This is a genomic window from Salipiger mangrovisoli (assembly GCF_015223355.1).
In the GTDB taxonomy this organism is placed as follows: Bacteria; Pseudomonadota; Alphaproteobacteria; order Rhodobacterales; family Rhodobacteraceae; genus Salipiger; species Salipiger mangrovisoli.
The window spans coordinates 56,061-113,731 of sequence record NZ_JADFFK010000006.1 but is presented as its reverse complement, the minus strand read 5'-3'; the positions used below and the strand labels follow the sequence as shown (position 1 = coordinate 113,731).

The window sequence follows — 57,671 nt, the reverse complement described above, 5'->3', positions numbered from 1 at the left end:
GCCGCACGAGCAGGGCTTCTTCCGTGACCGCGTCGCGATCGGGGCGGGCCAGTGCTACAAGATCGCCGAGGGCGTGCCGATGGCCGAGGCCGCGCTGGCCGAGCCGCTCGCCGTCTGCTGCCGCGCCGTGACCCGCGCGGTGCAGGTCGCGGGTCCGCTGACCGGCAAGCGCGTCCTCGTCACCGGGGCCGGCCCGATCGGCGCGCTCTGCGTGGCGCTGGCCAAGCATCACGGCGCTTCGGAGATCGTCGTCACCGACCTGCAGGACGCAACGCTGGAAGTCGCGAAGCAGGTCGGCGCCACCCGTACGATCAATGTCGCCACCAACGGCGCAGAGCTTGCTGAATACGAGGCCGAGAAGGGTCAGTTCGACCTTTGCTTCGAATGCTCCGCCGCCGGTCCCGCGATCCGCTCGGCCATCGCCTGCACCCGCCCGCTCGGCACCATCGTGCAGGTCGGCGTGATGGGCGACACGCCGGTGCCCTTCAACATGCTGGTCTCGAAGGAGATCAACCTCTGCGGCACGCACCGTTTCGACGCCGAGTTCGGCCAGTCGGTCGAGCTGATCAATTCGCGTTCGATGAACCTCGCGCCGATCGTCACCCATTCGATGCCGGTGGATGACGCCCAGAAGGCCGTCGAGCTGGCAATGGATCGGGGCAAGGCAGTGAAGGTGCAGCTGACCTTCGGCTGACCTACCTCCCCTGCCCCCTGCAAGGACCGCGTCGCCCACCGGCGCGGTCCTTTTTATGTATGAGACCTGCGCCTCAGCCCTCGACCATCCCCACCGTCCCGAGGATCGTCGCCAGCCCGGCATAGAGCCCGCGCAACGAAAGCTCCGGCTCAACGTCGATCCATTCCTCGAGGCTGTGCGCCCGCCCGCCGGTGCCGCCGGAGCCGAGGCAGATCGCCGGCACGCCAAGGCTCATGGGAATGTTGGCATCGGTCGAACTGCTTGCTGTCGAGGGCGTGAAGCCGAAGGCCGGAAGCGCCGCGAAGGCCGCCTGCACGATGGGGCTCTCGGTCGCGGTCCGCCCCGCCGGGCGGTTGCCGATGCGTGTGATCTCGGCTCGGACCGCGCCATTGGCCGTATCGCCGCGGGCGTTCTCGGCAGCCACGGCGTCCTCGACCAGCCCGTGCAACGCGGCATCCAGCTTCGCCAATTCGCCCGCATCCTCCGAGCGCAGATCAACCTCAAGCCAGACCTCCTCGGGGATGGCGTTGATCGAGCTGCCGCCGCCGATGACCGAAGCGCAGAAGGTCGTGCGCGGCTCCGCCGGCACCTCGATCCGCGCCATGCCTGCCATGAGAGACCCCAGCGCATAGGCCGGGTTGACCGTGCCGAAGGCATTCAGCGAATGCCCGCCCGGCCCGCGGAAGCTCACCCGGTAGCGCAGCGATCCGACCGCGCCCGTGGTGATTTCGCCGACCTCCAGCCCGTCGATGGTGAAGAAGCCCGCGATCTTCTCGCGGTAGCCGCCCTCTTCGAAGAGGTGGCGGATGCCGCGCAGGTCGCCCTTGCCCTCCTCGCCCACGTCGCCGACGAAAAGGATGTCCTGCTCGGTCTCGATCCCCGCCGCATCCAGCGCCCGGATGAAGGCGAGCAGCGCCGCCAGCCCGCGCGTGTCATCGCCGACGCCCGGCGCGAAGAGCTTGGAGCCCTCACGGCGCACGGTCACATCGGTCCCCTCGGGGAAGACCGTGTCCAGATGCGCCGCGACGACGATGACCTGCCCGTTGCCGCGCCCGCGGCGCAGGCCAAGCACGTTTCCGATGCCGTCGCGCTCGACCTCTTCCAGCCCCAGCGCGCGGAATTTCTCGGCATAGGCAGCGGCGCGAACCTCTTCCTTGAAGGGCGGCGCCGGGATCTCGGTCAGCTCGATGATCTCGCCCACGAAGCGGTCATGGCCCTGCGCCAGGTCCTCCTGCGCGCGCTTGAAACGGTCCGAAGCGATAATCCGGGCGACGTCTTGGGTCATGGAAGGGTCCTGTAACTGGGTCTGGAGGGCGAACTGCTCGCACCCCAGTTACAGGAGGACCGGCACGCCCGCCACTCAGCCCGGCGCACCGATGCGGGCGATGTTGCCGACAAGCCCCTGCGCCGTCGAGAGCGCCCGCGCCGTCGCCTGCGCCATCTGTGGCAGAAGCATCCATTCCAGCGCCCAGGCCGCGCCCGAGCGTTCCTGCTCGTGGATCAGCGCCTGGTGCATGCCCGAAAGCTGCACAGCGTTGAACCGTGCCAGCGTGACCAGCAGCTCGGCGCCCACCGGGTTCTGCTTGTGCGGCATGGCGGACGACCCGCCGCCGCCCGAGAGCTTGATCTCGTCGAGACCCTGCTGCGCCATGAGGCAGATGTCCTGCCCGATCTTGCCGAGCGTCCCGGTGATCAGCGACAGCAGACCGGCGTATTCCGCCACTGCATCGCGCTTGGCGTGCCAGGCGCTGCCGGTGCTGGCAAGGCCAAGCGACTCTGCCACTTGGTCGGTGATCTCCTGCGCGTCGGCGCCAAGCGCCTTGCGGTCTCCCGAGGCACCGCCAACCTGCACCCGCTCGACGTGGCGCGCGATCTCCGCCAGGCGTTCCAGGTGCGCCGCCAGCGGCTGGTGCCAGGGCCGCAGCCGGTCCGAAACGGTGATCTCGGTCGCCGCCTGCATCCGCGTGCGGCCCATCAGCGGTGCCTCGCCCTGCCGCGCGTCCAGATCGATCAGCGCGGATTCGAGCTCGGTGATCCGAAATGCCAGCAGACCCGTCGTCTCTTTCAGTGTCAGCACCAAGGCGCTGTCCACCACGTCCTGCGAGGTTGCGCCCTTGTGCACGGCTGCCACCGCTTCCGGACCAACGATGGCCTGAAGCTGCTTGACCAGCCGAGGCACCGGCACGCCGTCCTGCGCCATGCCCGCGCGGATGTCCCCGAGATCGATCCTGGCCGCGGCAATTGCAGCTGCCGCCGCCTCGGCGATCTCGGCATCCACCCGGCCGCAGGCCCCGAGCGCCCGGCTCCAGGCCGCTTCGAAGGCGAGCATATGCGCCATCTGCCGCTCGGCCGACCAGATCTCCGCCATCTCCGGATCGCCGAACAGCCCGCCCAGCCAGGGGTGATCGAAAACGCTCGCGCTCATGTTGCTCCGTCCCTCTTGCATGCCGAAAGGGCGACCTTACGGTCGCCCCCGTTTCCCTTTTCTTACGAGACCCGCCTCAGATGTCGAGGAAGACCGTCTCGCCCTCGCCCTGCAGGCGGATGTCGAAGCGGTACTTGCCCTCGCCGGTCTTCCTGGCGATCAGCGTATCGACGCGCGGGCGCTGCTCGATGCGCGCCAGCAGCGGATCCGAGGCGTTGTCCTCGTCCTCGAAGTAGATGCGCGTCTGCAGCCCGATGTTGATGCCCCGTGCGACGACCCAGAGCGAGATATGCGGCGCGCTGACCACGCCGCCCCGGCCCTTCACCTTGCCCGGCTTGACCGTGCGCAGGGTGAACTCGCCGGTTTCCGCATCGGCGGCAAAGCGGCAATGGCCGGAGACCTTGGGATCCGCGCCCTCCTGCCCGGGGAACACGCCCTTGGCGTCGGGCTGCCAGCTCTCGATCAGCGCGTCACGCATCGCCCAGCCGGTGCCGTCGTAGACCGAACCGGTGATCTCGATGATCTCGCCCTCGCAGCCGTCCTCGATCGGGCTCACGCCGATCTCCTGGTCATAGTAACCTGCGTTGCCCGCGTAGGTGGGCATCAGCCCGATGTGGACATAGGGCCCGGCGGTCTGCGAGGCGGTTTCCACGAGGGTGTCGAGTTTCTGCACCATGATCACATGCCCTCCAGCTTGTTCTCGAACATCGACTGGCGACGGCCGCGCAGCACGATGTCGAACTTGTAGGCGAGGTAGTCGAGCGGGCGCGAGTGCGCCAGGTCGAGCGGGGCGACCAGCGCATCGAGCTGGGCGCGGTTCTTGATCGTCGCGGCGATCGGGCAGTGGTTGATCAGCGGATCGCCCTCGAAATACATCTGGGTGATCAGGCGCTGGCCAAAGCTGTGACCGTAGACCGAGATGTGGATGTGCATCGGACGCCAGTCGTTGCCGCGGTTCGGCCACGGGTAGGCACCGGGGCGCACGGTCAGGAACTGGTAGTAGCCGTTCTCATCCGTCAGCGTGCGGCCGCAGCCGCCGAAGTTCGGGTCGAGCGGGGCGAGGTAGGTGTCCTTCTTGTGACGGTAACGCCCCCCCGCGTTGGCCTGCCAGATCTCGAGCAGCGTGTTCGGCACCGGACGCGCGTTCTCGTCGAGCACGCGGCCGTGCATCAGGATGCGCTCGCCCACGGCCGGGGCCGCGCCCTTGGTCCAGTTCAGGATCAGGTTGTTGTCGAGCGCGCCGAGCTTGCCGTGACCAAAGGTCGGGCCGGTCTCTTCCGAGGGCGAGCTTTCCATCGACAGCAGCGGCAGGTTCGGCGAGCGGCTGACGCTGGTCTTGTAGCCGGGATCGTAGGCGACCGGATGCGCATCGCGGTTGCGCGGGATCAGCGGGCCCTTCTCTGTGGTCACGAAATTGCTCATTCGGCTGCCGCCTCCATTTCGGCATAGGTCGCCTTGGCGAGTTTCAGCGCGTGGTTGGCGCGCGGCACACCGGCATAGATCGCCACGTGCTGGAAGGCCTCCAGCACGTCCTGCTTGCTGGCCCCGGTGCGCGCGGTGGCGCGGATGTGCATCGGGATCTCCTCGAAGTTGCCGGTCGCCGCCAGCAACGCCAGCGTCAGCATCGAGCGCTCGCGCTGGCTGATCGCGTCCGAGGCCCAGACCGTGCCCCAGGCGCTGCGGGTGATCAGCGTCTGAAAGGGCTCGTCAAAGGCGGTCTTGGCGGCCTCGGCGCGGTCGACATGGGCATCGCCCAGCACCGATCGGCGCGTCTTCATGCCCTGTTCGTAAAGCTCGTCCATTCAGGCGGTCCTTTCCAGAAAATCGGTGATGAGCCGGGCGGTCGCCACGGGCTGCTCGACGCAGGGGATGTGCCCCGCGCCCTCGATCAGCGCGAAGTCTGCGCCGCAGAGCCCGGCGGTGCCGCGCACCAGCTCGGGCGGGGTCGAGCCATCCTCGGCCCCGGCCATGGCCAGCACCGGCAGCGTCAGCGCGCGGGTGCTCTCGGTCAGATCCGCCCCGGCGATCGCGGCGCAGCAGCCGACGTAGCCCTCGACCGGCGTGCGCACGAGCATGTTCTTCCACGCGGCGAACTGCGGATCGCTCTCGCGGAAGCCCGGCGTGAACCAGCGCTCGAGGATCGCGTCCGCCAGCGCGCCGACGCCACCCGCGCGGATGCCGTCGATCCGGGTCTGCCACATCTCGGGCGTGCCGATCTTCGCGGCAGTGTCCATCAGCACCAGCGCACGTACGAGATGCGGCCGCTTCGCCGCCAGCCCCTGCCCGATCAGCCCGCCGATCGACAGGCCGACGAAGGTGATGTCCCTCATCGCGAGCGCCTCGCAGATCGCCTCGGCATCGGCCACCAGCGTTTCCATCGCATAGGGCGCCTCGGGCGCATCCGACAACCCGTGCCCGCGCTTGTCGAAACGCACCACGCGCAGCCCCTCGGGCAGCAGCGGAATGAGCGCGTCCCAGACCCGCAGGTCGGTGCCCAGCGAATTGGCCAGCATCAGCGCGCGGCCCTCCTTCGGGCCGTCATCGCGGATGTGCAGGCTGACGCCGTCTACGGTAACTGTCTGCATGATGTCTCCTCGGTCTCGGGGTTCTTCTGCCATGGCAAACCTCGATTGGAAAATATAAGTAGAGGCATGACCCATAACTCCGAGGTTATGAATGCTCCACCCGCACCTGCGCATGAGGCACTTGCGCTGCTTCCTCGAGACCGCCCGCCTCGGCAGCCTCAGCTCCGCCGCCGAGGCACTGCATGTCAGCCAGCCCGCCGCCTCCAAGACCATCAAGGAGCTCGAGGACATCCTCGGAGCGCAGCTATTCGACCGCAGCGGACGGCGGCTGGCGCTGACACAGGCGGGCAAGATCTTTCAGCAATACGCCGGCACCGCGCTGGCCGACCTCGAGCGCGGGCAGCGGCTTCTGCGCGACCTGCCGCAGCGCCAGAGAAAGCTCGCCGTGGGCGTGCTGCCGACCGCCGCCACCGGGCTTTTCCCGGACGCCGCCGCGCGCTTCCGGGCCCTTCACCCCGATTGCACGCTGCGGGTCTCGACCGGACCGAACTGGCTTTTGCTCTCGCAATTGCGCGAAGGCGCGCTCGACCTGGTGGTCGGCCGAATGCCCGCCACCGGCACCGGCGAGGGGCTCAGTTTCCGCCAGCTCTACTGGGAGCGCGTGGTGCCGGTGATCCGCCCCGGCCACCCGCTGGACGGCCGCGACTGGGACCCTGCCGAGCTGCTGCGCTACCCGCTGATGCTGCCACCCGCAGGGGCGGTGATCTCGGGATCTGTGCGGGCCTTTCTGCAATCGCTGGGGCTTGGCGAGCCGATTCCCGCGTATGAGAATGTTTCCCACGCGTTCGGGCGCAGGGTCGTGGTGCAGTCCGACACGATCTGGTTCATCAGCGCAGGCGTGGTGCGCGCCGAACTCGACAGCGGCGAGCTGGCGGTTCTGCCGGTGAGCAACGAGTTGCTCGGCGGGCCGGTCGGGATCTCGCTGCGCGACGGGACCTTGCCCGACGCGCTGCTTCTTGGATTGGTCGACGAGCTGGTCGCGGTGGCCGCGCAGCACCCGGCACAGGGCGGCTGAACCGGTCGCGCCGCTAGATGGCCGGGGTCAGCGCCCTCATCTCGGGCACCGGGCTCACCAGCGCACGCCCCTCGTTGAAGGCGGTGATGTTCTCGCGGATCAGATCGGCGGCCATCTCCTGCACCTCGGGGGCATTGCCGGCCATGTGTGGTGTCAGCACCACGTTCTCGAGCGCGCAAAGCTCGGCGGGCACGTCCGGCTCCGTCTCGAAGACATCGAGTCCCGCGCCCTTGATCGTGCCCGATTGCAGCGCCGCGATCAGGGCCGCCGTATCGACCACCGATCCGCGCCCGACGTTGAAGAAATACCCCTTCGGCCCCAGCGCCTCGAGCACCTCGGCATTCACCGCGTGCTGCGTCGAAGGCCCGCCCGGCACGCAGGCGACCAGATAGTCCGATGCTTCGGCCAGCTCGCGCAGCGAAGCCACATAGGCGTAGGGCAGATCGGTCTTCGGCGTGCGGCTGTGGTAGCTCACCTCGATGTCGAAGGCCGCGGCCCGACGTGCCAGCGCCGCACCGATGCCGCCCATGCCGAAGATGCCCATCTTCTTGCGCGAGACCAGCGGCCGCGGCGTTTCGGTATAGTTCCAGGCCCCCGAGCGCGTCAGCCGGTCCTGATGCGGGATGGCCCGCACCGCCGAGAGCAGCAGCGCCATGGCATGGTCCGCCACGGCCCCGGCGTTCACCCCGGCACCATGCGACACCCGGATCCCCCGCGCGAGGGCCGCCTGCACGTCAATCCCTTCGTAGCCGGTGCCGACGCAACAGATCAGCGCGAGGTTCGGCAGCTCGTCCATCTCGGCCCCTGTCGCCCCCCGGAAACCGGCGGTGACCAACACGCGGGTCGCCGCGCGTTCCTCATCGGTCAGATGCGTGTATCCCGCGGTGCAGTCGTGGAGCGTGTAATGCGCGCCGAGCATGCTGTGATAGGCCTGGGTCTTGATATTGATGGCGACATGCTGGGACATGGTGCTCTGCTCCGTTCTTCTCACGCCCCTTGGCCGGGGCAATTTCCTCGCGTGAGGCACGGGTGCACTTACGGCCCTGCCCCACGGCGCGGATCCCCCTCATCTGCCCCGAGGGCGGCGCGGGACACAAGCGGGAAACGCCCTGCGCCCGCCACCGCACGACCGGCTCCCTCCAAGCGCCCGGAGTTTGATCTTGGAATTTTTGCGCTAGTTTTTTGGGCAGCGCCACCAGCCCGAGGGAGAGATGATCGCAGCCGCCGCCCCACGACAGTTCCAGGTCGCCGCGCTTCGGATGCGCCACGGCAGGCGGTCATGACGCAGGCGTTGGTCGCGGGCCTACTGGGCTATCAGTCCGCCACGGGTGCCTTCGGCGCGATCGTGCAGGAGCCGCAGGCCTCGAGCAGGCCCGACGAGACCTGCCTGATAACCGCGCAGATTTGCCTGATCCTGCTGAGTCCGGGCCTCGCCGGCCGCGACCCGCTGCTGCAGCTGTCCCTCGAGCGGGGGCTGTCGTTCATCGAGAGCTGCGCCGCCCCCGAGGGCAACGGCTGGTTCCGGATGCATGCAACAATGCCGCCGAACGCCGCTCTTCCGGACCTGAAGACGACGGCGCTCGCCTGGCTGGCTCTGGTTCTGGCCGGGCGGCGCGAGCCGCAGGTGGCCCGCGATGCCCTGCTGACCGTGATCCGCGACACCGAAGTGAGTGCGCCGCGCCCGGAAGACTCCGCCTGGATTGCGCCCGGACTTTGCCGGACCTGGCCGACCCGCGGGCAGCATGTCAATCCGGTCGATCTTGTCGCGAATATCCATCTTGCCGCCTGCCGCGCATCCCTGGGCCTGCCGCTGCCCACCGCGGCGCGCGAGGCGATGACGCACGCCAGCGCCGCGCTCGATCCAGCCGGCGGGAATTTTTCCCAGATCTCTCCAATGTGCGCCTCGCCCGCCGAGGTCGAGCTTGCGCTGGAGCAGGCGGTGCGCGCAGGGCAAGAGGCGCTCGTCCCGGCCCTGAGGACGGTCAGGCAGCTTGGTTTCGGCAGGCGCGACCGGCTGGCCCGGCGTCCCGCCGACCGCCCGTTGCATTGCCTCCCAGATGGCGGGACGGTCTGGAGCGCCCCGTCGCTGCAACTCGCGCGCTGGCTCTACGACCTGTCGCACGACTCGCGGCCGGACCCGCGACCGCGGCTGCCCTGCCCCTGAAGGTTCAATAGTCTTCCTGGCGGATATCGCGGATGGTCAGCACCGGCGAGGCGTCGATCTCATGGGCATCGAGCATGGCGGCGACCCGTTCGAGCGAGGCCACGAGCTGCGCCTGCTCCCAGTCCATCAGCGCCTCGAAGCTCTTGACGTACTTCTGCTGGAGCGCGTCGGGCGAGCTGCTGACCGCCGCGCGCCCCTTGTCGGTGATCGCCACGTCGGTCTGCCGCCGGTCCACATCGGAGCGATGCCGCGCCACCATGTCGCGCGCCACCAGCTTGTCGACCAGCGCGGTGACCGTGGCCTGGCTGACCCCCATCTGGGTGGCCAGCGCCTTGGGGGTGGCGGTGCCATGATCCTTCTTGGCGACGATCTGCAACACCCGAAGCTGCGCCGGGGTCAGCCCGGCGGCCTGCGCGAGCTTGCGCTCGAAAAGCTCGGTCGCGCGCAGGATACGGCGCAGCGCGATCAGGCTCTGGTCGGTGCGATCTGGAGTTGGGTCAGCCATGCGGAACTTTTGGCAGGATTCCGCCAAAGCTTCAATTGTCTAAGCACTTGACTGTGTCATTCGTAAGACTAAGCAGATTTGCTTCATAAAATCGTATCATTCACGTCTGAAAATGACCTCATACGCCGCTATAAGCGCAAAAACTGCTTCGGTGGTTGAAACTTTTGGTCACCTGTATTAGTTAGATTGACGAACGAAACGGAGGAAACCAGATCGATGCCGAAAGACATGACACAGCCTGACGCGCGCACCCCGGTGCTGCGTAAGCCCGAAGCAACGGACGGGGCTGCGATCTGGGAGCTCGTGCGCGCCTGCAAGCCGCTGGACGAGAACTCCATGTACTGCAACCTCGTCCAGGCCGAGCATTTCCGCGACACCTGTGTTCTCGCCGAACTTGATGGCGAGCCGGTGGGCTGGATCTCGGGCCACATGATCCCCAACCAAGACGCTTTCTTCGTCTGGCAGGTGGCGGTCAGCCCCAAGGCGCGCGGCCTCGGTCTCGGCCGCAAGATGCTGACGCATCTGGTCGAGCGCGAGGAATGCGCTGAGGCAACGGAACTCAAGACGACGATCACCCGCGACAACGATGCGTCCTGGGGCCTGTTCCGCAGCTTTGCCCGCTCGATCGGCGGCGAGCTCTCGGACGAGCCGCACTACACGCGCGACGAACACTTCGACGGCATGCACGCGACCGAGCACATGGTCACGATCGAGCTGCCCGAAGAAGAAGAGGCGCTGCGCGCCGCGGCCTGATCGCTCCCCCTTACATCGCTAATCTTATCTTTTTCTAAGTTCTAGAAAGGACTTCGTTATGCCGAAAGACACGTCTAACGGCCCGACTATTTACGCTCGCCGCGAGAGCGAGGCACGCTCCTACTGCCGCTCCTTCCCGGTGAGCTTCACCTCTGCCCGCGGCTCGGAACTGACCGACGACCAGGGCAAGACCTACATCGACTTCCTGGCCGGCTGTTCCTCGCTGAACTACGGCCACAACGACCCGCACATGAAGGCGGCGCTGGTCGAGCACATCATGAGCGATGGCATCGCCCATGGTCTCGACATGCACACCGACGCCAAGGAAGCCTTCCTCGACGCCTTCGAGCGCCTGATCCTCGAGCCGCGTGGCATGGACCACAAGGTGATGATGGTCGGCCCGACCGGCACCAACGCCGTCGAGGCCGCGATGAAGCTGGCCCGCAAGGTCACCGGCCGCACCAACATCATCGCTTTCACCAACGGCTTCCACGGCATGACCGTGGGCGCGCTGGCGGCGACCGGCAACAAAGGCAAGCGCAATGGCGGCGGCATGCCGCTTCAGGGCGTGACCCACATGCCCTACGAGGGCGCCTTTGGCCCCGATGTCGACACGCTCGCGCAGATCGAGATGATGCTCGAGAACCCCTCGTCGGGTCTCGACGCCCCCGCCGCCTTCCTCGTGGAGCCGGTGCAGGGTGAGGGTGGCCTCAACGCCGCCTCCGCCGAATGGCTGCGCGGCATCGCCCGCCTTGCCAAGAAGCACGGCGCGCTGCTCATCGCCGACGACATCCAGGCTGGCATCGGCCGTACCGGCACCTTCTTCTCCTTCGAGGAGATGGGCGTCGAGCCGGACATGATCCCGCTGGCCAAGTCGCTCTCGGGCTTCGGCCTGCCCTTCGCCGCGCTTCTGCTGAAGCCGGAGCTGGACGTCTGGAAACCGGCCGAGCACAACGGCACCTTCCGGGGCAACACCCACGCCTTCATCACGGCGCGCGTGGCGCTCGAGAAGTTCTGGGCCGATGGCCGCTTCCAGAAGTCGCTCGCCGAGAAGGCGCAGCTGGTCGAGGACGAGCTGAACACCATCGCCGACATGATCCCCGGTGCCTACCTCAAGGGCCGCGGCCTGATGCGCGGCGTCGATGTCGGCTCGGGCGAGCTGGCCGGCGCGATCTGCGCCGAGGCCTTCGAGCGCGGGCTGATCATCGAAACCTCGGGCGCCGACGACGAGGTCGTCAAGGTTCTCGCGCCGCTGACCACCCCGGAAGAGACCTTCCGCAAGGGGTTCGGCATTCTGCGCGACGCCACCGCCACGAGCCTGAACAACCACAAGATTGCCGCGGAGTAACACCATGATTGTACGCGATTTCAACGAACTGAAGAAAACCGACAAGCATATTGCCGACGCGCAGTGGACCTCGACGCGCCTGCTGCTGGCAGATGACGGCATGGGCTTTTCGTTCCACATCACCGTGCTCGAGGCGGGCTCGGAACACACGTTCCACTACAAGCACCACTTCGAGAGCGTCTACTGCATGGCCGGCAAGGGCTCGATCACCGATGTCGCCACCGGCGAGACCCACGAGATCAAGCCCGGCGTCATGTACGCGCTGAACCTCAACGACAAGCACATCCTGCGTGCGACCGAAGAGCTGCACATGGCCTGCTGCTTCAACCCGCCGGTCACCGGCACCGAAGTGCACCGCGAAGACGGCTCCTACGCACCCGCCGAGGAGGCGGCGTAAGCCATGACCCATACCGTTGAGAAAATCGGCGGGACGAGCATGTCCCGCCTGAACGAACTGCGCGACACGCTGCTCATCGGCGGCCGCGAGGGGGATGATCTCTACGGTCGTGTCTTCGTGGTCTCCGCCTTCGGCGGCATCACCGACCTGCTGCTCGAGCACAAGAAATCGGGCAAGCCGGGGGTCTACGGCCAGTTCGCCAACTCCGACACCGGCCACGGCTGGCACGACGCGCTGACCGAGGTGTCGAAGGCGATGATCGAGGCGCATGAAGGCGTGCTCGATCATCCCGGCGACGTCGAACAGGCGACCGACTTCGTGCGCAACCGCGTCGAGGGCGCGCGCAACTGCCTGATCGACCTGCAGCGGCTGTGCTCCTACGGGCACTTCCAGCTGTCGGAGCACATGCTGCAGATCCGCGAGCTGCTCTCGGGGCTGGGCGAGGCGCATTCGGCCTATGTCACCGTGCTGATGCTCCAGCGCGCCGGTGTGAACGCACGCAATGTCGACCTTTCGGGCTGGCGCGACGACGGGCACTACACGCTCGAAGAGCGGATCATGAAGGCCATGGAGGGGGTCGACCCGGCCTCCGAGATGCCCATCGTCACCGGCTATGCGCAATGCACCGAGGGGCTGATGCGCGAGTTCGACCGGGGCTACTCCGAGGTGACCTTCTCGAAGCTGGCGGCGTTGACGTCGGCCCGCGAGGCGATCATCCACAAGGAGTTCCACCTAAGCTCGGCCGACCCCAAGCTGGTGGGCGCGGAAAACGTCCGCAAGCTGGGCCGCACCAACTACGACGTGGCCGACCAGCTGTCGAACATGGGGATGGAGGCGATCCACCCCAAGGCCGCCAAGACGCTGCGCCAGGCACAGGTGCCGCTGCGCGTCACCAACGCCTTCGAGCCGGGCGATCCGGGCACGCTGATCGACGACCAGCCCGCCGAGACCCCGGCGGTCGAGATCGTCACCGGGCTCGACATCGTGGCGCTCGAAGTCTTCGAGCAGGACATGGTCGGGGTAAAGGGCTATGACGCCGCGATCCTCGACGTGCTGACCCGCCACGGCGTGCGCATCGTCTCGAAAGTGTCGAACGCCAACACGATCACCCACTATCTCGACAGCTCGCTCAAGACGATGCGCCGGGTCGAGGATGATCTGGCCAAGCTCTACCCGCAGGCGCAGATCAGCGCGCGCATGCTGTCGATGGCCTCGGTCATCGGGCGCGACCTCAGCACCCTTTGCGTGCTGACCCGTGGTCTCCAGGCCATCGCCGAGGCGGGCTACGAGTCGATCGGCGCGACGCAGGGTCCGCGCAACGTAGATGTGCAGTTCATCCTCGAGCGCGACGACCTCGATCCGGTGATCGCCGCCCTGCACGGCGCATTCGTTTCCCCGCAGGCCAGCCAGAAGCTGAAGACGGCCGCCTAAGCCTGCACGGTCCAACAGGGACTTCGACCAACTGGGGGCGGCTCGCGGGCCGCCCTTTTTCTTTGCCCCACCGCCGAGCCGCAACTCTCTTCGAAGAGAGTTGCAAAAGCCTTCGAAGGCTTTTGCCCCCGCCCTTTCGCGACCGTCACACGGTCGTCAGATACCGCGGTCATCAGGGGGGCATTGTTCTCGGCGGGCTTGCGCTATATTGGCACGGCTTCCCCGTGTTCGCTGTCCGGAGGTGACCACCGATGCAGACGCCCTATTACCTGATCGACAAATCGCGGCTCCTGCCCAATCTCGAGAAGATCGCCCATCTGCGCGAGACCTCGGGGGCCAAAGCCCTGCTGGCGCTCAAGTGTTTTGCCACATGGTCGGTCTTCGACATGATGAGCGAGTACATGGACGGCACCACCTCCTCCTCGCTCTTCGAGGTGAAGCTGGGCCGGGAAAAATTCCCGGGCGAAACCCACGCCTATTCCGTGGCCTGGGCCGATCACGAGATCGACGAGGTGCTGGCGAGCTCGGACAAGATCATCTTCAACACCGCGGCGCAGCTCTCGCGTTTCGAGGAGGTCAGCCGCGGCCACACCCGCGGGCTGCGGGTGAACCCTGGCGTGTCGACCTCGAGCTTCGATCTCGCCGACCCCGCCCGCCCCTTCTCGCGCCTCGGCGAGCATGACCCCAAGGACATCGAGCCCGTGCTTGAGCAGGTCAGCGGCTTCATGTTCCACAACAACTGCGAGAACGCCGACTTCGAGCGCTTCGACGCCATGCTCGGCTCCATCGAGCAGCGCTTCGGCCACCTGATCCGGCAGATGCAGTGGATCAGCCTCGGCGGCGGCATCCATTTCACCGGCGAGGGGTACCCGCTCGACCGCCTCGCCGAGCGCCTGAAACGCTTTGCTGGCGAAAACGAGGTGCAGGTCTATCTAGAACCCGGAGAGGCGACGATCACGAAATCGACCACGCTGGAGGTGACGGTGCTCGACACGCTCTTCAACGGCAAGAACCTCGCGATCGTCGACAGCTCGATCGAAGCGCATATGCTCGACCTGCTGATCTACCGCGAGAGCGCCAAGATGAACGAGAGCGGCGATCAGCCCTGGATGATCTGCGGCAAGTCCTGCCTGGCGGGCGACATCTTCGGCGAGTTCATGTTCCCCAAAGCCCTGAACCCTGGCGACCGGCTCAGCATTCAGGATGCCGCCGGTTACACGATGGTCAAGAAGAACTGGTTCAACGGGGTGCAGATGCCCTCGATCGCCATCCGCGAACTCGACGGCTCCGAGCGGCTGGTGCGCGACTTCACCTACGACGATTTCAGCGCCGCGCTTTCCTGAGCCCGCGCGCATACCCAAGACGGACAAAAGACGGAGGTCCAGTGAGTTGAAAAAAGACGTTCTCATCATCGGCGCAGGCGGCGTCGCTCAGGTCGTGGCGCATAAATGCGCTCAAAACAACGATGTGCTCGGCGAGATCCATATCGCCAGCCGGACGCTTTCGAAATGCGAAGCGATCCTTGAGTCGGTCCGCGAAAAGGGCGCGATGAAGGTAGAGGGCGTCCTCAAGGCTCACCAGGTCGACGCGATGGACAGTGCCGCCGTGGCGCAGCTGATCCGCGACACCGGCGCGCAGATCGTGATCAACGTGGGCTCCGCCTTCGTCAACATGACCGTGCTCGACGCCTGCATCGAAACCGGGGCGGCCTATATCGACACCGCCATCCACGAGGATCCGGCGAAGATCTGCGAGACCCCGCCGTGGTACGCCAACTACGAGTGGAAGAAGCGCGACCTCTGCGCCGAGAAGGGCGTCACCGCGATCCTCGGCGCGGGCTTCGATCCGGGCGTGGTCAACGCCTTCGCCCGCTTTGCCATCGACCAGATGGACGAGGTGAAGAGCATCGACATCGTCGACATCAACGCCGGCTCGCACGGCAAGTATTTCGCCACGAACTTCGACCCCGAGATCAACTTCCGCGAGTTCACCGGCACCGTCTACTACTGGGAAGACCAGCAGTGGAAAGAGACCAAGATGTTTGCGTCGGGCAAGGACTGGGATCTGCCCGTCGTCGGCACGCAGCGCGCCTACCAATCGGGCCACGACGAAGTGCATTCGCTTTCGGCCAATTACCCGCAGGCCGACGTGCGCTTCTGGATGGGTTTCGGCGAGCACTACATCAACGTCTTCACCGTGCTGCAATCGCTGGGCCTGCTGTCCGAGCAGCCGGTGACAACCGCCGAGGGTCTCGAGGTGGTGCCGCTGAAACTGGTCAAGGCTGTGCTGCCCGATCCCTCCTCGCTGGCCCCCGACTACACCGGCAAGACCTGCATCGGCGATCTGGTGAAGGGCGTGAAGGACGGCCAAGAGGTCGAGATCTTCGTCTACAACGTCGCCGACCACAAGGAAGCCTACGAAGAAGTGGGCAGCCAGGGCATCTCCTACACTGCCGGCGTGCCGCCCGTCGCTGCGGCGATGCTGGTCGCCTCGGGCGAATGGGACGCCAAGACCATGCGCAACGTCGAGGAACTCGACCCCAAGCCGTTCTTCACCATCCTCGATGAAATCGGCCTGCCGACCCGCGTCAAGGATGCCAAGGGCGACCGCCCCTGGAACGCATGATTTCCTGACGTGATCGCGCAAAGAAGACGGGCCGGAAGCACCAGCTTCCGGCCCGTTTCGCGTCGCTCGCAGGATATCAGACGATCAGGGCATCGATCACATCCTGCGCAGTCAGCTCCGGGCCGAGGTCGGCGCCGTTGCCGTAGACGATGAGTTTGGCATCGGCAGCGAAATTCATCACGATCCGCGCATCCTGCACGTGGCCATAGGTCTCGAAGACGTCCTCGGCCGACATGCCGAAGTCGAAAGCGGACAGGTCGATCCTGTCGATCGCCCAGTCCCCGGTCCCGAAGTTCCGGACCACATCGCGGCCGCCTCCCGGCGCAAAGACGAAGGTGTCCTGGTTCGCGGCGTAGCCCCAGAGCGTGTCATTGCCCGCACCGCCGTCGAGCGTCACCCCCCGACCCGGACCATATTGGTCGCCGACATCCGGCACCTCGTTGATGCTGCTGCGCTCGTGCGAATAAAGGCGATCGTCGCCAGTGCCCCCGAAAGCCTCGCCGCCGCCGAAGGCGGACATCTCGATGATGTCGTTCCCGCTGCCGCCATAGGCATGCGCCGTGCCGCCGTAGCCCGCCACGATCCTGTCGTTGCCCGCGTCTCCGAACAGCCACCAATGGGTCTCTACCGGAAATGGCCCCACGTCGCCGCCATTCAGCGTGCGGATCACGTCGTCACCATCGTCGCCATGCAGAACTTCCGAGCCGCCTTCGGTCCAGTCGTCGAGGATGTAATCATTGCCCGGTCCGCCATAGGCCACGTCCGGCCCTGCCCCGGTGACAATGCGGTCATCGCCTTCGCCGCCATAAAGCGTGTCGCGGCCAGATTTGCCTTCGAGCGTGTCATTGCCCTCGAGTCCCTCGATCAGGTCGAAGCTGCCGGTGCCCGGAAGAAAATCGTCGTTCACCGTTCCGATGATGTCAGCCATGCAGGACAATCCCTCTGCAATTAAGGTCATGAAAATGCTGGGCCCGCACGGAGGACCGGCCCCGCGTGACCCTAGACCCATTTGCCCGCACACGCCAAGGTTGCTTTCCTCACCGCCGAAAGGTCCGGGCTTCAAGCAAGGATTGCGGTCTGCCGCCTGCGTGGGCATCTTGCGAAACATGGCACGGCCTGGATAGCGCGCTCCGCGAAACCGGCTCACAACGACAAGGGTCCACGCATGACCGCCAACCTCTCCCCCGCCCTCCCCGCAACCGGCCGCTGGGCCATGCTCGTGGTGATCTGCCTCGGTGTCGTGGGAGTGCTCGCCACCTGGTTCTCGGCCACCGCCATCGTGCCCGAGCTGATTTCCGAGTGGCAGCTCAGCCCGGCACAGGCCGCCTGGCTGACCAACGGGGTACAGCTCGGCTTCGTGGTGGGGGCGGTCGGAGCCTCGCTGATCAACCTTCCCGACCTGATCCCGATGCAGCGGCTGATGACCGTGGCCGCGGTGCTTGCAGCGCTGGCCAATCTGGCCTTGCTTGTCTCAAGTCCCGGCGGAGCCATCGCCGCGCGCTTCGTGACCGGGGTCGCGCTGGCCGGCGTCTATCCACCCGCGCTCAAGCTCATGGCAACCTGGTTCGTCAAGGGACGCGGGCTGGCGCTTGGCTTCCTGATCGGTGCCCTGACCCTTGGCTCGTCGATGCCGCACCTGATCCGGGCACTGGCCGAGGGGGTGAACTGGCACCTGGTGGTCTGGGGCACGTCGGCCTCGGCACTCGCCGCGGCGCTGCTCTTTGCGCTGGCGCTGCGCGAGGGTCCACATGGCTTCGGCCGCGCCACATTCGATCCGCGCAAGTCGCTTGCGGTGTTCAGCAACCGGCCACTGCTTTTGGCCAACCTCGGCTACTTCGGTCACATGTGGGAGCTTTACGCCATGTGGGCCTGGTTCCTCGCCTTCGCCACCGCCGCGCAAGAAGGCGGGCTCTCGCCCTTCCCGTTCGGCACGGCCTCGATGCTCAGCTTCGCGGTGGTTGCCAGCGGCGTGGCCGGCTGCCTGCTGGGGGGCTGGCTGTCGGACCGCATCGGGCGCTGCCTGACCTGCGCCGGAATGATGCTCGTCTCGGGGGGCTGCGCTGCGCTGATCGGCTTCGCTTTCGACGGCCCGCCGATGCTGCTGGCGGTTCTGGCGCTGGTCTGGGGCATCAGCGTGATCGGCGACAGCGCGCAATTCTCGGCTGCCGTCACCGAGATCGCCGACGCTCATTTCGTTGGCACCGCCCTGGCGCTGCAACTCGGGCTCGGCTTTGCCCTCACGGTTGTGGCGATCTGGGTATTGCCGCTTTTCGCCGCCTGGCTCGGCGGCTGGCGATGGGCATTCCTGCTGCTTTTGCCCGGCCCGCTTCTCGGCGCAGCGGCGATGTTTGCGCTGCGCCGGCATCCCGCGGCCGGCAAGCTTGCAAACGGGGCCCGCTAAAGCCGCCGGTCCGCACGGCAGAGGTTATCGAACACCCTGCCCGCTTTGACCGAAAAATAATCACGGCATCAGCGCTATTCCGGCGTCCACTTGGTCCTGAAATCGATTTGAGTGATAACAGTTTGGCGAATCGTTTCCTGATCGCTATCAACGTTTTATGCGAAATTGATTCGTACACATATGTCTTTATCAGAAATTGCAGATGTAGATTTTAGCCATCCGTCTGCGCATGAGCGCCGGAGCTTTCCCACCAACCCAAGCCTGCCGCCCAAGGCGGAAACCGACAGCCAAGGCGCGAGCATCCAACCATAATCTTCCGCCCGGCGGGTCGCTTTCGAGCGCCGCCGCAAGGAAGGTGCACGCATGGTTTTCGAAACACGCGATCAATCGGACGGGTGCCGCAAATACGGCCCGGAATAGCGTGCTTTCGCGCTTGCCGCGCACACCTATTAGTTGTTTTCGAGTATTTTTATTCAACCATCAATTACCACAGACGCCGAAATACTGAAATTAGCCAAATTCAGAGGAACCCAATGTTCTACAAGTTCTTTAGCCAGCTCAAATCCTATTCCTACGACGATGCCTCGCGCGACTGCGACGACGATACCGACGCGTCGCCGACGCCCGGCGACGACTGCGGTTGCGATGACAAATCCATCCAGAAGTACATCTTCGGCACGCTCTGCGACGACACGCTGACCGGAAGCGTCCGCAACGACCTCATCATCGCCCTGTCCGGAGACGACAGCGTCGACGGCGGCGACGGTTGCGACAAGATCTACGGCGGCTCGGGCAACGACACGCTGCTCGGCGGAAATGGAGAGGACACGATCTACGGCGGCAGCGGCGACGACGTGATCCAGGGCGGTGAATGCGACGACAGCCTGATGGGCGGCGACGGCAACGATACGATCAATGGCAACGCCGGCCAGGATTACATGGATGGCGGGGACGGCAACGACGTACTCACCGGCGGCGTCGATGACGACGAAATCTACGGCGGCTCCGGCGACGACACCATCAAGGGCGGCGGCGGCGGCTTCGACCTGATCGACGGCGGCGACGGCAACGACTCGATCATGGGAGGGGACGACTCCGACACGATCTACGGCGGGGCAGGCAACGACAGCATCAACGGCGGCAGCGGTGATGACCTGATCTTCGGCGATGCCGGCGATGACACGCTGATCGGCGGCCTGGGCACGGACACGCTCACCGGCGGCGAAGGGGCGGATGTGTTCCGTTACACCGGGCAGACCGGCATTGGCACCGACGTGATCACCGACTTCGACGTCACCGAGGATAGGTTCCTCTTCAATGGCCTCGACGGCGCGAGCTTTGCCGCAAGCGCCGATGCGGAAGGGCTGCTGCTCACCTATGCGCCGACGAGCGAGACCATCCTGCTCGCCGGCCTCGGGCTGGCCGACTACGACCTTCTGGTCGGTCTCTGACCCGCAGAGCACGAGCCCTGCCCGACCGGGCTCGTGCGCCAGGGACACTGGCGCGGCGACACTGCGCAAAAAACAGGCAGGTATCGTGCATCCCCTGCGTCATGCAGCCAGCACATTGGGGCTATCCGTTCTTGTGCATTGTTCACGGCAGTACAGAATGGCATCTTGATCCCGTCGACGCGGTATCGCGTCTGCGAGTTTCTTGAGGCTCTTCTCCTCCTCCCTAGAGCCTCGAGATTTGGCGGCAGCTCATCTCCTCCTCCCTCGAGCTGCCGCCTCCCCCCCCCTCTCTTCGGAAATCCATGCCGACCGCGTCGCGCCTGTTCCGGTTTTGAGGTGTGCCATGCATGACAAAGGGCCAGCCCGAAGGCCGGCCCCTCTTGCCGTCGTTGCGAAGGACTCAGCTCAGCTCGGTCGCCGTGATCGCATAGGCGAAGCTCTGCGGGTCGAGTTCATCCTGCTCGACGCCGTCAATCTCGGCCTGCGGGTACATCAGGAAGCCGATCTCGTCGCGGCTCGAACCCGGCAGCGCAACATCGTGCGCGAAGTTGAGGCCGACCCAGTTGCCTTCCCATGCGCCGAAAAGCGCGGCCCGCACTGCGCGCACCTTGGGATCGTCGAGGCTGAGGTTCTTCGGCGGCTCTTCGAGGATCACCTTGCGCACGTCCGCCGGATCGACAGCGACCCAGCCATGCGTATCGAGGAACACCTCGGCGCGGCAGTGCTGCGCCTTGGTTACATCCGACGAGCCAGCGCCCAGGCTCTTGTAGCCGAAGTTCGAAGGCGCCACGCGCAGGCCGTAGACATCGCGCGCCGGCAGGCCGGCGGCCCGCGCCAGCCCGACGTAGAGCGCATTGAGGTCCGCGCATTTGCCGGTGAGGTCGCCCATCTCGAGCATGGAAGCCACGTCGCCGATGCCGCAGCCGCGGGTCTCGGGGTTGCGCTCGGAGCTTTCGACCACCCATTCATAGAGCGCCCGTGCCTTGGCCAGATCGCCGTCGATGTCGCCGACGATCGAGTTGGAGGTCGCCTTGACGATGCCGTCGGTCGGGATCAGCCGGGTCGGCGCGGTGTAGAAGGCTCGGTCCTCGTCCGAGAGCGAGGCTGCCGCACCCGGTGCCGAAAGATCGGTCGCACGGTCGCGGGTCGAGACCACCGCCGCGACCTCCAGCTCGGCAGAGGACTGGCCCGTGGACCAGACCGCGTGGATGAACTGCGCGCCGCTCTTCTCGTCGGTCTTCAGCTCGGCGCTGTCGGCGTTGCCGCTCCATGTCGGGGCCTCGGCCTTCATCCAGCCGTCCTCGTTGACCGAAGGGACCGGCAGCCAGGCCTGAACCGGCTTGCCGTCCGCCGCGATGTCGACCCGCGTGGTCACTTCGAAGCGGCGCCAGTCGGCGGGTGTCGGCGCAAAAGCGGCGCGCGCGCCGCGCGGCAGCAGCGGCAGCACCGAGAAGGCGGCGCCGGCCATGATCATGTTCCGTCGATCCAGTCGCATGGAAATCTCCTTCGTCAGCAGCTGCGGGACACGTATCGGCCCTCGCGCGCCGGGTTATCGCTCACCCCCGATTTTCTCAAGACAAAACCACCGCGACGCGGCTTGCTGCGCGGGACAGGCAAAAAGCGCCTCGGTTCACAAGATTATTTGCCCCATCCCGTTCTCTCGGTAACAAATGCGGGCTATCTGGAACCCATGGATGTTATTCTCGTCACCGCGATCATCGCGTCGCTTTTTCTGGTCATCGCCGCGGCAGAGCCGCTGGCGGCTCGTCTGCGCCTGCCCTACAGCGCGATTCTCGCGCTTCTGGGCATCCTGATCGGCGGCGCCGCGCTTTTCTTCCTGCGCACGGACCTGACCGATGCGCTGAACCCGGTCGCCGCAGCGGTGATCAACCTGCCGATCCGCTCCAACGTCTTCCTCTACGTGTTCCTGCCGACGCTGCTGTTCCAGGCCACGCTGGGGATGAACCTGAGGCGGATGCTGGACGACTGGGTGCCGATCCTCGTGCTGGCCGTGGTGGCGGTGGTCGCGGCCACGCTGTTCGTCGGCCTGGCGCTGTCCTGGACAAGCTCGCTGCCGATCATGGCCTGCTTCCTCGTCGGGGCGATTGTCTCCACAACAGACCCCTCGGCGGTGGTCGGCATCTTCCGGTCGATCGCCGCGCCGCGCCGCCTTGTCCGGATCATCGAGGGCGAGAGCCTGCTGAACGACGCCGCCGCCATCGCGCTCTTCGGTCTGTTCATGGGCTACGTGATGGAGGGCGTACCCGATCCGACGCTCGGAGGCGCGCTGACGCAATTCCCCATGCTCCTGGGTGGCGGGGCGCTCGCCGGCTGGCTGGTGGCGCAGGGCGCCATCGGGGCCATGGCGATGCTCGAGCGCTACGAACGCGCGCAGCTCTCGGTCTCCATCGCGCTGCCCTATCTTGCCTACATCGGCTCCGAACAGATTTTCGGCGCCTCGGGGGTGATCGCCGTGGTGGTCTCCGGACTCACGCTGAACCTCGTCGGACCCGGCAAGATCCCTCCAACTGCCTGGGCCAACCTGCGCGACGTGTGGGACATTCTCGCGCATTGGGCCGGGGCGCTGATCTTCATTCTCGCCGCGCTGCTGATCCCGCGCCTGCTTGATGACGTCCATTTCGGAGACTTCGTCCTGATCCTCGTGGTGGTTGCCGCCGCCATGGCCGCGCGCGGCGCCATCCTGTCGGGGCTGCTGCCGATCCTGCGCCTGCTGCGCCTGTCGCCTCCGATCGAACGACCCTATCGGGTCGCCATCCTCTGGGGAGGGCTGCGCGGCGCGCTGACCCTGGCGCTGGCCCTTGCGGTCACCGAAAGCTTCCGTGTGCCGATCGAGGTCAAGCGCGTGATCGGTATCCTGGCCACCGGCTTCACCCTCTGGACGCTGCTCGTGCAGGGCACGACGCTGACCTGGGTGATCAAGAAACTGGGTCTGGACCGGCTCGGACCGCTCGACCAGGCACTCAGCACGCAGGTCGTCGCCGTGGCGCTTCAAACCGTGCGTGAACAGGTGGCCAACGCGACCGAGACCCACGGGCTCGACCGCGAGATCGTCCGCTCCGAGGCCAAGCGCTTCGGCAAGCGGCTCGACACGGTGGTCAGGGCCGCAGAAGAGAGCGACGAGATCCTCGACCGCGATCGCATCACGCTGGGGCTGATTGCGCTCGCCGGGGCCGAGCGCGACGCCACCACCGCGCGTATCCGTGAACGCACGCTGTCGCTGCGGCTGGCGCAGCGCGCGCTTTCCGATTGCGACCGGCTGATCGAAGGCGCGCGGAGCGATGGCCGGACCGGCTACCAGCGCGCGGCCCGCGCCTCCATGGACTACGGCAAGCAATTCCGCGCCGCGCTCTTCCTGCACAACCGGCTGCGCATATCCGGGCCGCTGGGGCGGCTCACCGCCGACCGCTTCGACCTGCTGCTCTCGCAGCGGCAGATCCTGCGCGACCTCGAAGGCTTCATCGACGGGCGTATCCGACGCATCCACGGCCGCCGCGTCGCCGACCTGCTGCGCGAGCTGCTGACCCGACGCCTGGACATGGTCGAACGCGCGATTGAAGGCCTGCGCCTGCAGTATCCGGGCTACGCGGAAGAGCTGGAGCGCCGCTTCATCCGCCGCACCGCGCTGCGCCTGGAAGAGGGCGAATATGAAACCATGCATGACGATGGGCTGATCGGCGCAGAGGTCTACACCGCGCTGAAGCAGGACCTGGCCCGCCGCCGCTCCGAGGCCGAGGGCCGTCCGCCGCTGGACCTGTCGGTTCAACGCACCGAACTCGTGCGCCAGTTTCCGCTCTTCACCGACCTCGACGAGAAGGAACTGCGCCGGCTGTCCCGCGCGCTGCGCACCCGCTACGCCGCTCCGGGCGACGTGATCATCCGGCGTGACAGCACCGCCCGATCGGTGTGGTTCATCGCTTCGGGCGCGGTCGAGCAGCAGGCCGGCAACCACACCTGGCGGCTGGGGCGCGGCGAGATGTGCGGCCAGCTTGCGCTGCTGATGCCCAAGCGGCGGCGGCGCTCGGAAGTGCGGGCGATCACGCCCTCGACCCTGCTGCAACTCGACGAAATCCGCTTCAAGCGCCTGTTGTCGCGCTCCGAACGCCTGCGCGAGGCGGTGCGCGACAGCGCGGCGCGGCGTGGGCTCGATGTCTCGTCGATCCTCGAGGACCAGGGCTGAAGGCTCGCCTTGCCGCATCGCAGCGCATGTGCGGAATTTCGCGCCGTGTGCCCCGGCCTTCGGCGGCGAAAGGCCCGGCTCGGCGGACGTTTGCCAAAACGTCGCTTTTATGCTGCAGCGCAATATGTCATGCCAAGCGCATAGACGTTAGGTTACTTGGTATAGATTTGCGCTGAACCGCTCACAAGGACGGCGAATAAATTGAATACAATTCAAAAGAAGATTGTCGGCTCCGAGATTCTGCAGGCGCTCGCCTCGTTTTCGGTTGTCATGCTGGCGCGCGTCGGGGGCAATCTTGCTACTCTCGCTTACACGTTGATCTTCGTCCGGCTGCTGACCCCCGCGGAGTTCGGCGCGGTCTCTTCTCTGTGGTCGCTTGCGCAGCTTCTGGTGCCGCTCGCGACGCTGAACCTTGCCCCGGTGGCGATCCGCGCCGTGGTGCGTGCCCGGCAGAACGGCACCGATGATCTGGCCGCCGGCTTCATCGCCTTTTCGCGCCAGGCCATCGCGATCGCGGCCCCCTGCACCATGGCGCTCTACCTCGCCATAGTCTGGATCAAGTTCCCCGAGTACCTGCACACCAGCCTGGCCGGGGTGCTGCTGGTCACGCTGATGATCGCCGGCATGGCGCGGGTGCAGACCGGCGCCGCGATCGGTGTCGCGCTGGACAAGGCCGCGGCCTCGCAGGTGCCGCGCGAATTGGTGCGCCCGCTGATGCTGCTGGCCATGCTGCTTGTCGTCGCGGCGCTGGGTCTGAAGCTGACGGTCTCTTCCGCGCTGGTGCTCTATGCCATCACGGTGATCGCGAACATGGCGCTGCAGCACTACCTGCTGCGCGATGCCCTGGCCTTCACCAAAGCGCAGGCGCCCCGGATCGAGAACCCCAAGGCATGGCTAACGACCGGCCTCTATCTGCTGCCGTCGCGGATGATCAACGACAACGCCAAGATCCTGATGATCGTGGTCGCGTCCACCGTGCTCTCGCTTGAACAGGTCGCGCTGATCACCGTCGCCCTGAGCCTGTCCGGCCTCCTGGGCTTCGCCATCTCCGCGGTCGAGATCTCGTTCTCGGCCAAACTCTCGCGTGCCCTGCATGCGCGGCAGGAGCAGCGCACGACAAAGCTGCTTGCGGTCGGGGGCGCGACCAAGCTCGTGCTCTGCGCGATCATGGTGCTGGCGGTGCTCTTCGCGCTGAAACCGTTGCTTGCAGCTTTTGGCAAGCACTACACCTCGGCCGACGGGATCACCCTGACGCTCATGGCGATCCCGCTGATCAAGGCCCTGTTCGGCAAGGCCGACCTGGTGCTGCTGGTGCATGACATGCGCAAGCCGATCTTCTGGGTCCAGCTGATGACGCTTGTGCTGCTGCCGGTAAGCGCGCTTCTGACCCTCGTGCTGCCGATGTTCGACCCCGCCATGGTGACCAGCATTGGCTTCGTCTTCGCCTTTTTCGTCGGCTACGCCGGCCTGTGGTGGGTCAGCCTGAAGCGCACCGGCATCGACACTTCTGCACCCGGCGCGATGATCAAGCTCCTGCGCGCCCGGACATCAACCTGACACGGAATGCCCCTGCAATGACCGACTCTCACGCCCCCATCTTCGTTGTCGGACATCCCCGCTCCGGCACCACGCTCCTGGCTTCGATGCTTGGCCGGCATCCCGATCTGGTGTCCACGCCGGAAAGCCTGTTCATGAACCAGGTCCGCTATCAGCTCATCGACGCCCGAAAACAGGGGCCCGAGGCGTTGGTGGAGGCCGCGATGACCGGGCCGCTGCAATACATGATCTCGGACCGGGCCGGCTTCGTCGCGGAGCTGAAAGCTGCCAGTGCCGGCGCGCCGCTCGACGAGAACACGGTCTTTGCGACGCTGCTCGAACACTATCGGCGCGCACATGGCGCGACACGGGTCGTCGAGAAGACGCCGCTGCATCTGCGGCACCTCGACGAGCTGGTCGACTGGTTCCCCGACTGCCGGATCATCTGGATCATCCGCGACGGGCGCGCCTGCGTGCGCTCGCTGCAAAAGGTGGACTGGGCGACCGGCGATGCCGCGACTCTCGCCCGGCAATGGGTGCGCAACATCTCCTTCGGCAACACCTTCGCTGCGCAGGCGGGGGCACGGCTGACGACGGTGCGCTACGAGGCGCTGCTCGCCGACCCGGCGACCGAGCTGGCGCGGCTCTGTGCGCATATCGGGGTCGAGCCGGTGGCCGAGATGCTCGACACCGGCGGCGGCACCACGGTGATCAAGCCACAGGAAATGAGCTGGAAGGGCAAGGTCAACACGCCGGTCGACGCATCGCGCGCCGATGCCTGGCGCCGCGAACTGACGCCCGAGGATCTGGCGAAGGTCTCGCCGATCATGAACGACACGCTGCGCGCCCTTGGCTACCCCACCGATCCGGTCGCCAGCACGCTCGAAACCTGGCGCGGACGGCTCTACACGCTCAAGCCCGCCGTCCGCCTGCAACGAATGATTTTCGATCGCCGGGCGCGCATGTTCGGCCCGCAGATCGGGCGCAATGCCGCCAAGAAGGGAAAGACCGCCTGATGCTTTCGGTTGCCATCTTCGCCTACAACGAGGAGGCGGCGATCATACGCAGCCTCGAAGCCGTGGTCGCCGCGGGTCTCGCGCCCGAGGACCGGGTCACCGTGCTGGTCAACGGCACCCGCGACCGCACGCTCGAACGCGTCGCCGAATTCGGCGCGCGTGATCCGCGCTTCTCCGGCGTCGACATCGCCTTCGGCGACAAGGCAAACGCCTGGGACGTCTACGTGCACAGCCTCGCCCCCGCCGAGGCCGCGGCACATGTCTTCATCGACGGCGATGTGCGCGTGTCGGAAGGAGCGCTCGACCGGATGCGCGCCGCGATGGACGCTCACCCCGAGGCGCTCGCCTTTTCGGGGCTGCCGCGCGGTGGCCGGCGCTCTGCAGGCTGGGCCGAGCGGGTCCTGAAGAACCACGGGCTTCCCGGGAACTTCTACATGTTGCGCAACGCATTGGTTGCGCGCATGAAAGACGGGTTCTGGCTGCCCGTGGGGCTGATCGGCGACGACACCTTCCTGCGCAACATGATCCTGCGCGATCTCGACCCCGAGGCCGAGCCCGAGTTCACGCGCATCTGCCCCGTGCCCGAGGCGTATTTCGACTACGAGTCCTTCCCGGTCGATTCCCTTGCCGGGCTGAAGGCGCTCTGGCGGAGGCACAATCGCTACGCCCTGCGCGAGGCGCAGATGCATGTCCTGATGCGCCATCTGCGCAAGGAGGGACTGCCCGGGCTGCCGAAACGAATCGACGCGATCTACGACCAGTGGAACCTCTGGTCCGACATGCGCACGGCTCGGGTCGGTTTCGGTCCGCGCCGCCTTCTTTTTGCGCATGCGATCCCAACCGCACGGCGCGCGGCTGGCCGCGATCTGGGTGAAGGCGTGTGGTTCAACTAAGACATTGTTTAACGAGTGCCCTGGCGAAGTCGCCAGGGGTATGAGGAGGGTGCGCGAGAGACTTTGGTAACCGGCCATTTCGGCCGTGCGGAACGATTTGCCAGTGTAAAAGCGACGTTTAGACAATCAGCTTTGGCAAAAATTCAGACTTTTCAATAAATTAACATCATGGCGACGTCGCCAGGAGGTTTCACGTGTCGATAAAGAAGCGCGCCATTTTGGCCGTCAAGAATGCTGTGCCTGCGCCAGCCCTCGGTCTGGCCCAATCTGTTTCAACTGAACTTCGCCAGAACCCGCATTACCGCTACCTGCGTCAGCAAAAGCGCCGGGGCGACTATGCCTTCATCCACATCAACAAATGCGGCGGAACCAGCATCGAGAAGGCGCTCTCGATCCCGGTCAAGATCCACGACACCGCCGAGCAGCGGCGCCGCAAGATTGGCCGCCGTGCTTGGGACCGGCTGTTCACCTTCGCGCTGGTGCGGCACCCCTATGATCGCGTCGCCTCTCTCTATCGCTACCGGGTGCGCACCCGGCAGACCGGAATGGGGGACGGCACACTCGACCTCAACACCTGGGTCGAGCAAGTGTGGGGCAAGCACAACGCGCAGCTTCTCGACCAGCCGATCATGTTTGCACCCTGCATGGACTGGATCACCGACCCCGACGGGAAGATCATCGTCGACGAGATCCTGAAGCTGGAAGAGATCAATCAGGGTTGGGCCGGCATCGCGCAGAAGATCGACGGGCCGCTGACACTTCCGCGGGAAAACACCACCGTCAAGACGACCGCGCCAAGAGACCTTCTCAGTGCGTCGAGCAAGGACCTGTTGCGCACCGCCTTTGCCGCAGATTTCGAGAGCCTCGGCTACGACGCGTGACTTTGCCTGACGCGGTCTTCCGCGAGGGCCGCTGCGGCGCACTCCGCAGCGGCCCCCTGTTTATATGAACTGCAATTCCACATCGCTGGCTGTTGCAGCATTGCCGATCAGCGTGAAGATTTCGCCTGTCGCGCTGTCTTCGATGAAGATCTTGTTCTTGAAATCGCTGATCGCGATATCGCGCAGCTCTCCCTCCACCTGAAGGATGAGCCGGTCCTCCGCTCCGAAATCGACGATCGTGTCGCGGTCGATCTCGTGGAGCCTGAAGACAAACAGATCGGCCCCCTCGCCCCCTTCGTATCGGTCCCGGCCCGGCCCGCCGTCGAGCGTGTCATCGCCCTTGCCGCCGTAGAGCTTGTCATCGCCGGCACCGCCCTGAAGCCAGTCGTTCCCCGCCTCACCCTCAAGGATATCGTCACCCGCATCGCCGAACAGCACGTCCTCGCCTGGCCCCCCAAGCAGACGGTCGCTACCGGCACCGCCGCGGAGCGTGTCGTTGCCCGCTTCGCCAAGCAGCCGGTCGTCTCCCGCGCCGCCGTCGAGCAGATCGTCGCCACCACCCGCGAAGAGCGAGTCGTCCCCGTCGCCGCCGTCGAGCGTGTCGGCCGCGCTTTGCCCCCGCAGCGTATCGTTCCCCGCACCGCCGACAAGGATGTCTCCGTCATGGCTGGCGACGAGGCTGTCATCACCCTCTCCGCCATCGAGCAGGTCGATCCCGGCCCCAGCCACCAGCGTGTCGTTTCCGGCCTCGCCATACAGGCTGTCGCTGTCTCCCGATCCACTGTCGAACATGTAATCGTTGCCGTTCCAGCCGTAGAGAATGTCGGTTCCTTCGCCGCCATCCATATTGTCGTCGCCGTCCATGCCGACCAGCGTGTCGTCCCCGCCATTGCCGCGCAGCGTGTCGTCGTGGATGCTTCCGGAGCTGACGTTGTTTTCGTCATCCGCCGACAGGTACAGCCCGGCGGTCAGATCCCAGACAGTCCCGTCGGCAAAAACCGCGCGTTCGACGTAGCTGCCAAGATCACTGCCCCCGAGCCCCTGCACCATCTTCACCGCAAAGTACTCGGGGCCGTCCTCGCCCTGCACGACGATGTGCCAGCGCGCCCAGTCGATGTAGCTGCGGATGTCCTCAGGCAGGAGGTCGGCGAAATAGATCGTGTCAAACCCTTCGTCCGGGGCCTCGATGATCAGGTCGCGGGCGGGCGCGCTGGCCCCGTCGCCGCGCCGAATGATGTAGGTGTCGTCGCCGGTGCCACCCACCTGCGTGTCGTTCCCCACGCCACCGTCGAGCACATCATTACCGTCCCCACCGATGAGATAATCTTGGCCCGCGCTCGCGATGATCGTGTCATCCCCGTCCCAACCGTTGAAGGTCGTGCCATTCTCGTTTCCGGTCAGCAGGTTGTTACCGGCATCGCCGACGAGCGTCGCGGTTTCCCCCTCTGACACAATGAGGTCAGGCGTGTCTTCCGTCGCCGTGTAGATGACGTCGTCGTAGAGCGCCGTCTGGTTCGAAGAGCTGGTGTTGAGCACTCCCGACTCGAGATCGCCAAAGGCGCTCATGTCCTCGTTGCGCGGCAGTTCCTCGATGCCGGGGATTTCGTAGGCGCGGACGTAGTCGATCTGGAACTCGCCCGAGTCAGGCGTCTCTTCGGTCGAGCCCCCCGTCCAGCCACCCACGGCGAGGTTGAGCGTGATCGCCATCTCGTCGTGCATGTTGGTCGGCGTGGGGATCGAGAACATCACGTGGCCGTCGAAGGTAAAGGTGATCTCCTGCGGTGTCCAAAGCATACCGTAGACGTGGAAATCCGCGCTGGCGTCAGGGATCAGAGAATTGCCCGAAGCGGTGACCTTGGTTCCCCAGATCGCGCTGTGAACCGCCGTGCGATAGACGTCGGTCTTTTCCCCCATCATCTCGAGGATGTCGATCTCCGGCGGCCAGCTATGGTCATTGTTGGTGAGCCAGAAGGCCGGCCAAAACCCCTGCCCTTCCGGCACCTTGGCGCGCACTTCGAAATAGCCGTAGGTCTGTTTGAAAGTGTCGTACGTGTCGAGTTTTCCCGAAACCCACTCGGTCGCGACCTGATCGGCGGCAGCCTCGGGGGTGCGCGCGGCGGTGATGGTCAGGATCCCGTCCTTCACCGAAAGCGGGTTCTCGACGAGCATGTTCCCTTCCTCGTCGTAGATCGCCTGATCGATGTAGGTGTGCTCGCGGTTGCCGCGCGAGATGACCGTGGTGACGGGGTGTCCGATCTGCGCCAGGGTGTTCCAGGCGCCGCTCGTGAGCGAACCGGCATCGTCGAAACCGTCCTCGAAAGACAGAACCATCGTGTAGCCTTCCGGCAGCGGCAGTTCCTGAAGGCCGAAATCCTCCGCCGAAATCTCGCCCTTCTGCACGCCTTCCAGGGTGACCGACTGATCCTCGCCGAGCGTGATGACCAGCCCCGCATCCGTATCCTCGGAGGCGGCCAGAATGTCGGAAAAGCTGGCAAACTCGGGCATCCAGATCGTCAGTAGATCGACACCCACCTCGAAGTCCGTGATGACATCGTGCCCGTGCCCGGCCTCGATCGAAAAGGTGTCGGCATCGGCACCGCCGGTGATGGTGTCATCCCCGAGCCCCCCCGAGAAGGACTGCGTGCCCTTTCCCGCGACGATCTTGTTTCCCAGGTCGTTGCCGCGGATCGCGTGCCAGTTGCTCACCGCCTTGAACACCAGGTCTTCGACGTTGTCCGGGATGGTCATCGACCGCCAGGCCCAGATCGTGTCGTGCCCCCCGTCTGCCTCTTCGACGATCTCCGCGTCGGGATCGTAAAGCCGGTACTGGTCGTTCCCATCGCCGCCGACGAGCGTCGTTCCCGAGTGCCTGTTCTGTAGGTAGTCATTGCCCCCAAGGGCGAGGATCGTGTCCCCGTCTGCTTCCGTGCGCAGCCATTCGCGGTCGTCTGTTCCCACGATCGTCATGGTGCTGTCCCTTCAGATGAGTGTAACTTCTCTGAACAGGCGTTGCACTTTTAACGAGTGTTCCCCAAGCAACTCCCACACCCTTAAAACAGAAAACACCTGTTCTGACTTAGGCTTAACCATGGGGTTACTCAACCCAAAGCATAACCACGGGTCAGGGTATAGCTGACCATAGGGTAAGATCAGGTTAACTTTCCCGTGAGGATCTCCGGGAAATTGTTCACGCAGCTTTTGAGGTGAAAAATGCGGCGCTCAGGCGCGGTTATGTGCGCCCTGCGCAGCGCCGGAGGTCCATTCCTCCCGGCCGCTCACGATGAAGATGACCACCAGGATCAGCATGAACTCATGACCGCGGAACAAAGTGGTGCCCAGCAGCGAGGTGAATATGATCCCGACCATCAGCACAAGGCCGCCGGCGGCGGCGGCAGAGCCGCGCAGGGCGTAGAGCCGCAGCAGCTGCTTGGTCGCCGCAAGGAGCAGCGCGATCATCGCCAGCAAGCCGGGCCAGCCCGTGCCGACAAGGATTTCAAAGACGAAGTTGTGGAAGGACCGGCTCGTGGTGGCCCCCGCCTCCTGAGTCATGAACCGCTCGTGCGCAAATTCCCCGGCCTGCCAGAATGCGCCGTATCCGACCCCGAAGAACGGATGCTGCGCCGACACCCCGCGCGCAACCTCCCAAAGCGTCGTCCGCCCGGTCAGCGACGAGGATTTCCCCACCGCGTCGAGCACGGATTGCACCGGATCGATTCCGTAGAGGCCCAGCAGCACCGGCACCAGCGCAAACATGATCAGCCCGAGAACAGCCGAAGGGAACGCCACAAGCGATGGGATCCGGCGCGAACCGATGACAAACAGCATGCCGCCGAGGACCGGCAGCAAGAGCACCGAGGTCATCGATTGCGACAGGACCAGCGCGAAGAGCGTCACGAACATCGTCGGGATCAGCGCCACCTTGAAAAGCGTGCCGGCCTCGCGGCTGCGCATCAGCCAGACGGCCATGATAGCGATCACCGCGAACAGGGCCCGCTGCCCCAACATGTTCTTGTGCGAGTAAAGCCCCGCCAGCCCCCCTGCCCGCGTGTAGACCGGCCAGGGAAATATTCCCGTTGCCCAATGCAGGATTGACAGAAAAACCGAGATCGAGATGACGATGGTGAGCGCCTTGATGATCACGGTCAGCGAATAGCGCCACCCAAGATAGCAGCCGATCATCATCGACATTGTCAGCTGAAGGCTCGCCACCAGCGTGCTGCCCTTCGAGAAGGACCAGATCACCGAGGCGATGCAGACCGCCGGGTAGATGAACAGCACCTTGTTGCGCATGAGGACCGGGAAGAAATATGGCCACAGCATGCCAAACCGCAGCAGCGCGATGGCGTAGCACATCATCCAGGTCAGCGATTGGATCTTGCCGAGTTGGATGAACGAGTCCGAGCTGACGAAGAACACCAGGAAGAGCAGCGTCACATCGGCAAAGGCCCAGATGTCCGCCGACTCGCGGCGCGCGCTCAAGGCTGGCCGGTGCGGTTCCACGAGCGCCATGTCAGCGGCTCGCGACCTTGGAAGCTTCATGTCGCGCGCGCAACAGCCCGCTCAGTGTCCGGTTCAGCGGTGTCTCGACCGTTCGGAACAGCCACAGGCCCGCACTGCACACCACGAACATCGTCACCAGCACGAAGAGCACCGCAGTGAGCCCGGTCTTGGGCAGGACGTCGTTGCGCTGCCAGAGTTCCGCCAGCGGCAGGACCATTAGCATGTGGAAGACGTAGATCGAGTAGCTGGCATCCCCCAACCGCTCGAGCAGCGGCATTTTGGGCAGCGCATCGCCAAGCCCCGCAAAGCCCGAGACGATCAGCACCGACGCGCTCCCATAGATCACGGTGCGGTGCAGGTGATCCCGCACGTCCACGTCGAGCCCGAAAAGGCACAGGATCGCGACCCCCGCGGCCAGCACGCAGACATTCCGAGCCATCCCGCCGGGAGCCCGGCTCCACAGCGCAGCGACCAGGCAGCCACCGACGAACTCCAGAAGCAGCGGGCTGGTGTAGGTCTTGGCCCAGGCCGCCTGCGGCTGAAGCGCAAAGCCGAGCAGCACCAGGCAGCCCATCGCAAGCGGCAGCGCCCCAAGCCGAAGCCGATCGGGGATCAGCAGCGTCGCCGCGAACATCGCGTAAAAGAACATCTCGAAGGTCAGGGTCCAGCCCGGCACCAGAACCGGCCAGACCTCATCGGGGAATGTCGGGCTGTAATGCGGCACAAACGCCAGTGATCGCAGCAGATGCGGCAAGGTGACGGTGATCCACGAGTAGCCGACAAGGGTGACGAAGGCGACCCAGGCCAGCGTCGCGATCCAGTAGGTGGGCGCGACGCGCACCGCACGCCGCAGCAGGAAATCGACCGGGTCAGATTCCGACCTGCGACTGATGCTCCACATGATGAAACCGCTGATCACGAAGAACAGGTCCACCCCGGCGTTGCCAAGGGGCAGCGCGTCGTGCACCGGGCCCGGCAGGCTTTCGCCAGCGCGCTTGCCGGTGTGCAGTGCCACGACGGAGAGCGCAGCAATCGCGCGGAGGTACTGGATCGAGTGAATGCGTTTCATCTTCAACAGGCAGCCTTGAAATCGTCTACGCACCAAGCTCGGTGCAATGGCCCGTGCGGGCAAGGTTGGTTCTAGCGTGGAATCCGGTCTTCGCCAAAAACGAACGGCCGCACCACTCCCAAAACTTGTGTGCGCGAGGAAAAACTCATCAATATGACACCAAGGAGCAATTTTTCTCCTATCGCGCCCCCGGAGCGCTCAACACTGCGCGAGGAGCCCGGCACCGCCGGGGTGACAATCGGGACGCGGATGCTACCGTTCGCGCGACCGCGGGGGCTTGCGCCGCCGCTCTCACTTCTCGGGAAAGTTGAACCTATGCGATACGCCTCCCTGTTGCTCGCGCTGGCCATACTGCCGCAGGGCGCTCTGGCCGGACCAGACCTGACGGGCACGATACCGATCATCGATGACAGCTTTTCCGACGGCTTCAACCGGTACGACGGCAAGAGCGGGCTCTGGTCCACCGACGGGCGCAACGGCGGCATCATGACCAACGCCGCCGAGGCGGTGTTCCTCGACACGGGCATCCTCGCGCCCGAGGCCGACGCCCTGCTGCCGCCGCTGCGCGTGCTCACCGACGACGGCCTTTCGCTGCGCAGCGCCCGCCTGCCCGACGCCCTGCTGCCCATGGTGCGCGAGTACATGCAGGCAAACGGCCAGGGCAATCGGGCCGACAAGGTCAAATATGGCACCGCGCGCATCACCACCGCGCAAACCTGGTCGCAGACCTATGGCTATTTCGAGATCGAAGCCCGGATGCCACGGGGCAAGGGCCGCTGGCCTGCCTTCTGGATGACGTTTGCCGGGAACGGCTGGCCGCCCGAGATCGACGTCTTCGAGGCCTATGGCGCGGGACTCGACAGCCCGACGCCCAAGGATGGCACCTTCAATACCGCGGTCTTCTTCGATGCGCTCGACGCGGACGGCAATCCGACCCAATCGGTGGATGTCGAGAACCCCTTTGCCGCCGATCCCGCACCGCGGCTCAAGAAGCAGGGCAAGCGCGACATCTTCAAATTCACGCAGCTCAACAACCAGACAGACCTCGACGCCAATATCTATGACGAGTTCAACGTCTACGCCGCGCTCTGGACCCCCGAAGAAATCACCTTCTACTTCGGCAAGACACGGGAAACATTGAAGGAAATCTTCAAGACGCCGACGCCAGACGATCTCAAGCTGCCGATGGTGATCATTGCCAACGACCAATTCACCGCGCGCGGCGGTTTCTGGTCACCGCGGCCCGAAGCGATCGACCGCGTGCTTGATCCCGAGAATGACTTCCGCATCCGCCGGATCACCGTTCGGGCGCTGGAGCCAGAGACGATCCTGTCCATGGCCGATGGCGACTCGCCCTACTCCGATGCGGACAGTGTCATCCTCGACACGCCCGGCGACGATGTCATTGCGCCCGGGGGCGGATTCGACATCATTCGCCTGTCAGGCGGCTCAAACGAAATACGGCTTTCGCGGGGGCGCGCGCAGAAGATCATCGAGGGCTTCGACGCGGACGACGTGATCGAGCTCGAGGGCTACCCCTTCACCGACAGCGAGGACGCGCTGACCCGCCTGACGCAGGTCGGGCCGGACGTCTGGCTGCCCAGCGGCTCCGATCCCTCGTGGCCGCACACCGTGATCCTGCGCGATCTGCAAGTCGAGGATGTCCGTCCGGAGCAATTGCGCGTGCGCTGGTCTGAAGCGTTGCACAGTTGGCACGGGGAAGCTGGCGACAGCAAGCGCCCGCAAATCGACGCCGATGGCGACGGGCTGCTCGAAAGTCCGTTTCAGGGGGCATGGTTCAACGACAAGGGCAAACCGGTGCGCATGATCGGAACCGAAGCCCCCGACCGGTTCATGATCGGCAACCCTGGGAGCACCATCGAGGTTGCAGCGGGTCGCGGGCTTGACCAAGTCGAGACCTGGATCCCCTACAGCCTGCCGCGTGACATCACCTACGCAATCGCGCGCAGGCCCGGTCTGGAACTGCGTGCCAGCGCCAGCGATACCCGGCTCGAGACCCGTGCCGATCGGGTGACGCTGTCCGGCGGCACCGGCGACGATCTCTACGTGATCGCACCCGAGGCGGCGCGAACCCGGCTTCGGCTCGGCGGCGGCAACGATCGCATCCGCGGCTTGAAATCTGGTGATGTGATCGAGGTGCTGCCCGCCGATCTTGCGTGGCGTTCCAAGTGGCAGCTCACCACGCTGCCGCACGGTCTCGAAGTCCGCTTCGCCGAAGGCCGCTCGCTGCTGATCGAAGGCGGTACCGAAGCCGCGTTCCTCGATGCCCTCGAGGCCGGGAACTAGGCGCGCTACGCGCTGTCGCCCAGGTCGAAGGCGCCGGGCGACAGCTCTTCCCAGAAGGCCTGGATCGCCTCGGCGTTCAGCGCCGACATCCAGCCATGACGCTCGAAGTCATCCGCCGCCGACCCGCGCAGCCGCGACAGGAAGAGCCGCTTATCCGCGTCGCGCTGGGTCGGCGTCCGCGCCTCGGCCAATTGCCGTATCTTCGCAAGCCGCCGCGCGCGGGCCGCGGTCTCGGGCGAGAGGTTTCGCGACGAAACCTGCGCCGGGGTTTCCGGCTCGGTCGGTCGGTAGTCCTCCTTCAGCGCCTTGGTCAGGTAGCCGACAGGGTTCTTCACCCCGCCCTGCCCCGCCACGTAGTCGAGCTTGGCCCGGACGTAGGGCTCGCCGTGTTCGCCCAACCATTGCCGCGCCAGGCGGTCCGAGACCCCCAGCGCCAGCAGCCTGGAATAAAGCGGCGAGTTGCGGATGCCCTCGCCGTCATCAAGATCGAGGATCGCCAGTTGCGGGTTCTCGGCGATGCGGAAGCGGATGTCGGTCACCGTACGGCCCATCTTGCGCAGCTCGGGCGTGACCACGATGTTCGAGGTCTTGTTCACCTCGGCCACCGCCGGTTTGATGACCTTGGCGTTGAGATGCTTGAAGGTCTCGTAATAGGGACTGTCACCAACCCCCATCAGCCGCCGGAAGATGTCGAGCGACCACCAGCCGGTCGAGCCGGTGCGCACGAAACGATAGCAGTTCTCGTAAAGCGCCAGCGCGTGGCCCGACGTGAAGCGCCGCTGGATGTTCAGGTTGATCAGCGCAAACACCTTGGGATCGTGCAGCTTGTCGGCCAGCGCGGGCGAATAGGCGTATTCGCAGACCCCGCCTTTGAGCTTGGCAAAGCTGAGCAGCGAAGACACGCCCCATTCCTGACGCCCCTCCTCGTCGAGCATGTCCCATTCGGCAACCGTCTCGGCGAGGCCGCGCAGAGACTGTTTCAGGCTGTCCATGTCGTTCGAGTTGTAGCCGATCATCAGGCAGAGCGTGCGCGCGTCGATCCGGTGCGTCTGATGGCTGGTCAGCGTGTCATAGGCGTTGAGCAGCAAGACATTCGACAGCTTGCGCTGCAGCAGCGTGAGCTTGCCTGAGACGTGGATCGCCGCGACATGCTTCTTCACCGCACCACGCCGGAGGCTGCCCGTCAGCGTGTCTCGAGGAATGTCGTCGCTGAGTACGACGGGGTTCGCTGGCCGGTCCTGGTCCATCGGTGGTCTGCCCTTGTCTTCCGGGCCGCCCCGCGGCCCCTGCCCTAGCCGAGGTCTCGACTCGCCCCGGTTGGCGGGCAGTATCCCGTATTAGGTATCCTCCAGCAAGAGACTTACAGGAACCTAATCGGCGATCAATCCGTGTACCGCAAACGGGCACCTATGGGCTTTGCCCTGGCATCGGGGCCCGGCGAAAGGTATCCGTTTGCAGGATCAGGCCTGTGGACATCTTGCAAAGACCGCGCCCGATTCGTTCCCGATAGGGTCTGAACAGGCCAAAAAGGCACTTGAACCCGCAAACTGGGACCTTTGCACCGAGAATCGGAGCCAGTTGTCCTGAAAACGGGTCCCTTCGGCACCGTGCCGAGGTACCCATCACCCTGCATATGGGCACCTACCTTACACTAAACCACTGTTTTAAATCGGTTATTCCGAACTCAAAGATCTTAAAAACCCACAATACCTGAAACATAACAGGCTCTGTTACGTGTAAATCGAGGAATTTAGAGGAGCGAGAGCCTGCTTCGAGATTCCCATCGTGCAGAGCATGTGCCATAGTTTGCCCAATATCGCCCCAAACGGCGGACATCTACCGAGGCAACATGGCACAGAAACCTGGAGCGAAGGCGGCATTGCCGCCCTATTTCAACGTATCTCCCGAAGACGCGGCCGCCAAGCTTGCAGCGCCCATCGACACGGCGCGCTTTGCCAAGGCGGCGTCTTTCGCCATGCGCGGGCGCGACGACCTTGCGCGGCGCGGTTATGCGCCCGATGGTGCCAAGCGACTGCGCAAGTTCTCGACCTGGGAGGTCTGCCGCTTCCTCATACCCGTGGATCCCGGCCACCTGCGGCGCGTGCTGCGGCAGAACCCGCAATTGCCGCAGGGCGAAGGCGAAGGCGGCTCCAAGTGGTTCACGCTTGAAGAGGTGCTGCGCCTGCGCGAGCACTTTGCCGAAGAAGGTGCCCAGAACCGCCAGTACAAGAGCTGGCGGCCCGAGGGGCTTCCGGCGAAGGTCGTTGCGGTTGCCAACTTCAAGGGCGGCGTCGGCAAGACCTCGACCTGCGCGCACCTGGCCATGTCCGCCGCGCTCGATGGTTACAAGGTGCTGGTGATCGACCTCGACAGCCAGGGGTCGATGACCTCGATCATGGGCGGAAAGGTCGAGGACGAATGGCAGACGGTCTTCCCCCTGCTCGCCCGCGACTATGCGCAGAGCCTGCAAAAGGAGAACGAGGTGCGCGAGGCCGAAGGGCAGCCGCCCTTCGCGCTCGACGAGACGCTGCGCGAGGCGCTGGAGGTTTCGCCGCGAAACCTCGTGCAGAAGACCCATTGGCCCAACATCGATCTCATCGGCGCGCAGCTGAACCTCTATTGGGCGGAATTCCAGGTTCCGGTCTGGCGGATGCAGATGCGGGGCTGGGCGCTCTGGGACGCGCTGTCGAATGCGTTGGATGAGAGCGGGATGCTCGACGAATACGACATCATCCTGCTCGATACGCCGCCGGCGCTCGGCTATCTGACGATCAACGCGCTGGCCGCCGCCGACATCCTGCTGGTGCCGCTTGGCGCGTCCTTCCTCGAGTTCGACTCGACGGGCCGCTTCTTCGACATGATCTACTCGACCTTCGCCTCGATCGAGGAGGGCGAGAACCGCCAGCGCCGGGCCGACGGACTGCCCGAGATGCGGTTCGAATGGGACGCGGTGCGGGCGCTGGTCACGCGCTTCGACGCGGCGCAGCAGACCGATCTGGCGAATGTGATCCAGGCCTATTTCGGGGACTTCATGACCACCTACCGCCAGGAGGTGACGGCGATGGTCGGGCAGGCGGGCGAGCAGGTCTCGGGTATCTACGAGACCGATTACCGCGAGTTCAACCGCGACACCTATGTGCGGGGACGCGAAACCTTCGATCGCACCTGGGCCGAGGTGAAGGAAGTCATACTCGGCACGTGGTGGCGGGATCAGCAGATGGCCAAGGCCGAGCAGGAGGGACAGTGACATGGTGAAGAGACGCAAGCTGGAAACCCCCAGCGCCGAAGACCTGAAGCGCTACGAAGAAGAGTTTCGCGGCGAAACCGCCCCGGCGCGCGGACCGCTGAGTGCACCGATCGCGCAGGTCGCCGCGGAAACCGCCGCCTCGCTCGACAGCCGGCCGTCGGCGGTGCGGGTCGCCGACGCAAAGACCCGCGCCGATGCCGAACGTCTGCGCGAGGCCGAGGCCAAGGGTCTGGTCGTGCGCGAGCTTCCGGTGGCCGACATCGCATTGGAAGCCATGGTGCGCGACCGCATGGCGCTGTCGCGCGAGGAACTCGACGAGCTCAAGCAGTCGGTGATCGCAAACGGGCTGCGGCTGCCGATCGAGGTCTGGGATATGGGCGAGGGCAGCTCGCCACGATGGGGGCTGCTGTCGGGCTACCGCCGCCTGATGGTTTTCCAGGAGCTGGCCGACTACTGGCAGGGCGAGAAGTTCACGGTGATCCCGGCGCTGGTGCGTGACCCGGACGCCATGGGCGGCGCCTTTGCCGCGATGGTCGAGGAAAACGAGGTGCGCTCGGGCTTGACCCATTACGAGCGCGGCCGCATCTCGGTGCTCTCGGCGCAGCAGGGTGCCTTTGGCAGCGTCGAGGAAGCGGTCAACGCGCTGTTCCCGGTGGCCTCGAAGGCGAAGCGGTCGAAGATCCGATCCTTTGCCTTGGTCTTCGAGGAACTGGGCGACCTGCTGAAATTCCCCGAAGCGATGAAGGAGACGCTTGGCCTGAAGCTGGCTGCGGCGCTGCGCGACGGGCAGGAGGGCGCGCTGCGCGACGTGCTCTGTGATCCCACCCGCCGCAATGCCGAGGACGAGGCGGCGCTGCTGGGCAAGGCGCTCGATGCGCTGACGCCGACGGTGCGCAACCCGGCGCGGGGCGGGCGGCCCAAGAAGCAGGCAGCCCCCGCGGCGCGCACCACCGGCAGTGGCGTGCAGCTTGCCGCCGAGGAAGATGCGCGCGGCTGGGTGATCCGGGTCGACGGCAAACGGGTGGATGCCGAGCTGGTCGAGAGCCTGATGCAGAACCTGGAGCGTTTGCTGGCGCCGAACTGAGGGCCGGGCGCGCTGCCCGCTGTCCCGGCAACGGCCGTGGCAACCCATGAAAAAGCCCAGAATATCCTTGCGGAATCGGACGGGTGCCCCGTACCAATCGATGGGGAGATGCACAGCTTGAGGCTCGGTGATTTGACGAGACTGACAAAGGCTTTTTCGAGGCTGCTTGCCACTGCAGGCGCGGCAATTCTTTCCTCTCAGCCGCTTTGGGCGGACCCGTATCGCATCACCGCGGGGGACAGCGTGATCCTGACGATCTCCGGCGTCGAGGCCCCGGTCGAGACGATGGTGGACACCGACGGCGAAGTCCGGATCGGGCAGATCGGCGGCGTCGCGATTGCCGGGATGACGTTGAACGAAGCGGAAGAGACGCTGGCGCAGGAGATGCTGGCACGGGGGCTCTACGTCGACCCTCAGGTGAGTGTGGTGATCACCGCCTACGCGCCGGTCATCGTGGCTGGGGATGTCGGCTCGCCCGGCCGTCATGACTATTTCCCCGGCATGACCGTGGCCTCGGCCGTGGCCATCTCGGGCGGCAGCGTGGCCGGCAGCGTGAACCGGATCGAGGTCACCCGCGCCCGTGCCCTGGCGTCGAGCCAGATGCGCGAAGCCAATCTGAAGATCGCCGCCGCGGTCGCCAAGCTTGCCCGCGTCAGGGCCCAGCTCGCCGGCGACGAGGCAAGGGTCGAGCTGACGTCTGAGCTGGCGGCGCTGCTTCCCTCGGCGGCGGCGGTCGACCTCGACCGGCTCATCGAGGGCGAGGCAGAGGTGCTGGCATCCGAGCGCGAGCGCAGCGTCACGCTGCTTGCCTTCTGGGACGAGGAGATCAAGACGATCACCCATCAGGCCGCGAATTTCGATGATCGGATCGAGGCACAGCGTGCCATCTCGGAAGTATACCTCAAGGCGCTCGAGGACGCGCGCAGCCTGCAGGAGCGGGGGCTTCAGACGTCGACCCGCGTTTCCGACGCCGTCGAGAACGAGGCAACGGCGCGCAGCAAGATCCTCGAACTCGAAACTGCAAAGCTCAATGCGACCCGCGCAATCTCGAGTGCGGAGCGCGAGCGCGCAAGCTACCTGACCGAGCAGCGTGAGGCGGCGCTCGGCGAGCAGAACGAGCTGCTTGCCGAACTTGATACGCTGCGCGTCGAATATGATCGGGCAGCGGAGCTCACCGCTCTGCTTTCCGGCGGGCAGACCGGTGCGTTGCTCGACGAATCGTCGGTTGTGGTCGACTACGCGCTGCAAAGCTCCCGTCCGGGGCGCAGCGAGGGCGCGGCGCTGACGCCGAACTCGCCCATCTTCCCCGGGGAGACGCTGATTGTTGCGGTCCGCCCGGTCGGATCGGACCTGAACCAATAACAGCCTCTGCCCTGGCGGCATTGCCGCCGGGGTTGCCGATTCCGGTCACAATCCCAGCACCGGTGCAGGTTGGTTGCGTTGCGCGTAGGGACGTTTGTTGCCGCTATTTCAGGCGTCCATGGGTATCATGCGGTTCCTGAATGCAACAGATGTGGTGCAAAATGGCAACGTATCCCGAAAACAACCCTGTGAAACCGGCCTCGACGCCCCAAGGCGCGGTTTGCCCCAGTGCGGGCCAGCCGAAGTCAAGCTTCTGCCTCGATTGACCTCGAAACCCGACGCAGGACGGCAGCGCATTGGCCGTCGAGCGATAGGAGTTTCTCTATGACGACGGTGGCCGCGAGCGGTGTCTCAATTGAAGACCTCACGTCCGATCCCAAGGTCTATTTGACTTGGTATCTTCAGGGCTCTAGCAGAACGACGCTGAAGATCGACGTGGAATCCGTGTGGGAAGACTACAGCGGTGCAGGCGTGAAAGTGGGGGTGATCGACAGCCAGATCGATTTCAACCACGTCGACCTTTCCTCGGCCTACGACCTGTCCCTCGATTACAGTTTTGTCTCGGGCACCGACGAGGTTGAGATCAACTCCAAACAGATGATCGACTCGCATGGCACTTCCGTGGCCGGTGTGATTGCCGCCGAGGGCGGCAACGGCAAGGGCTCGGTCGGTATCGCGCATGGGGCGACGCTGGTTGGCCTTGCGATCGACTATTCCAGCGAGACCGTCGTGGACATGGTGCTTGCAGCGCTGAAGGCCGCAAAGTCCCTCGACGTGGTCAACAACAGCTGGAGCTTCGGCCAGAACTTCGGCGACAATTTTGCCGGGTCGGCCTATGCCGAATATGGACAGGCGCTTGAAGACCTTGCCGCCGACGGGCGCGACGGGCTCGGCACCTCGGTGGTCTTCTCGGCGGGGAATTCCGGTGTCGGCGGATCGTCGAACTACCACAACTTCCAGAATTCACCCTATGTGATCGCGGTCGGTGCGGTCTCGCCGTCGGGCGATGCCTGGGAGTCGACCAGCCTTGGGGCCAACGTGCTGCTGTCGGCACCCGGTGAAAACGTGCTCACCACAGCGGCGGCCAATCGCTATTCGCAACCGACCGGCACGTCCTTCGCGGCGCCGGCGGTGTCGGCAACCATCGCGCTGATGCTCGAGGCGAACCCCGAGCTCGGTTACCGGGACATCCAGCAGATCCTGGCGCTGTCGGCACGCAAGGATGGCCTGGGAGCGCCTGCGGAAGGCGGCATCGGCTGGATCGAGACGGGCACGCAGAACGTGAACGGCGGAGGCGCGCATTACAGCGACTCCTTCGGTTACGGGTTCCTCAACGTGCATGACGCGGTTCGGCTTGCCGAGAGCTGGACCAAGCAGCAGACCGCCGCGACGCTGGACGAGGTCACGGTCGCGGTGGACAGCAACCTTAGCCTGATCGCGGGGAGCGTGGATCACATCTCGCTGGGCATTGAGGTGGATACGGCTATCGAGGTCGAGCATGTCCAGCTGTCGATGAACCTGCGCTGGACGAACACCGGCGACATAGATGTCTATCTGACCAGCCCCGAGGGCACCACGGTCCAGCTGGTCTACAGCATCGAAGACCGCAGCTACATCGGCGCGCTGCGCAATTTCGAGCTGAGCTCGGTGGCGAGCATGGGCGAACTTGGCAGCGGCACGTGGACGCTGGACATATACAACCGCAACCCCGATGCGACGGGCAGCGATGGTGCGCCGCTGTCGGGCAAGCTGAACGGGGTGACTCTGACGATCCTCGGCGATACCGACGATCTGGTCGACGACCTCTACTACTATTCCGACGAGATGGGGACGCTCTATGCCGCGGACGGCGAGCGCCACGGCTTGGCCGACCTGGATGGCGGCGAGGACACGATCAACGCCTCGGCAGTCACCAGCAACAGCGTGATCGACCTCCGCGGCAAGCTCGCCAGCATGATTGCCGGCGTCGAGATCGATATCGACACTCCCGATGAGATCGAGAACATCTTTGCCGGCGACGGCGATGACACGCTCGCGGGGAACGCGGGCGACAATCTTCTGGACGGCGGTCGCGGCGACGATGTGTTCTACCTGACAGCGGGCGAGGACAGCCTTGTCGGCGGCGCGGGCAGCGACACGCTGATCATCGATGCGCTGTTCTCGGCGGTCAGCGGCTATTTCACCGAGACCGCCATGCTGGTGTTGTCGATCGGCGCAGACGTCATGTCCTGGGTGAGCGAGATCGAGGTCTTCAGCTTCATCGACCAGACCTACAGTTTCTCGGACCTGCTTGCGAGCTATGGCGACAGCATGCTGATCGAGACGCCGGCACCCGGAGGCGAGGTGACCGAGGAGGAGCTTGACGAAACCGATGGCGGCAGCCCCGCAACCTTGCCCGAGCCCGAAGCCGAGATCCCGGCCATCGAGGTGCCAAGCGAGGTCTTCGAGGAGACTGACACGGAGACCGTGCTCGATTTCGATACGCGGCACAGCGGCACTGATGGTGACGACAAGCTGCGCGGTGACAACGGCACGGACTCGATCAGCGGCGGTGCGGGGGACGACATGGTGGTTGCTCGCGGTGGCGCAGACTGGCTTGATGGCGGCGCGGGCGACGACATCCTCAAAGGGGGCGCGGGAGACGACACGATCCTCGGCGGCGCCGGCGACGACAAGGTGATCGGCGACGATGGGGATGATGTGCTGAACGGCGGGGCAGGGCGCGACGTTCTGCGCGGCGGCGCCGGCGCGGACACCTTCATCTTCAACATGCAGGATCGCGGGGACGTCGATGTGATCGGCGACTTCAATGCGGCAGAGGGCGACCAGATCCTGGTGACCGGACTCGAAGGGCAGGCCGATGTCGAGATCAACCTGTTGGAGAAGAACGGCGCGGTCTTCGTGGTGGTGGACACCGACGATGGACCTCAGCGCGTCTTCAAGGTCTGTTTCGACGACGTTGCCACCATCGACATTCTACAGCAGTCGCACGACGGCTTCCTGCTGGGCTGAGGCCGGGGCGGATGCCCCGGCTCCGGCGGCTCTCTGGGCTCAGGCCCGGAGGGCCGCAGGCTTGTACCGCTCCCAGGGGGTCGGCCGGTTGAGCAGCTTTTCCAGCGCGGCGACCTCATCGGCGTAGAAATCGGTCAGCATCGCCTCGGTCTCGGGCTTCATCGGCTGCACCACCGCGTTCATCGCTTCTCGGTTGGCGCTGCGCAGCTGGCTGATGCCCGGCGCGGATTTCACCGTTTCGACGACGCGGCCAAGCCCGTTGCGGCGGGCGTAGTTGCCGACCTTCCACAGCGCTTCGCCGACCACCGGATTGCGGTAGCGCACGCTTTCGTTGGCGCGCAGATCGAGGAAATCCTCCAGCGGCGGCAGCCCAAGCTGATCGGTGACCTGCCGGGCCATCGCCTCGCGGTCGGCGTTGATTTCTTCCTGGAAGAAGACGTGGATGCGCTCTGCGGGGAAGTGGTCGAACCAGCGGCGCAGGTGAGTCGCGTAGCATCCCTGATCGCGGTAGAGCGGGTTGTTGCCGAGCGCCGTCTCGAAGAGCAGGTTGTCGCCGCTGATATGCCCCTTGCGGGCCTCGTGCAGGTGGTTCGAGAAGGCGCGCTTCACCGGGTCGCGCAGCGTGACGAAGACATGCAGATCGGGGTTGTAGGCAGCGGCGCGCGCGGCGGCGGCGGGGTGGATGAGGTACGACGGCGAGATTTCCCCGCGGTGTTGCACCTGCTGCTCTGCAGCGAAGTTCCGCTCGTACCACTCGTAGCCGCGGTCGAAGTAATAGCTGAAGAAATCCACTTCCTTCTCGTCGCTGACCCGTACACCGGGGCATTGCTGAAGCACGCCGTAAAGCCAGGTGGTGGCGCATTTCTGGCCGCCGATCCCGACAAAGGTTGCTTGAAATCTACGCATGAGAATGTCCGGTTGGTTGCTTGATCTATCGCCCGGAGTCTGGCGCGGCACCGCGCGAATGGAAAGCTCTGATTGCCGGTCGTGCGCCGAAGCGCGCGCCGAAGCGTCACGAAGTGTTCAGCTAATGGTAGAATAGCTGAGAAATGAGCAAGTGCCTGCTGCATTCCGGGCGTGGTGGCCGATTTCCCTTGATCACCCGCTACATGTCGCGCACTCAGGAAACATTGGCAGGCCCATCCGTTGTCGTCGAACTGTTGAGTGGAACGGATAGAGATCTGACGTGTTGATAGAGTTGTGGCGAGTTGTGTCCGGGCGTGTTGTGCGCGTTTGTTAAGCAAGACGGACAGTTGAAGACTTTTTGAGGAACGGCGCAAATACATGAACAGTTTTGACCGAAACAGCCAGACAGGGTTCCAGATCGAGGACCGTGACCGCTTCCTGCCTGCGATCGAACTCGGTTCCGTCCTGAGGGACGCCCTGTCGAAGGTCTGGCGGCGCAAGCGCATCCTCGCGGCCTTCGTCTTCGGTGGCTTGGTCCTGGCTTTTCTTCTGCTGGTAAATGCAACGCCACTTTACACGGCCAGCGGCTCCATTCTGATCGATCCGCGCGTCGGTCAGAGCCCGGAAGCCAACGGGCAGGGGATGCCCGCCGGGCTTCTGATGTCCGACGCCCTGACCGTGGACAGCCAGCTTCGCGTGCTGACCTCGCGCGAGGTGACTGGCCGAGCGGCGCGGGACCTCGGTCTCTATGAACCCACCGAGAAGGACGAGCCGTCCTTTGTCTCGTCGCTGTTGCGCAATCTCAATCCGGCCTCGGCTGAAAGCGATCCTGCCGCCGATCTGACGCCCGAGTTGCGCGAGGAGCGCCGCGAGGAATCGATCCGCAAGAACTTCATCCGCAAGATGAAGGCCGAGAGGTCAGGCAGCAGCTTCGTGATCGACGTCTCCTACACCGCGCCTGGGATCGAATTCGCCCGCACCGCGGTGAACACTCTGATGCAGCAATATCTCACCGTCTCGGGCCAGCAGCAGATCGCCAGCACCGAGCGCACCCAGGAATGGCTGGCCTCGCGGGTCGAAGAACTTGGCAAGTCGGTCGAGACCGCGGAACGCGCCGTTGCCGACTACCGCCGCGCGAACATGCTGCTCACCGCCGAGGGCCAGCTGCTGCCAAGCGAGATCGCGCTCAACGCGGCGAACGAGGATCTCGTCGGCCTGCGGACCGAAGCCCTGGCTCTGGATGTGCAGATCTCGCAGATCTCGCAGCAGATCGACTCCGGGGCGATCGATGCCGTGCAGGTGCCGCCCGAGGAGCGCAGCCAGGCGCTTGATGATTTCCAGTCGCGCTACGCCCAGCTTCTCCAGGAAGAGAAGGAACTGATGCTGACCTGGGACGCCTCGGCGCCGGTGGTGCAGAGCGTGGTGAAGCGTAAGGCGCAGACCCGGGACTTGATCATCGACCAGTACAGCCAGATCCGCGACCGCCTGAACAGCCAGGCCGAGGCGCTGAACCGCCGTATCGCGGCGACACAGTCGCTGATCGCCGAGCTGAGCGACTCTTACGCCAATGACGCCTCGAAAACCGTGCAACTGCGCAGCCTCGAACGCGAGGCCGAGGCCAAGCGTGAGCTCTACGAGCGGCTTCTGGAAGAATACAACAGCACCTCGCAGCTGCTGACCTTCGACACGACCTCGGCGCGGGTGATCGCCTGGGCGGTGGCCCCGGATTCCAAATCCGCACCTGCCTCGAAAAAGGTCGTGGTCATGGCGGTCTTCGGGGCGATTGTGCTCGCGCTCGGGCTGATCTTCCTGCTCGAGGCGATCGATAACCGCTTCCGCACGGGCGACGATGTCACCGACACGCTTGGGCTCTCGTTCCTCGGGCTCGTGCCAAACTTCCGCACCGACGAGAAGCGCTCGCGCTCGAACAACCCGGAACTGGCGGCCCAGGCCCGCTCGCGGGTGCTGAGAGGTCTGCCGCAGGCGGTTCGGAATTTCGATTTCGCCGCGCGTTGGCCGCATTCGCTGACCGCCGAGACCATGCGCTCCATGCACGTGCAGCTGTCGCTGGCCTATCCGCGGCGATCGCGGCAAGGTGGCGGCGGGCTGGTTGTTGGCCTGACGTCTTCTGAGCGAGACGAAGGCAAGAGCACCACGGCCTTCAACTTCGCCAATTTCCTCGCCCGGCGTGGGGAATCGGCGGTGATCGTCGATCTTGACCTGATCAGCGGCGAGATGACCAAGCTGCTCGGACCGGTGCTGCCGGCACCGAACCAGCTGTCGGAGTTCCTGATCGACCGGGAACGCGCGGTAGCTGCGCTGCAACCGATCGAGGATTTCCCAGGTCTGGCGGTGATCGGCAACAGCGCGCAGCACGACTTCAAACTCTACGCGCCGAAGGACACCGCGGCGCTGGAAGAGGTGTTTGACGAGCTGCGCAAGCACTTTGATTACGTGATCGTCGATCTTCCACCGCTGAACGGCGTCTCGGAAACCCAGCTTCTGGCAACGCTCTGCGACACGGTGGTGCTGACGGTGCGCTGGGGAGCGACGGCGAAGGAAACGGTGAAGGCCGCGCTGCGCCATCGCGACCAGCTCCGCGACCGGATCTTCGGCGTGCTCTACACCCGCGCGTCGATCCGCAAGTTCGAGGCCTACAACAATCTGAAGATCAGCGACTACTACAGCTGAGTCCGCCCCACATTCACGACATACCTGGACCAGTGAGACCTCCCGATCATGAGCCAGAGAAATGAAACGGTGCAGGCGCGTGCCGCGGATGAGGCCAGTCATGGCCGCTGACGGCACGCGCAACCCGCCCGAGGTGCGTCCGGCGCGTATCGAAGTCTTTGGCTTCGATGTGTCCGAGATTTCCACCATTCGTCGGATCCGTGCGATGGTCGCGGCCGGTCATGACGTGCGCAGTTTCACCATGCGCCGACAGAACATGAACCAGGACTTCGAGCCGGAGTGGCCCAACACCCATCTCTACAACACCAAGGACGAGAACCTGCTTCTGCGCGCCGGTGTCGTGGCGGGCTCGGTTCTGAAAATGGCGGGTCACCGCGATCGGCTGCGCCGCGCGGATATGATCTTTGCGCGGAACATGGACATGCTGGCGATTGCCCAGGCCGCCCGGACCATCGCCGGGGCAGGGCATGTGCCGCTGATCTACGAGTGCCTCGACATCAACGGCTCGCTGTGCGGCGACGGGGCAAAGGGCAGGGCAATGCGCGCCGCCGAGCGCGCCTTGCTGGCCAAGGTTCAGTTGGTGGTTGTGTCTTCGCCGAGCTTCATCAGCGAATATTTCGGGCCGATGCAGGGCTATGATGGGCCCTGGGCCCTATGGGAGAACAAGCTGGCCGCCGGGGCGGCGCTGCCGCCACGCCCGCGCCTCCGCGCGCCTGCCGGCGACGGGCCGCTGCGGCTAGGTTGGGTCGGCACGATCCGCTGCGCGCCAAGCCTGAAGCTGCTGGCCGAAGTCGCGGACCGCATGGGCGACCGGGTGCAGGTCGAGATCCACGGCGTCGTGCACCGGCACACGCTGCCTGATTTCGACGCGGTCATCGATGCGCGCCCCAACATGACCTTCCATGGCCCCTACGAGTATCCGGGCGCCCTTGCCGATATCTACGGCGGCTGCGACGCGGTCTGGGCGCAGGACCTCTGGCAGCGGGGCAACAATTCCGACTGGCTGCTGCCCAACCGCATCTACGAGGCAAGCTGGGCCGGTTGCCCCAGCATCGCCGTCGCGGGGACCGAGACCGGGCGCAGGGTCGGGTCGGACGGGCTTGGCTGGGTGCTCGACGACGCATCGGGGGATGCGCTGCTGGCCCTGCTTGAATCGCTGCCGCGACAGGAGATCGTCGCGCGGGGGCAGGCGCTCCTGGACCGGCCGGACGCGGATTTCGTGCAATCGCAGGCGGACATCGAAGAGGTGATCGACCGGGTTCGAGCGGGGATCGCAGCATGACCTCTATGTCGGGCACCCCGATCATGGCGCGGCTGGTGGATCCGGCGGAAATCCTCGTTGCCATCCCGACGCTGAACGAGGAGGCGCATATCGCCCGCACGCTGGAGGCGTTGCTTCAGGATTCGCCGCAGATGCGGGACGTGCGGATCATCGTGGCGGACGGTGGCAGCACCGACCGCACGGTCGAGATCGTCGAGGCGATGGGCCGGACCCATCCCAACATCCGGGTCATCCACAACCCTTTGAAACTGCAATCGGCCGCGGTCAACCTGGTGGTTGAAACCTGCGCCGACCCGCGGCACAGCATCCTGGTGCGGGTCGACGCGCATTCTCACTACCGGCCGGGATACGTGCTTCAGGTCGCCGACAGTCTGCGCGAGCACGAAGTCGCGGGGCTGGCGACGGTGATGGATTCCGTCGGGCCGTCGTGTTTCCAGCGTGGATCGGCCTGGGCGATGGAGACCAAGCTGGGCTCGGGCGGGTCTGCGCATCGCGGCGGAGCCGCATCGCAATACGTCGATCACGGGCATCACGCCGGCTTTGACCTGGCGATGTACCGCAGGGTCGGCGGCTACGATACGGGCTTCATCGCCAATGAAGACGCCGAATACGATCACCGCGTCGCGCTGGCCGGTGGCCGCATCTGGCTCGATGCCGGGATCCGGCTCGACTACGTGATGCGGCCGACGCTGGCCAAGCTTGCGAAACAGTACCGCCGCTATGGGCAGGGCAGGGCGCAGACCCTCCGCAAGCACCGGATGCGGCCGCGCCTGCGCCAGATCGTTCCGCCGATAGTCGTGGCGGCTTCGGCGCTGTCGTTGCTGCTCGCCCCGGTGTTTCCCTGGGCGCTGGCGGTGCCGGCGCTCTATCTCGCCGCGGTGGCGGCGATGACCGCGCAGACGCTGATCCGCAAGCGCAGCCTTTGCGCGCTTTGGGTCGGACCGGCGCTGGTGTGCATGCATTTTGCCTGGGGACTGGGGTTCCTGGCTGAACTTGCCTATCCGAGCAAGAAGGACGCCCGATGAACATCGACCTTTGCATCTGCACCTTCCGCAGGGAACATATTACCGACACCTTGCGCTCGGTGGGAGCCTTGGCCGTGCCCGAGGGCGTCGCGCTGCGGGTCATCGTGGTGGACAACGACGACACCGACTCCGCACGCGCACGGGTGGAAGCGGTGGCGCAGACGTTGCCGATGCCACTGCGCTACATCCATGCGCCGGGCGCCAATATCTCGATCGCGCGCAACGCTGGACTGGATGCGGTCGAGGCGGAATGGGCGGCGTTTCTCGACGATGACGAGATTGCTGCGCCCGACTGGCTGGCCACGATGATCGCGCGGCAGCGCGAAACCGGGGCCGATGGTATCTTCGGCCCTAGCCGTGCCGTCTACGGCCCCGGAGCCCCGGAATGGATGAAGCGCGGCGATTTCCACTCGCAATACGCCGCACCGCGCAACGGCGTGGTCGAGACCGGCCATACTTGCAACGCGCTGCTGCGCTGGACCGCTACGCCCTGGGCGGCGGAACGCTTTGAACTGGCGCGCGGCAAGTCGGGCGGCGAGGACACCGAGTTCTTCTTCCGGCTGCGCAGCCTCGGCGCGACCTATGCAATCGCCGAGGATGCCGTGGTCACCGAGGAGGTTCCGGAGCAGCGCCTGTCGATTGGCTGGCTGCTGCGCCGCCGCTACCGGATCGGCCAGAGCTATTCCGCCACGGCGCAGAGCCTGCCCGCGCGGGCGCGTCTCTTCGGCACGGCGGGGGTCAAATCCGCCTATTGTGGAGCGCGGACGCTGCTGGCGTTGCCGAACCCCGAACGCCGCACCTTCTGGCTGATGCGCGGCACGATGCATGCCGGTGTCTGCGCCGGTTGTCTGGCCTTGCCCGAACGGGCTCTCTACGGCGGAGCACCCTCATGACTACAGAGACCCTGACCTCGCATGGCGCGGCGGCCAACTCGGGCAGGTTGCTGCCGCAGTTCATCATCATCGGCGCGATGAAATGCGGGACCACTTCGCTCTACCGCTACCTGGCGCTCCACCCCGAGGTTGACATGTCACGCGACAAGGAGACCGACTTCTTCGTTGCCGAGAAGACATGGGGGCAGGGGATCGGCTGGTACTCCGACCAGTTCACCGACACCGGAAAGGTCCGCGGCGAGGCCAGCCCCAATTACACCAAGTGCCGTGACTTTCCCGGCGTTCCGGCGCGCATGGCGGAGGTCTGCCCCGACGCGCGGCTGATCTACATCGTGCGCGACCCGGTGGTGCGGGCGGAATCGCAATACCGGCACAGCTTCATCCTCGGGATGCTCGACACCGACCCGGCCGATTTCGCCGGGACCCACGAGTATGAGCACATCCTCGACGCAAGCTGTTACGCCCGGCAGCTGGACGCCTTCCTCGAGCACTTTCCGAAAGAGCAGATCCTCGTGCTGGATTTCGACCGGCTGGTGCGCGATCCGCAGGCAGTGATGGACGACGTCTGCGACCATATCGGCGTTGCGCATCACCAACTGCTGGACATGGGCGCACAAAATGACAGCCGCGAGCTGTCGCGCGTGCCCGCCCCGATCCTGCGGTTCGCGCAGAGCCCGGTGGGGCGGCGGATCACCGGCGCGGTCAGCCGCGACACGAAAGACCGCATCCGTGGGATGCTGGCGCGGGGCAAGCCGCGAAAGGCCAAGGATTTCCCCGAGGACCTGCTTGAGCGTCTGCGGCGCGATATCGCCCCGGACGCTGCGCGCTTCCGCGAGATGACGGGACAGGACTTCAGCGGTTGGAGCGTCTGAGAACGCGACACGAAAGGCAGGACGCATGAGCACGAAAATGAGCTTCTCGACCCTTCAGGTCGGGCGCGCCATCGCGGCCATCGCGGTGGTCATCTTCCATGCGAACACCTTCTTCGTGCCGCAGCGGCTGCACGGCGGGGACAGCGCGGCACGAATTTTCGACATGGGCTATGCGGGGGTCGAGTATTTCTTTGTGCTCAGTGGCTTCATCATGGTTCTGAGCCACAGGCACCAGTTCGGAGACGCGAGCTGCGCTGGCAATTTCCTGACCAAGCGGGTGGTGCGGATCATTCCCTTCTACTGGGCGGTCATGCTGGTGCTGTTGGCAATGATGCTGGTGTACCCCTCGGCCGCCGACGGCAGGTTCTCGGTCGAGAATTTGCTGCACTCGCTGTTCCTCGTGCCGAATTCCGATGGTACGCCGCTGATGATCCACTCTGCCTGGACGCTGAGTCACGAATTCCTTTTCTACTTCGTCTTCACCGCGTTGTTCTTCTCGCTCCGCTGGGGCGCGGCCTTGTTCGGGTTCTGGATGCTGGGCGTAGCGCTGACGCAGGGTCTGGGGGCCATCGCCTACCCGTTCGATTTCCTGTTTTCGATCTACAACCTTCTGTTCCTGCTCGGAATTGTAGCGGCTTTCGCTCATGCCCATGTCAAGCCGCCGCTCGGCTGGACCTTGGCGCTTGGCGGCGCGGCGATCTTTCTGGCGAACGGCATCGTGCATACCTACGCGCTGGCCGAAGTGTCGCATGTGCTTCGAACGGTGATCTACGGCGTCGCTGCCTGCATGATGGTGACCGGCTTTGCCGGGCTGGAACTGGCAGGGCGGATCCGTTCGAACCGGGGTCTGGTCTTCCTCGGTGACGCCTCCTATTCGATCTACCTGGTGCATGGCATCGCGCTGTCGATCTTCACCAAGATCGTGACCGCGGCAAAGCTGAACCAGCATCTGACGCCGTTCCTGTCGCTGACGCTGCTTGTGGTCCTTGCGACCCTGGCCGGATGCCTTGCGCATCTCTGGATCGAACGCCCACTGCTGGCGGCCTTGCGCCCTTCACGCCGGGTGGGAACACCGGTCACTCGTGGTTGAGGCCGGGCGCAAACGCCAGATGGCACCTCGGGAAACCTTAACAATGGTAAATGCCACGTTAACATTTTTGCGAGCCGATATAGAGGCGCCTCTTTGAATTTCATCCCTGGCATGTGTCTGAAAATGGACACAATTACGCCGCTTTATTGGGCTGCAGCTTAAATAAAGGCCTAAATTTTCGGTCTGGCGGAAACTCGCCAACCTATTGTAGTATTTGCTAGCCGAAAAGGCGCATAGGTTGTAAATTTCTACCTGAGGGTGTCCTCAATTGTGGCAAAAACACGTTTATTTTAGGGCCATAACTCATTGACTTTGCTCGCTCATGCGACAAATGTGGCAGGCAAGAGGCCGAGAGGCGAGCAGCAATAATTAGCCAACCATCGCGGCGGCAATCTGCCGTTGAGAATTTTTTAAACATTGTGAAGGATTAACTATGTCTATCATCACCTCGAACGGCGTGGACACTTTTGTCGCCCTGAACGACGACACCACGGTCAATGGCCGCGGCGGCAATGATGTGATCAACGGTGCAGGGGGCGAGGACTCGCTCAAGGGCGGCACCGGCGACGACTATATCAAAGGCGGCACGATGGATGACACGATCGCCGGTGGTTCCGGCGACGATACCGTTGTTGGCGGCTCGGGCGACGACGTGCTCATCGGCGGTCTCGGCAACGACAAGCTGGTTGGCGGCACCGGCGATGACATCCTGCAGGGCGGCGCCGGCAACAACAAGTTCTTCGGTGGCGAAGGCGCGGACAAGTTCATCTTCACCGCCGACTCGACCGGCTTCAACAAGGTCTTCGACTTCGAGATGGGCATCGACACGCTCGAGTTCAAAAATGTCGAAGTGAGCAGCTACGATGAGACCGACGCCGGCCTCGTCGTCGAGCTGGACACCGGCGGGACCCTGCTGCTGAAGGGCCTGGACGCAGACGACGGCTTCGATCTCTTCGGTTTCTGAGCGACGCTCTGACCCTATGACACTGCGATCCGCCCGCGCCTTGCCGCGGGCGGATTTTTTTGTGTGCCAACTGCTTTCGCTTTGGGACTTTGATGCCGCCGCGCAGCAATTTATCGCCACCCGGAACAGATTGACCTTGCTGCATTTCGTCGGTTCAGGCGTAGCTGTGCGGGCGCATGGAAATTGCCGCCGACAAAGGAGACCCCACTTTTGGCGAGAAAAGCTCCATTCCGCGAACGGCTGACCCGAAGGTTCGCGATCCTCTCCGGACGTAGCGTCCGAACCATGATGAACTCCACCCCGCGCCACCGATGCGTGTTCTTCCACCTCCCCAAATGCGGCGGTACGTCGCTTTCCGAAGCGATGTATGCCACCGTGCCCTTCAACCACAGATTGGGCGTTCTTGACGCGGTGGCCACGCGCCGCGCCGCGGCAATCCTGCAGTTCGACAAGGATGACGCGCAGCTGTGCCATGAAGACCTTGATCATGGCCAGTCTGTCTTCGACCTGCGCGAGGGCATGTTGCTGCAGCATATGGCCTGGGACACAATGCTGATCCACGGTCACGTGCTCTGGTCCGAACGTGCCATGCGGCACTTCGGCAAGGCCTACCGCTATGTCACCATCATGCGCGATCCGGTTGCCCGGACGATCTCGAACATGCGCATGGCGCAGCGTGCGGGCATCATCGGGGATGATCTCGAGGCCTATGTCGAGGGGCCGGTCGCGCGCCGTCAGGCCCGCGTGTTCCTGCGCTATCTCGCTGGCCGGAACGACATCCCCGAAGAAGAGGTGCCCGCGGCCACAGAACTGGCCATGGCCCGCCTCGATGACTTCGCGCTCATCGGGTTCCTCGATCGGCAGGACGCTTTCGTAAAACGCTACGGCGAGGTCTTCGGGGTACCCTTGCGCATCGCGAAGCTGAACGTCGCCCCTGACCGGAAACCCGATTACCCCGAGCCGGTCATGCAGCGCATCCGCGAGCTTTGTGCGCCCGACATCGCGCTGTACGAGCGCGCGCAGAAGGTGTCCGCCGCCTGCGTCTGACGGGCCTGCGATCAAGCGTGGACGGTTCCAAGAAAAAGGGCGCCCCCCGGGGCGCCCTTTTTCCATGTCCTTGTGCCGATCACGGTGCGGCGGACAAATTAAGGGGCCACCCGATGGGTGGCCCCTTGCGCAAGGGGGCAATCGAGACCGGGAGGTCTTCTAGCAGCCTGTCCGGCCGAGTACGGCGCCGACCGTCTGCCGCAGGATGCGCAGGTCTGACCGGAGGCCAAGCTCGTTGTAGTAGGAGGCATCGAGCTGAACGCGCTCGTCGTAGCTGACATCGTTACGGCCAGAGACCTGCCAAAGCCCGGTCACGCCGGGACGCAGCGAGAGGTAGACCCACTTGTGGCCGCCGTAGCGATCAAGCTCGTCGAGGGTGACCGGACGCGGGCCGATCAGGCTCATCTCGCCTTTCAGCACGTTCCAAATCTGCGGCAGCTCGTCGAGCGAGGACCGGCGGAGAAAATCGCCGAAACGCGTGACGCGGGGATCGTTCCGCAGTTTGCGGTCCTTGTCCCATTCGGCGCGCGCGATGGGATCCGTCGCGAGGAGGTGTTCGAGGCGCTCCTGCGCGTCGGGAACCATCGTGCGGAGCTTCCAGCAGCGGAAGGTCTCGCCGTTGCGGCCGACCCGCGGATGGCCAAAGAAGCCGGCGCCGCCGTCGAGGCGGACAACCACGTAAAGGAGCGCAACGATGGGGAGGATCATCGGAAGCATCGTGAGTGCGAGCACGACGTCCAATAGTCTTTTAGGTGCGCGATCGTACAGCCGGCCAGAGCTCTGAACTTCGCTCATGCCTGCTGCGGAGCGCAGCCTGTTCGTCGATGTGTTGCTCATTTTGGTATCCCAAATTGTCTTCGTGTCTAATCTCAACTGCCCACGTAGGGCCACGCCAGAGCGGGGCCTCTCAAATTATTTTATCGGCGGAACGCGGCCTACAGCGGCCGTGCTCTCTGTTCTTAGAAGCTCATTGTAACGATGGGACAATGACGCTGGACGCTGTTCCACGACCTTGGAAACTCAAACAAGTCCTCCCGTGAGAAAACCTTACTACAAACCATCTCCATAACGTCGTGAGCTTGGGAATTTTCCAAGCTTTTCTGCACTACAGCATAACCTGATAGCGGCATTAACCCCACCGCCCAACCTTTAGTCAAACGTGAAACCAAATTGGGCTGCAATTCGCCTTTAAATGGTCAATTGTTGCCGAAATGAGGCCAAGTTCGCTGCGGTTGTTTCCCGCGCTTCGGCGAGATTTGGCCAGTGGGCCCGTGTTTTACGGCACATTCTGCAAGTATTCCGATTCGTCCGACCGCTGGGACCCGGAATTCGGCGAATCGCCTATAGGTAGAGTTGCATCACGTTATTCTCCCGGCATGGATGGGGGCGAGATGTTGCACTGCAGCATGGGCTGGCGATAGGCCGCAGCACGACCGGTTGGGCATGGTTCCGCTCGCGGGCGGGCAGCATCCCGAACCCGCCCCGGCGATGTCTTGCCTGCGGCGGTGCCTGTCAGCCGGGCAGCACCGGGATGTCCGCATCGCCGAGCGCGCCGTGGAGCCGGGCGAAGGTCTCGGAGACGTCCATGGACTCGCGCTTGCCCTGGCTGAGAAGCCGGTCGAGTGGCTCGGCCAGATCGATGGCGGAATCCACCTCGGGGTCGCTGCCGCGGCGGTAGGCGCCGATGCGGATCAGCTCTTCCATGTCGGCATAGCGCGCCGCGGCGCGGCGGGCGGCCTTGTAGATCGCGTATTCGTCCGGGTGATGGCAATCGGGCAGCATCCGCGAGATCGAGCGGAGCAGGTTCACCGCCGGGAAGCGGCCCTGTTCGGCGATCTTGCGGTCGAGCACGATGTGCCCGTCCATGATACCGCGCACAGCGTCGGCGATCGGGTCCTCCATGTCGCCGCCATCGACCAGCACGGTATAGAGCGCGGTGATGTCGCCGCCGCTGCCCGAGCCTGGCCCGGCGCGTTCCATCATCCGCGGCAGCTCGGCGAAG

46 protein-coding genes (2 of these 46 cut by a window edge) are annotated in these 57,671 nt (G+C 64.9%); 29 read left to right on the top strand and 17 right to left on the bottom strand.

What is annotated here, in order from left to right:
- Positions 1-694, top strand: partial view of an L-idonate 5-dehydrogenase gene (locus IQ782_RS09610; RefSeq protein WP_194134415.1) — the 3' portion only. It extends 359 nt beyond the left edge of the window; the window shows 694 of its 1,053 coding nt (coding positions 360-1,053); its start codon lies off the left edge, out of view; it ends in the stop codon at positions 692-694.
- A 73-nt stretch (positions 695-767) separates the two neighbouring features.
- Here IQ782_RS09610 and IQ782_RS09605 read toward each other — a convergent pair whose 3' ends face one another.
- From IQ782_RS09605 to pcaD, 6 genes are all read right to left on the bottom strand, one after another.
- Entirely contained in the window at positions 768-1,979 is a 1,212-nt protein-coding gene (locus tag IQ782_RS09605; protein WP_194134414.1) for a M20/M25/M40 family metallo-hydrolase, read from the bottom strand.
- A 75-nt stretch (positions 1,980-2,054) separates the two neighbouring features.
- Positions 2,055-3,119, bottom strand: coding sequence for a 3-carboxy-cis,cis-muconate cycloisomerase (locus tag IQ782_RS09600; RefSeq protein WP_194134413.1), 1,065 nt, complete (start codon positions 3,117-3,119; stop codon positions 2,055-2,057).
- 76 nt (positions 3,120-3,195) lie between these two features.
- Positions 3,196-3,795 carry a protocatechuate 3,4-dioxygenase subunit alpha gene (gene pcaG, locus IQ782_RS09595; protein ID WP_194134412.1) on the bottom strand — a complete coding sequence of 200 codons (600 nt, stop codon included), beginning with the start codon at positions 3,793-3,795 and terminating at the stop codon, positions 3,196-3,198.
- A 2-nt stretch (positions 3,796-3,797) separates the two neighbouring features.
- Positions 3,798-4,541 (bottom strand): protocatechuate 3,4-dioxygenase subunit beta, encoded by a 744-nt coding sequence (gene pcaH / locus IQ782_RS09590; protein ID WP_194134411.1) that lies wholly within the window; start codon positions 4,539-4,541, stop codon positions 3,798-3,800.
- Positions 4,538-4,921, bottom strand: a complete 384-nt coding sequence (gene pcaC / locus IQ782_RS09585; protein ID WP_164197870.1) for a 4-carboxymuconolactone decarboxylase — start codon at positions 4,919-4,921, stop codon at positions 4,538-4,540. Before pcaC ends, pcaH begins: the two co-directional genes overlap by 4 nt.
- The gene (gene pcaD / locus IQ782_RS09580; protein ID WP_194134410.1) at positions 4,922-5,704 is read right to left on the bottom strand and encodes a 3-oxoadipate enol-lactonase; all 783 of its coding nucleotides are present in this window, start codon (positions 5,702-5,704) and stop codon (positions 4,922-4,924) included.
- Positions 5,705-5,795: 91 nt separating this feature from the next.
- On the opposite strand from pcaD, the gene IQ782_RS09575 reads away from it, so the two are divergent.
- Complete coding sequence (locus tag IQ782_RS09575) at positions 5,796-6,719, top strand: LysR substrate-binding domain-containing protein (protein ID WP_194134409.1); 924 nt, start codon at positions 5,796-5,798, stop codon at positions 6,717-6,719.
- A gap of 13 nt (positions 6,720-6,732) precedes the next feature.
- Here the strand turns inward: IQ782_RS09575 and IQ782_RS09570 are convergent, their stop codons facing one another.
- On the bottom strand, positions 6,733-7,686 hold the full coding sequence (locus IQ782_RS09570) for an NAD(P)-dependent oxidoreductase (RefSeq protein WP_194134408.1): 954 nt from the start codon (positions 7,684-7,686) through the stop codon (positions 6,733-6,735).
- 312 nt (positions 7,687-7,998) lie between these two features.
- Between IQ782_RS09570 and IQ782_RS09565 the strand changes: the two genes are divergently transcribed.
- Complete coding sequence (locus IQ782_RS09565; protein ID WP_194134407.1) at positions 7,999-8,883, top strand: hypothetical protein; 885 nt, start codon at positions 7,999-8,001, stop codon at positions 8,881-8,883.
- 4 nt (positions 8,884-8,887) lie between these two features.
- Here the strand turns inward: IQ782_RS09565 and IQ782_RS09560 are convergent, their stop codons facing one another.
- Positions 8,888-9,388 (bottom strand): MarR family winged helix-turn-helix transcriptional regulator, encoded by a 501-nt coding sequence (locus tag IQ782_RS09560; RefSeq protein WP_194134406.1) that lies wholly within the window; start codon positions 9,386-9,388, stop codon positions 8,888-8,890.
- A 216-nt stretch (positions 9,389-9,604) separates the two neighbouring features.
- On the opposite strand from IQ782_RS09560, the gene ectA reads away from it, so the two are divergent.
- From ectA to IQ782_RS09530, 6 genes are all read left to right on the top strand, one after another.
- Positions 9,605-10,141, top strand: a complete 537-nt coding sequence (ectA, locus tag IQ782_RS09555; RefSeq protein WP_194134405.1) for a diaminobutyrate acetyltransferase — start codon at positions 9,605-9,607, stop codon at positions 10,139-10,141.
- 58 nt (positions 10,142-10,199) lie between these two features.
- Positions 10,200-11,489 carry a diaminobutyrate--2-oxoglutarate transaminase gene (ectB, locus tag IQ782_RS09550; protein ID WP_194134404.1) on the top strand — a complete coding sequence of 430 codons (1,290 nt, stop codon included), beginning with the start codon at positions 10,200-10,202 and terminating at the stop codon, positions 11,487-11,489.
- Between the two features lie 4 nt (positions 11,490-11,493).
- Complete coding sequence (locus tag IQ782_RS09545; protein WP_194134403.1) at positions 11,494-11,886, top strand: ectoine synthase; 393 nt, start codon at positions 11,494-11,496, stop codon at positions 11,884-11,886.
- A 3-nt stretch (positions 11,887-11,889) separates the two neighbouring features.
- Positions 11,890-13,317 carry an aspartate kinase gene (locus IQ782_RS09540; protein ID WP_194134402.1) on the top strand — a complete coding sequence of 476 codons (1,428 nt, stop codon included), beginning with the start codon at positions 11,890-11,892 and terminating at the stop codon, positions 13,315-13,317.
- 251 nt (positions 13,318-13,568) lie between these two features.
- Entirely contained in the window at positions 13,569-14,660 is a 1,092-nt protein-coding gene (locus IQ782_RS09535; protein WP_194134401.1) for a carboxynorspermidine decarboxylase, read from the top strand.
- 46 nt (positions 14,661-14,706) lie between these two features.
- The gene (locus IQ782_RS09530) at positions 14,707-15,942 is read left to right on the top strand and encodes a saccharopine dehydrogenase family protein (RefSeq protein WP_194134400.1); all 1,236 of its coding nucleotides are present in this window, start codon (positions 14,707-14,709) and stop codon (positions 15,940-15,942) included.
- 76 nt (positions 15,943-16,018) lie between these two features.
- On the opposite strand, the gene IQ782_RS09525 is transcribed toward IQ782_RS09530, so the two are convergent.
- Positions 16,019-16,870, bottom strand: coding sequence for a calcium-binding protein (locus IQ782_RS09525; RefSeq protein WP_194134399.1), 852 nt, complete (start codon positions 16,868-16,870; stop codon positions 16,019-16,021).
- Between the two features lie 237 nt (positions 16,871-17,107).
- Here IQ782_RS09525 and IQ782_RS09520 point away from each other — a divergent pair, with 237 nt between their 5' ends.
- Both IQ782_RS09520 and IQ782_RS09515 read left to right on the top strand, forming a co-directional pair.
- A complete protein-coding gene (locus IQ782_RS09520; protein WP_194134398.1) occupies positions 17,108-18,343 on the top strand; it encodes an MFS transporter in 1,236 nt (411 codons plus the stop codon).
- A gap of 533 nt (positions 18,344-18,876) precedes the next feature.
- On the top strand, positions 18,877-19,794 hold the full coding sequence (locus IQ782_RS09515) for a calcium-binding protein (RefSeq protein ID WP_194134397.1): 918 nt from the start codon (positions 18,877-18,879) through the stop codon (positions 19,792-19,794).
- 400 nt (positions 19,795-20,194) lie between these two features.
- Here IQ782_RS09515 and IQ782_RS09510 read toward each other — a convergent pair whose 3' ends face one another.
- Positions 20,195-21,289: a transglutaminase-like domain-containing protein gene (locus IQ782_RS09510; RefSeq protein WP_194134396.1), complete on the bottom strand. Its 1,095-nt coding sequence runs from the start codon at positions 21,287-21,289 to the stop codon at positions 20,195-20,197.
- Positions 21,290-21,484: 195 nt separating this feature from the next.
- On the opposite strand from IQ782_RS09510, the gene IQ782_RS09505 reads away from it, so the two are divergent.
- The 5 genes from IQ782_RS09505 (at position 21,485) to IQ782_RS09485 (ending at position 28,318) form a co-directional block, all read left to right on the top strand.
- Positions 21,485-23,992 (top strand): cation:proton antiporter, encoded by a 2,508-nt coding sequence (locus IQ782_RS09505; RefSeq protein WP_194134395.1) that lies wholly within the window; start codon positions 21,485-21,487, stop codon positions 23,990-23,992.
- A 201-nt stretch (positions 23,993-24,193) separates the two neighbouring features.
- Positions 24,194-25,549, top strand: coding sequence for a lipopolysaccharide biosynthesis protein (locus tag IQ782_RS09500; RefSeq protein WP_194134394.1), 1,356 nt, complete (start codon positions 24,194-24,196; stop codon positions 25,547-25,549).
- Between the two features lie 17 nt (positions 25,550-25,566).
- Complete coding sequence (locus tag IQ782_RS09495; protein WP_194134393.1) at positions 25,567-26,544, top strand: sulfotransferase family protein; 978 nt, start codon at positions 25,567-25,569, stop codon at positions 26,542-26,544.
- A complete protein-coding gene (locus IQ782_RS09490; RefSeq protein WP_194134392.1) occupies positions 26,544-27,437 on the top strand; it encodes a glycosyltransferase family 2 protein in 894 nt (297 codons plus the stop codon). The genes IQ782_RS09495 and IQ782_RS09490 overlap by 1 nt, the downstream gene beginning before the upstream one ends.
- A gap of 194 nt (positions 27,438-27,631) precedes the next feature.
- Positions 27,632-28,318, top strand: a complete 687-nt coding sequence (locus tag IQ782_RS09485; protein WP_194134391.1) for a sulfotransferase family 2 domain-containing protein — start codon at positions 27,632-27,634, stop codon at positions 28,316-28,318.
- A 60-nt stretch (positions 28,319-28,378) separates the two neighbouring features.
- Here IQ782_RS09485 and IQ782_RS09480 read toward each other — a convergent pair whose 3' ends face one another.
- The 3 genes from IQ782_RS09480 to IQ782_RS09470 form a co-directional block, all read right to left on the bottom strand.
- Positions 28,379-31,285 carry a family 16 glycosylhydrolase gene (locus IQ782_RS09480; protein WP_194134390.1) on the bottom strand — a complete coding sequence of 969 codons (2,907 nt, stop codon included), beginning with the start codon at positions 31,283-31,285 and terminating at the stop codon, positions 28,379-28,381.
- Between the two features lie 252 nt (positions 31,286-31,537).
- Complete coding sequence (locus IQ782_RS09475) at positions 31,538-32,827, bottom strand: O-antigen ligase family protein (RefSeq protein ID WP_194134389.1); 1,290 nt, start codon at positions 32,825-32,827, stop codon at positions 31,538-31,540.
- Between the two features lies 1 nt (position 32,828).
- Positions 32,829-33,887, bottom strand: coding sequence for an acyltransferase family protein (locus IQ782_RS09470; protein ID WP_194134388.1), 1,059 nt, complete (start codon positions 33,885-33,887; stop codon positions 32,829-32,831).
- Positions 33,888-34,202: 315 nt separating this feature from the next.
- On the opposite strand from IQ782_RS09470, the gene IQ782_RS09465 reads away from it, so the two are divergent.
- A complete protein-coding gene (locus tag IQ782_RS09465) occupies positions 34,203-36,194 on the top strand; it encodes a glycoside hydrolase family 16 protein (protein ID WP_240989203.1) in 1,992 nt (663 codons plus the stop codon).
- A gap of 5 nt (positions 36,195-36,199) precedes the next feature.
- On the opposite strand, the gene IQ782_RS09460 is transcribed toward IQ782_RS09465, so the two are convergent.
- Positions 36,200-37,441: a replication initiation protein gene (locus IQ782_RS09460; RefSeq protein ID WP_194134387.1), complete on the bottom strand. Its 1,242-nt coding sequence runs from the start codon at positions 37,439-37,441 to the stop codon at positions 36,200-36,202.
- A gap of 602 nt (positions 37,442-38,043) precedes the next feature.
- Between IQ782_RS09460 and IQ782_RS09455 the strand changes: the two genes are divergently transcribed.
- The 4 genes from IQ782_RS09455 to IQ782_RS09440 all read left to right on the top strand — a co-directional run bounded on the left by IQ782_RS09455 (position 38,044) and on the right by IQ782_RS09440 (position 44,899).
- Positions 38,044-39,441: an AAA family ATPase gene (locus tag IQ782_RS09455; protein ID WP_194134386.1), complete on the top strand. Its 1,398-nt coding sequence runs from the start codon at positions 38,044-38,046 to the stop codon at positions 39,439-39,441.
- Position 39,442: 1 nt separating this feature from the next.
- Entirely contained in the window at positions 39,443-40,525 is a 1,083-nt protein-coding gene (locus tag IQ782_RS09450) for a ParB/RepB/Spo0J family partition protein (RefSeq protein WP_194134385.1), read from the top strand.
- Positions 40,526-40,633: 108 nt separating this feature from the next.
- Positions 40,634-41,887, top strand: a complete 1,254-nt coding sequence (locus IQ782_RS09445) for a polysaccharide biosynthesis/export family protein (protein ID WP_277347841.1) — start codon at positions 40,634-40,636, stop codon at positions 41,885-41,887.
- Between the two features lie 324 nt (positions 41,888-42,211).
- On the top strand, positions 42,212-44,899 hold the full coding sequence (locus tag IQ782_RS09440) for a S8 family serine peptidase (RefSeq protein ID WP_194134383.1): 2,688 nt from the start codon (positions 42,212-42,214) through the stop codon (positions 44,897-44,899).
- Between the two features lie 39 nt (positions 44,900-44,938).
- On the opposite strand, the gene IQ782_RS09435 is transcribed toward IQ782_RS09440, so the two are convergent.
- Positions 44,939-45,805, bottom strand: coding sequence for a sulfotransferase (locus IQ782_RS09435; RefSeq protein ID WP_194134382.1), 867 nt, complete (start codon positions 45,803-45,805; stop codon positions 44,939-44,941).
- A 378-nt stretch (positions 45,806-46,183) separates the two neighbouring features.
- Here IQ782_RS09435 and IQ782_RS09430 point away from each other — a divergent pair, with 378 nt between their 5' ends.
- The 8 genes from IQ782_RS09430 (at position 46,184) to IQ782_RS09395 (ending at position 55,669) form a co-directional block, all read left to right on the top strand.
- Positions 46,184-48,496 (top strand): GumC family protein, encoded by a 2,313-nt coding sequence (locus IQ782_RS09430; protein WP_194134381.1) that lies wholly within the window; start codon positions 46,184-46,186, stop codon positions 48,494-48,496.
- A 100-nt stretch (positions 48,497-48,596) separates the two neighbouring features.
- Positions 48,597-49,778 carry a glycosyltransferase gene (locus tag IQ782_RS09425; protein ID WP_194134380.1) on the top strand — a complete coding sequence of 394 codons (1,182 nt, stop codon included), beginning with the start codon at positions 48,597-48,599 and terminating at the stop codon, positions 49,776-49,778.
- A complete protein-coding gene (locus IQ782_RS09420) occupies positions 49,775-50,803 on the top strand; it encodes a glycosyltransferase family 2 protein (protein WP_194134379.1) in 1,029 nt (342 codons plus the stop codon). The genes IQ782_RS09425 and IQ782_RS09420 overlap by 4 nt, the downstream gene beginning before the upstream one ends.
- A complete protein-coding gene (locus IQ782_RS09415; RefSeq protein ID WP_194134378.1) occupies positions 50,800-51,696 on the top strand; it encodes a glycosyltransferase family 2 protein in 897 nt (298 codons plus the stop codon). Before IQ782_RS09420 ends, IQ782_RS09415 begins: the two co-directional genes overlap by 4 nt.
- The gene (locus IQ782_RS09410) at positions 51,693-52,568 is read left to right on the top strand and encodes a sulfotransferase family protein (RefSeq protein WP_194134377.1); all 876 of its coding nucleotides are present in this window, start codon (positions 51,693-51,695) and stop codon (positions 52,566-52,568) included. Before IQ782_RS09415 ends, IQ782_RS09410 begins: the two co-directional genes overlap by 4 nt.
- Positions 52,569-52,605: 37 nt before the next feature.
- The gene (locus IQ782_RS09405) at positions 52,606-53,658 is read left to right on the top strand and encodes an acyltransferase family protein (protein WP_194134376.1); all 1,053 of its coding nucleotides are present in this window, start codon (positions 52,606-52,608) and stop codon (positions 53,656-53,658) included.
- A gap of 433 nt (positions 53,659-54,091) precedes the next feature.
- Positions 54,092-54,622, top strand: a complete 531-nt coding sequence (locus IQ782_RS09400; protein ID WP_194134375.1) for a calcium-binding protein — start codon at positions 54,092-54,094, stop codon at positions 54,620-54,622.
- Positions 54,623-54,907: 285 nt separating this feature from the next.
- The gene (locus IQ782_RS09395; RefSeq protein WP_194134374.1) at positions 54,908-55,669 is read left to right on the top strand and encodes a sulfotransferase family 2 domain-containing protein; all 762 of its coding nucleotides are present in this window, start codon (positions 54,908-54,910) and stop codon (positions 55,667-55,669) included.
- A gap of 159 nt (positions 55,670-55,828) precedes the next feature.
- On the opposite strand, the gene IQ782_RS09390 is transcribed toward IQ782_RS09395, so the two are convergent.
- Positions 55,829-56,464: a sugar transferase gene (locus IQ782_RS09390; RefSeq protein WP_194134568.1), complete on the bottom strand. Its 636-nt coding sequence runs from the start codon at positions 56,462-56,464 to the stop codon at positions 55,829-55,831.
- Positions 56,465-57,181: 717 nt separating this feature from the next.
- Positions 57,182-57,671, bottom strand: partial view of a flagellar protein export ATPase FliI gene (gene fliI, locus IQ782_RS09385; RefSeq protein WP_194134373.1) — the end only. The gene runs 857 nt beyond the window's last position; only the last 490 of its 1,347 coding nucleotides appear in the window; its start codon lies beyond the right edge, outside the window; it ends in the stop codon at positions 57,182-57,184.

Excerpts from the sequence above, each read along its gene's own strand:
- IQ782_RS09545 (WP_194134403.1), top strand. The coding sequence starts at position 11,494 with ATGATTGTACGCGATTTCAACGAACTGAAGAAAACCGACAAGCATATT.
- IQ782_RS09560 (WP_194134406.1), bottom strand. The coding sequence starts at position 9,388 with ATGGCTGACCCAACTCCAGATCGCACCGACCAGAGCCTGATCGCGCTG.
- pcaG (WP_194134412.1), bottom strand. The coding sequence starts at position 3,795 with ATGGTGCAGAAACTCGACACCCTCGTGGAAACCGCCTCGCAGACCGCC.
- IQ782_RS09465 (WP_240989203.1), top strand. The coding sequence starts at position 34,203 with ATGCGATACGCCTCCCTGTTGCTCGCGCTGGCCATACTGCCGCAGGGC.
- IQ782_RS09570 (WP_194134408.1), bottom strand. The coding sequence starts at position 7,686 with ATGTCCCAGCATGTCGCCATCAATATCAAGACCCAGGCCTATCACAGC.
- IQ782_RS09540 (WP_194134402.1), top strand. The coding sequence starts at position 11,890 with ATGACCCATACCGTTGAGAAAATCGGCGGGACGAGCATGTCCCGCCTG.
- pcaD (WP_194134410.1), bottom strand. The coding sequence starts at position 5,704 with ATGCAGACAGTTACCGTAGACGGCGTCAGCCTGCACATCCGCGATGAC.
- IQ782_RS09520 (WP_194134398.1), top strand. The coding sequence starts at position 17,108 with ATGACCGCCAACCTCTCCCCCGCCCTCCCCGCAACCGGCCGCTGGGCC.
- pcaH (WP_194134411.1), bottom strand. The coding sequence starts at position 4,541 with ATGAGCAATTTCGTGACCACAGAGAAGGGCCCGCTGATCCCGCGCAAC.
- IQ782_RS09480 (WP_194134390.1), bottom strand. The coding sequence starts at position 31,285 with ATGACGATCGTGGGAACAGACGACCGCGAATGGCTGCGCACGGAAGCA.
- IQ782_RS09425 (WP_194134380.1), top strand. The coding sequence starts at position 48,597 with ATGGCCGCTGACGGCACGCGCAACCCGCCCGAGGTGCGTCCGGCGCGT.
- ectB (WP_194134404.1), top strand. The coding sequence starts at position 10,200 with ATGCCGAAAGACACGTCTAACGGCCCGACTATTTACGCTCGCCGCGAG.
- IQ782_RS09505 (WP_194134395.1), top strand. The coding sequence starts at position 21,485 with ATGGATGTTATTCTCGTCACCGCGATCATCGCGTCGCTTTTTCTGGTC.
- IQ782_RS09430 (WP_194134381.1), top strand. The coding sequence starts at position 46,184 with ATGAACAGTTTTGACCGAAACAGCCAGACAGGGTTCCAGATCGAGGAC.
- IQ782_RS09600 (WP_194134413.1), bottom strand. The coding sequence starts at position 3,119 with ATGAGCGCGAGCGTTTTCGATCACCCCTGGCTGGGCGGGCTGTTCGGC.
- IQ782_RS09420 (WP_194134379.1), top strand. The coding sequence starts at position 49,775 with ATGACCTCTATGTCGGGCACCCCGATCATGGCGCGGCTGGTGGATCCG.
- IQ782_RS09575 (WP_194134409.1), top strand. The coding sequence starts at position 5,796 with ATGCTCCACCCGCACCTGCGCATGAGGCACTTGCGCTGCTTCCTCGAG.
- IQ782_RS09445 (WP_277347841.1), top strand. The coding sequence starts at position 40,634 with ATGCACAGCTTGAGGCTCGGTGATTTGACGAGACTGACAAAGGCTTTT.
- IQ782_RS09395 (WP_194134374.1), top strand. The coding sequence starts at position 54,908 with ATGATGAACTCCACCCCGCGCCACCGATGCGTGTTCTTCCACCTCCCC.
- IQ782_RS09490 (WP_194134392.1), top strand. The coding sequence starts at position 26,544 with ATGCTTTCGGTTGCCATCTTCGCCTACAACGAGGAGGCGGCGATCATA.
- IQ782_RS09515 (WP_194134397.1), top strand. The coding sequence starts at position 18,877 with ATGTTCTACAAGTTCTTTAGCCAGCTCAAATCCTATTCCTACGACGAT.
- IQ782_RS09405 (WP_194134376.1), top strand. The coding sequence starts at position 52,606 with ATGAGCTTCTCGACCCTTCAGGTCGGGCGCGCCATCGCGGCCATCGCG.
- IQ782_RS09440 (WP_194134383.1), top strand. The coding sequence starts at position 42,212 with ATGACGACGGTGGCCGCGAGCGGTGTCTCAATTGAAGACCTCACGTCC.
- IQ782_RS09510 (WP_194134396.1), bottom strand. The coding sequence starts at position 21,289 with ATGCGACTGGATCGACGGAACATGATCATGGCCGGCGCCGCCTTCTCG.
- IQ782_RS09435 (WP_194134382.1), bottom strand. The coding sequence starts at position 45,805 with ATGCGTAGATTTCAAGCAACCTTTGTCGGGATCGGCGGCCAGAAATGC.
- ectA (WP_194134405.1), top strand. The coding sequence starts at position 9,605 with ATGCCGAAAGACATGACACAGCCTGACGCGCGCACCCCGGTGCTGCGT.
- IQ782_RS09565 (WP_194134407.1), top strand. The coding sequence starts at position 7,999 with ATGACGCAGGCGTTGGTCGCGGGCCTACTGGGCTATCAGTCCGCCACG.
- IQ782_RS09415 (WP_194134378.1), top strand. The coding sequence starts at position 50,800 with ATGAACATCGACCTTTGCATCTGCACCTTCCGCAGGGAACATATTACC.
- IQ782_RS09455 (WP_194134386.1), top strand. The coding sequence starts at position 38,044 with ATGGCACAGAAACCTGGAGCGAAGGCGGCATTGCCGCCCTATTTCAAC.
- IQ782_RS09400 (WP_194134375.1), top strand. The coding sequence starts at position 54,092 with ATGTCTATCATCACCTCGAACGGCGTGGACACTTTTGTCGCCCTGAAC.
- IQ782_RS09470 (WP_194134388.1), bottom strand. The coding sequence starts at position 33,887 with ATGAAACGCATTCACTCGATCCAGTACCTCCGCGCGATTGCTGCGCTC.
- IQ782_RS09460 (WP_194134387.1), bottom strand. The coding sequence starts at position 37,441 with ATGGACCAGGACCGGCCAGCGAACCCCGTCGTACTCAGCGACGACATT.
- IQ782_RS09535 (WP_194134401.1), top strand. The coding sequence starts at position 13,569 with ATGCAGACGCCCTATTACCTGATCGACAAATCGCGGCTCCTGCCCAAT.
- IQ782_RS09450 (WP_194134385.1), top strand. The coding sequence starts at position 39,443 with ATGGTGAAGAGACGCAAGCTGGAAACCCCCAGCGCCGAAGACCTGAAG.
- IQ782_RS09495 (WP_194134393.1), top strand. The coding sequence starts at position 25,567 with ATGACCGACTCTCACGCCCCCATCTTCGTTGTCGGACATCCCCGCTCC.
- IQ782_RS09410 (WP_194134377.1), top strand. The coding sequence starts at position 51,693 with ATGACTACAGAGACCCTGACCTCGCATGGCGCGGCGGCCAACTCGGGC.
- IQ782_RS09475 (WP_194134389.1), bottom strand. The coding sequence starts at position 32,827 with ATGGCGCTCGTGGAACCGCACCGGCCAGCCTTGAGCGCGCGCCGCGAG.
- IQ782_RS09605 (WP_194134414.1), bottom strand. The coding sequence starts at position 1,979 with ATGACCCAAGACGTCGCCCGGATTATCGCTTCGGACCGTTTCAAGCGC.
- pcaC (WP_164197870.1), bottom strand. The coding sequence starts at position 4,921 with ATGGACGAGCTTTACGAACAGGGCATGAAGACGCGCCGATCGGTGCTG.
- IQ782_RS09390 (WP_194134568.1), bottom strand. The coding sequence starts at position 56,464 with ATGAGCGAAGTTCAGAGCTCTGGCCGGCTGTACGATCGCGCACCTAAA.
- IQ782_RS09525 (WP_194134399.1), bottom strand. The coding sequence starts at position 16,870 with ATGGCTGACATCATCGGAACGGTGAACGACGATTTTCTTCCGGGCACC.